This is a genomic window from Bacillus sp. S71 (assembly GCF_016625265.1).
Lineage (GTDB): Bacteria > Bacillota > Bacilli > Bacillales > Bacillaceae_G > Bacillus_A > Bacillus_A cereus.
In genome coordinates this window covers 518,287-575,957 of the sequence record NZ_JACVUW010000002.1, presented here as the reverse complement: position 1 = coordinate 575,957, position 57,671 = coordinate 518,287, and the positions used below count along the sequence as shown (strand labels likewise).

Genomic DNA, 57,671 nt, shown 5'->3' with positions numbered 1-57,671 from the left:
TTTGACCAGCGAACGATGTCAATCTTTTCACCTTTTAGTTCATCTACAACACGTTGTACACGTTGTCCTTTCGGTCCTACGCAAGAACCAACTGGATCAACATCAATGTTTTCTGCATGCACAGAGATTTTAGAACGATCTCCTGCTTCGCGCGCTACAGAGCGAATTTCTACAGTTCCATCATAAATTTCTGGAACTTCCATTTCGAATAAACGTTTTAAAAGACCAGGATGTGTACGTGATACGTAAATTTGTGGTCCTTTTGTTGTCTTTTCTACTTTTGTAATAAATACGCGAATACGATCATGTGGCTTATATTGCTCATTTGGCATTTGCTCACTTACAGGTAATAAAGCTTCTACTTTACCTAAGCTTACGTAGATGAAACGAGCATCTTGGCGTTGTACAATACCAACCATAATGTCTTCTTCACGATCACTAAATTCTGAGTAAATAACACCACGTTCTGCTTCACGAACTCGTTGTGTTACAACTTGTTTTGCAGTTTGCGCTGCAATACGACCAAAATCTTTTGGCGTTACTTCAATTTCTAGTACGTCGCCATCTTGGTAGTTTGGATTAATTTGTCTTGCCTCTTCTACAGAGATTTCAAGACGTGGATCAAACACATTATCAACAACGTCCTTACGTGCTAAAACTTGAATTGTTCCCACTTCTGGGTTAAAGCTCACACGAACGTTTTGTGCTTGGTTAAAATTGCGTTTATAAGCAGAGATTAACGCTGCTTCAATCGCATCAATAATAATATCTTTACTAATACCTTTTTCTGACTCTAATACGAGCAAAGCATCTAACAACTCAGTGCTCATGAAGATCCCCCTTCTTACTAAAACGTAACAGCAAGTCGCGCATTTGCAACTTTATCCATTGGAATTTGGATTTCTTTTTTACGTGTTTTAATTGTTAATAGTAGTGTAATTGTAGTACCGTCGTAGGAAAGTAACTTTCCTTCAAACATCTTTTCGCCATCAATCGGCTCATATGTTTTAATTGCCACTTGTTTTCCTACCGCTTGCTGGAAGTCTTTCTCTTTCTTTAATGGGCGTTCTGCTCCAGGAGATGATACATCCAAAAAGTAAAGGTGAGGAATTGGATCCTCTTTATCTAAAGCTTCGCTTAAACGTTCACTTACCGCACCGCATTCTTCAATGTCGACTCCCTTTTCAGAATCGATGAATACGCGTAAGAACCAGTCTTGTCCTTCTTTCACATACTCTACATCTACAAGTTCAAGATTTAACTCTTCAACGATTGGCTGCGCAAATGCTTCTACAACTTCTGTGACTTTCTTATCCATAAACAGCCTCCTTCCTGCCGCCATGTACCATTTACAAGAAAAGATCCCGTTCATAAAGACGGTCTATCTTATTCTTTCTCGTTAGCTAACAAAAGCCCCTGCCGTTAAGCAGGGAATATCTGTCTTAGTATTACCAAATTTAAGAAGTAAAACTTGTAACAAAATATGTATATACGACAGAAATGTCTTTACTATCTACATGAATAAAATGTAGATAGTAACACGAAAGAGTGGGTTTCCCCACTCTCTTTTTCACAAAATATACATGACATGGTTATCTCGGTTTATAGTATACCATAGCAAATATTGATTTGCAAAGAATTTTCCTACCTATTAGAACAGTGATAATTGGTTTTGATCCGGCAAATCTCCTAAACAACCTTGGCTATCTAAATACTCAATAATTGTTTTCGAAACCTTACTTCGTTGCTGTAAGTCTTCTTTTGATAAGAAGTCTCCATTTTTGCGCGCTTCCACAATACTTAAGGCTGCGTTCGTACCAAGACCAGGCACTGCATTAAACGGAGGGATTAATGAGTCCCCATCAATAATAAATTCCGTTGCATGCGAACGGTATAAATCAACCTTTTGGAATGAGTATCCACGCTCGCACATTTCAAGCGTCATTTCTAGTACCGTTAATAAACTTTTCTCTTTCGGCGCTGCATCCAATCCTTTTTGAGCTATTTCATCAATTTTCACACGTATGGATGCTGAACCTTTCGCCATCGCCTCTACATCAAAATCATCTGCACGGACTGTAAAATATGCCGCATAGAATAAAAGTGCAAAATGTACTTTAAAGTATGCGATACGCACAGCCATAAGTACGTAAGCAGCCGCATGGGCTTTAGGGAACATATATTTAATCTTCTTACATGAATCAATATACCAACCTGGTACATTATTACCTTTCATGTCATCTTCCCATTCTTCCGGTACACCTTTACCTTTACGAACCGACTCCATGATTTTGAAGGCTAATGATGGATCTAAACCTTGATAGATTAAATATACCATGATGTCATCACGACAACCGATAACTTCACTCAGCGTACATGTACCGTTATAAATTAACTCATTTGCATTACCCAGCCATACGTCAGTACCATGTGACAGCCCAGAAATTTGGACCAATTCTGAGAATGTCGTTGGTTTTGTCTCTTCTAACATCTGTCTTACGAATTTCGTACCGAATTCTGGGATACCAAGTGTACCTGTTTTACAGTTAATTTGTTCTTCCGTTACCCCTAACGTTTCTGGACCAGAGAAAATTTTCATTACCTCTGGATCATCCGTTGGGATTGTTTTCGGATCAATACCACTTAAATCTTGTAACATACGAATAACGGTCGGATCATCGTGTCCTAGTATATCAAGTTTCAATAAATTATCATGAATCGAGTGGAAGTCAAAATGCGTTGTTCTCCACTCAGCACCAATTGAATCAGCAGGAAACTGTATTGGGGAGAAATCAAAGATATCCATGTAATCTGGCACAACGATAATACCACCTGGATGCTGTCCAGTTGTACGTTTTACCCCTGTACATCCCGCTACTAAGCGGTCAATCTCTGCATTCCGAATTGTTAAATTGTGATCATTTGCATAACCTTTTACATATCCATAAGCTGTTTTTTCCGCAACTGTACCAATCGTTCCAGCACGGTATACATAATCTTCACCGAACAGTACTTTCGTATAGTTATGGGCACGTGGTTGGTATTCCCCCGAGAAGTTCAAATCGATATCGGGTACCTTATCTCCTTTGAATCCAAGGAACGTTTCGAATGGGATATCATGTCCATCTTTTACATATGCCACATTACATGTCGGACAATCTTTATCTGGTAAGTCGAAACCAGAGCCTACCGAACCATCATTAAAGAATTCAGATTGCTTGCATTTTGGACAGACATAGTGTGGTGGTAATGGGTTTACTTCTGTAATTTCCATCATCGTTGCAACGAACGATGAACCTACTGAACCACGCGAACCTACTAGATATCCGTCGACTAACGATTTTTTCACAAGCTTATGTGAGATTAAATAAATAACGGCAAATCCATGTCCAATAATACTTTTCAATTCTTTTTCTAAGCGAGCCTCTACAATTTCTGGTAGTTCTTCACCATATATACTGCGTGCCATTTTATAACTCATATCACGTGTTTCATCATCGGCACCCTCAATTTTCGGTGTATATAGATCATCTTTTACCGGACGAACATCACCAATTAATGACGCAACTTTTTGTGTATTCGTTACAACAACTTCTTTCGCTTTGTCCTCACCTAAAAATGAAAAACACTCTAGCATTTCATCAGTTGTACGGAAATGTACTGGCGGTAATGAATGTCGATTTAACGGATTTGCCCCGCCCTGTGAACTAACTAAAATTTTACGATACATTGCATCTTCTGGATCTAAGTAATGCACGTTCCCTGTAGCGACAACTGGTTTATCTAACGTCTCACCTAGTTTTACTAAGTTAGAGATAATTGTTTTTAATTGTCCTTCATCTCGAACGAGTTCTCGCTCTACTAAATGACGCAACACCTCTGGAGGCATTACTTCAATGTAATCATAGAACTGTGCAATTTCTTCTACCTCTTCAGGAGCTTTTTGCATCATTGCCTCAAATACTTCACCTTTATCACAAGCCGTTCCTACTAAAATTCCTTCACGGTATTTTTTTAATAGTGACCTCGGTACTCGTGGTACACGGTAAAAGTAATTAAGGTGAGAATATGAAACAAGTTTATATAAATTTTTCAACCCAACATCTGATGTGGCAAGTAACGTCATATGACTTGGACGGCCACGCTTATACGCATCCCCTTGTCCCATGCTATCATTTAATTGATCGTGATATTCAAATCCCTTTTCAATTACATCTTTCAACATTTTCACAAGTAAATATCCCGTCGCTTCTGTATCATAAATCGCACGGTGATGTTGCGTTAATTCAATATCAAGTTTTTTACACATCGTATTTAATCGATGATTTTTCATTTCTGGGAATAAGAATCGTGCAAGTTCTAACGTATCAATAACAGGGTTATTCGTTTTTTCTAACCCAGCCTTTTTAAAACCTACGTTAATAAAACCCATATCAAAGCTTGCATTATGGGCAACAAGTGTATGGTCACCCATCCATTCCTCAAACTTTTTAAACACTTCGTCCACTTCTGGTGCATCAGTTAACATATCATCTGTAATACCTGTTAATTCAATAATCGTCGCTGATAATGGTTGATGTGGATTTGCGAAAGATTCAAAGCGATCAATGATTTCGCCACCCTTTACTTTTACGGCAGCCAACTCAATGACTGTGTCGTATACAGCTGATAAACCTGTCGTCTCAACGTCGAAAACAACATACGTTTCCTCTGCAAGTAAACGATGCGCCTCGTTATACGCTATCGGTACACCATCATTAACTAAATTTGCTTCTACACCGTATATAACTTTAACTCCAGCTTTTTTCCCCGCAGAATATGCCTCCGGGAACGACTGAGCCACAGCATGGTCTGTAACCGCAATAGCTTCATGTCCCCATTTACCAGCTTGGGCAACAAGCCTAGAAACAGGAGTAACAGCATCCATTTGGCTCATCGGAGTGTGAAGATGAAGTTCTACACGCTTTTCACCTTCTGGCGCTTTATCTTTACGAGACGGCCCTGTTATTTCATTAATATCATTTGCAATCATTACTAAATCTCGAACGAATGTATCGTTTTGAACAGAACCACGCGCTTTCACCCACATTCCTTTTTTCAAGGATTGCAGCATTGGAATATCTTCTTTGTCACGCGAGAACATTTTAATCATAATAGAATCCGTATAATCCGTTATTTTTAAAGTTAATAACGTACGTCCACTACGAAGCTCTTTTGTTTCTACATGGAAGACATATCCTTGAACCGTTTTTCTTCTTTCTTCATCTTGAATTTCTCGCATCGGTGTAATCTCTTCATCCGGCTTAATAAGATACCCGAGTGTAATCGGTCCTTCATGCACAACGCTGCTTTCTTCAGCTTGCTTCTTCGCCATTTCTTCCATAGCTTGTATAACACGCTCGCGGTCTTCTTGCTGCGTTTGCTCACGAAACTTTTGCATTTCTTCTGCATTTTGCTGTATATGTGTGTCTAACTGGAAACGCGGGAATCCAAAAGCTTCGTATTGATCCCCCACTGGTTTCGCAACGTTTTTCTTTAAAGCAGTAGACTCCAGCTCATTATTTACATTTATTAACAACTTCACTCCATTCACCTGCGGAAGTTGCTTCTTTAAGTACGCGAACATGGGTGAAAATGTAATTCGTTCCGTACAAAGTGGCCAATACGCCCTTACTTCTTCTTCTGTAAATTGTTTATTCTCTGTTTCTAATGCAAATGTTGTTCTTGCAATATGAGAAAATGATTGCTTAAGCTTTGTTTCTAGCAATTCATATAATTCTGTAGGCAAAATACGTGGCACTTGTAAATCAAAATGCCAACTTTTATTCGCTTTATCAATAACGAGCCTTTCAATACCACCGCCTTGTAAATATTGATTTATAAGGTCGTCTGGTATTTGCAACTGCTGGAGCAAAATTTGAAATCGCTCTTGTTGTTCATTTGTTAAAGACATAAGCACTCTCCTTCCATTTGCTATTATAAATTGAAACGTACTACAAAGAAAGATTTCTTCCTTCTTCTTTTACAAAATACGTTTACAAAGAAAGAGAAGGTACCCCATTACGAGGTACCTCTTCTTATTTTAAAATATTTGCAATATATGTTTGAAGTTCTTCTACTTTTACTTCTTCAGACTCACCTGTAGCACGTACTTTCACTTCTACAATACCTTCGTCTGCTTTTTTACCAACTGTAACGCGAACTGGAAGACCGAATAAATCTGCATCTGCAAACTTAACACCTGCACGCTCTGCACGATCGTCTAATAACACTTCATAGCCTTGTTCTTGTAATGAGTTGTAGATATTTTCACCCATTTCACGTTGTGCATCAGATTTCATATTTACTGGAATTACATGCACATGGAATGGTGCTACAGCTTTTGGCCAAACTAAGCCGTTCTCATCGTTAAACTGCTCTGCAATTGCTGCCACTGTACGAGATACACCGATACCGTAACAACCCATAATAAGTGGTTGTGTTTTTCCGTTTTCATCTAGGAATGTCGCGTTCATTGCTTCACTATAACGAGTTCCTAATTTGAATACATGACCAACTTCAATTCCGCGTGCGAAAAGAATTGTTCCGTTTCCATCTGGAGATTGGTCTCCTTCTTGAATGAAGCGTAAATCTGTATATTGACTTACTTTAAAGTCACGTTCTGGATTTACATTTACATAATGGAATCCTTCTTCGTTCGCTCCTGAACATCCGTTAACAATTGATGCTACAGCGTGATCAGCAATAATTTCAATATCACCTGTTACACCAATCGGCCCTAATGAACCAATTTCACAATTTAATAATTCTTTTACTTCTTCATGAGAAGCAAGCTCAACAACTGAAGCGCCGTATACATTTTTCACTTTCACATCGTTTACTTCGTGATCACCACGAACAAGTACAACTACTAATTTCTCATCTACTTTAAATACCATAGACTTAATGCACTTGTCAGCTGCAATGTTTAAGAATGCAGATACTTCTTCAATTGCTTTTTGGTCTGGTGTTGCTACTTTTTCAAGAGCTTTTTCTGCTTCGTCACTCTTCGTATACGTATCTACAACAGGAGCCATTTCGATGTTTGCTGCATAATCAGATGTGTCAGAGTATGCAATTGTATCTTCACCAACATCAGATAATACCATAAATTCATGTGTATCTTTTCCGCCCATTGCTCCAGAATCAGCAATAACTGCACGGAAATTCAAGCCACAACGAGCAAAAATGTTAGAGTATGCTTTATATAAGCGATCGTATACTTCATCTAAGCTCTCTTGTGTAGCATGGAAAGAGTATGCATCTTTCATTAGAAACTCTCTTCCACGTAATAAACCGAAACGAGGTCTTTGCTCATCACGGAATTTTGTTTGAATTTGGTATAATGTTAACGGTAATTTTTTATATGATTTCACTTCATCACGCACAAGATCCGTAATTACTTCCTCATGTGTCGCTCCTAATGCGAATTCACGAGCGTTACGATCTTTCATACGCATTAATTCAGATCCGTATGAATACCAACGACCTGATTCTTGCCATAATTCTGCAGCTTGCATAGCTGGCATTAATAATTCTACAGCTCCTGCACGCTCCATTTCTTCTCGAACGATACGTTCTACTTTGTGTAATACTTTTAATCCAAATGGTAGAAAACTATAAATACCAGAAGCATTTTGACGCATAAAACCTGCGCGAAGTAATAATTGATGACTCTTAATTTCAGCATCAGCTGGAACTTCACGTAATGTAGGACTGAATACCATACTTTGTTTCATTTATTTGCACCTCTTCATTTTACTCTTACACGCAGTAAAACCCCTCACCTCGAATTAGGTGAGGGATTTTATTCTACGAGCTCTATTTCATTATTAGTTTCATTCTATTTTACAAGAAAAACTTACGAATGTCATTCCATGTTACAACTAACATTAATAACATTAATAATGCAAAACCAATAAAATGAACCATTCCTTCTTTTTGACGGTCAATTGGTTTCCCTCGTAACGCTTCAATTAAGAAGAAGAATAAACGGCCACCATCTAAAGCAGGAACTGGTAATAAATTAAATAAACCAAGATTAATGCTTAGAACTGCCGCTAAACTTAGTACACGCGTAAATCCATAATCTACAACTTGATCTGTTAGATTATAAATTCCTACTGGACCTGACAACTCATTAATAGAAAATTGACCAGTTACTAATTTCACAAGAGATTCAAAAATTAGTTTCGTCCATTGGTACGTTTGTTCAAATCCTGATTTAATAGAACCCATTACTGTTTTCTCTACAGGAGAATAAACACCAATTCTACCAACTTCGTCTTTTCCTTCTTTATCAAGTGTTGGCGTTACTTTCACATTAAACTGTTCATTATCACGCTTTACTTGTAACGTAATTTCTTTATTCGGGTTTTCACGTACAATAGTAACAACATCTTTCCATGTACTTGTGTTTTTCCCATCAATCGCTTGAATTGTATCATTCTCTTTCAGGCCAGCTTGCTGTGCTGCACTATTATCCATCACTTTTCCGACCATTGGTTTGTCAATAGGAACCCCTTGTACAAATCCAAGAATCACAAAAATAACAAATGCTAAAATGAAGTTCATTGCTGGACCCGCAAAGATTGTTAAAGCGCGTTGACCCAATTTTTTAGAGCCAAATTGCCTGTTATATGGAGCAATTTGAATTTCTTCTCCAGCAGTAATGATGCGAGCCTTTTCATTCACTCGGAATGTTTGAAGCTCTTCCTCATACTCTTCATAGCCTGAAATCGTTAGATTATGCTCTAAATCAGCTTGTTCGACTTCAATAACACGAACATTTGGATATTTTTCATATCCATCAAAAACTAATTTCACAGCTTCGTCTTTTTCATTTAGCACAAGGCCAACCTTTTTCCCTGGCTTTAACTCAACTGTGTCTGCATCCTCGCCAGCCATTCTTACATAGCCACCCAGAGGCAGTAATCGAATCGTATACACCGTTTCATTCTTTTCAAATGAGAATATTTTCGGACCAAAACCAATCGCAAACTCGCGGCATAAAATGCCTGCTCTTTTCGCGAAGTATAGATGCCCTAGCTCATGGAAAAATACGAGTGCACCGAAAATTAATATAAAGGCAATCGCTGTATTCAATTCCATAACCACCTTTGCTAAATTTGTTCCATCACAAACCGTCTTGTGGCTGCATCAATTTCCAGAATTTCCTCTAAGCTCGGACGTGCAATGACATTGTGATGGTTCATTGCTTTTTCAATGAGGTCTTCCACTGTTAAGAAACCAATTCTCTTTTGTAAAAAAGCTTCAACAGCTACTTCATTCGCTGCGTTCATTACAGCTGGCATACTTCCACCTGATTTTCCAGCTTCATACGCAAAACGTAAACAACGGAATCGTTCTTGGTCCATTTTCTCAAAATGCAACGTCCCTATTTCCCATAAGTTTAACTGTTTTGTGTCTGAAAGAGGCAATCTATCAGGATATGTAAGTGCGTATTGAATTGGTACTCGCATATCAGGTGAACCAAGCTGCGCCATTACACTACGATCTTCAAATTCAACCATAGAATGGATAATACTTTCTTTATGTAAAACAACATCGATTTGCTCATAAGGGATACCAAAAAGCCAATGTGCTTCAATTACTTCTAGTCCCTTATTCATCATTGTAGCAGAATCAATTGTAATTTTCGAACCCATTGACCAGTTTGGATGTCGAAGCGCATCTTCTACGGTCACATGATGCAATTCATCTCTCGTTTTATCACGGAAACTTCCACCAGAAGCCGTTATAATAAGACGAGAAATTCTTTTTTCATTTTCACCATTCAAGCATTGAAAAATAGCCGAATGTTCACTATCTACTGGAAGTAACGAAACATTATGTTTTCGCGCTGCTTCCATTACAAGATGTCCTGCAGTTACTAACGTTTCTTTATTTGCAATTCCAATTGTTTTTTTCGCCTCAATCGCACGAAGTGTCGGTAACAACCCTACGCTACCTACAACAGCATTTACTACAATCTCCGCATCTGGATGTAATGCTACTTCTAAAAGTCCTTCACTACCATATACAATTTTTGTATTACCAGAAACAGTTTGTAATTTTAAAACATCTTCCTCTCTTTGCACAGAGACGATTTGCGGAGAAAATTCTTGAATTACCTTTACTGCGTAGTCAATATTTTTCCCTACAGAAAAAGCAACGAGACGGAATTGGTCTGGGTGCGAGCGTAATACATCTAAAGTTTGTGTACCAATTGATCCGCTTGCACCTAATAAACTAATGTTTTTCATGACTCCAACCCCTCGTTCATTTATTAATTGTATTGTAATAAGAAGTAGAGAATTGGTAAAACGAATAACCAACTATCTGTTCGATCTAATATACCACCATGCCCAGGTAAAATTGTACCTGAATCCTTTACGCCATAATGACGTTTAAAAGCAGATTGTACTAAATCACCAATTTGTCCAAAAATAGAAATGATAATTGTCAGCACAATTAAAATTACTACATTCGATTCGACTGGGAAGAACACGTTGTAAACAAGTGCCACAATAATTCCACAAACGATGCCGCCTAATGAACCTTCAATCGTTTTATTTGGACTAATTTCTGGCCACAATTTTCTCTTGCCCAATGCTTTTCCTACGAAATATGCGCCTGAATCAGTAGCCCATATAACAAATAATGCACAAAACACATATTTAATTCCTAATATTCTCGTTTCATTTAAATATAAGAATCCCATTGCCACATATGTCGTTGCCATTAGTAAAAATGAAGCATTATCAAAAGTAAATGTATTCTTAGAAAGGACTGTATATGATAAAAGTAATAAAACAATCACAAATGTGATTTCCAATTTACCTAATCCAATCCATGTAAACAGTTCTGATGCACTACTTGGAATTAAAAGAATCCACAATAATACTGCAGCTAAAACTGTCGGTACTGAAATAAGCGTAAGCTTATTCATACGAATTAATTCATATAAACCTATAGAAGCAAGTGCATACACTAAAACCGTAAAAGGCACGCCACCGTATATTACGATGGGAATGAATAGCGCGGCAGCAACCACTCCAGTAATAATTCTCTGTTTCACTACCAAACCCTCTCTTTCTACACGCCTCCGAATCTGCGCCCTCTATGTTGAAAGTCAGTAATCGCATTTAGCAAATGTTCTTCTTTGAAGTCTGGCCAATACACATCTGTAAACCAAAACTCCGAATATGCAATTTGCCATAACATGAAATTACTAATACGTAGCTCTCCGCTTGTTCGGATTAACAACTCTGGATCGGGTAAAGAACTCGTCATTAAGTAGGAGGAAAGCATTTCTTCACTTACCTCTTCAGAACGAATTTTTCCTTCCTCATTATCTTTCATCATATATTGCACAGCAGAAACGATTTCATCTCGACTTCCATAGTTTAACGCGAAATTAAGAATTAATCCCGTATTCTCTTTCGTATCTTCCATGGCTTTCTCCATCGCTCTGCGTGTATGCGTAGGAAGACGATCTTTTTGCCCTATTACTCGGACTTGTACGTTTTCTTCAATCAATTCTGGTAAAAATGTACCTAGAAATTCTTCTGGAAGCTTCATTAAATAATCAACTTCCTTTTTCGGTCTTTTCCAGTTCTCAGTTGAAAAAGCATAAAGAGTTAACACTTTCACATTAAGTTTACTTGCAAATTTTGTAATTTTCTTTACAACTTGCATACCTTCATGATGTCCCGCAATACGAGGCATTGCTCTCCTCTTTGCCCATCTTCCATTCCCATCCATAATGATGGCAATATGTTCTGGGATATATCCTTTTTTCACTTCTTCAACGAGATGATCAAACGATGTGTCCTTTTTACCTTTAAAAAAAGGAAAGTTTTTAAACATCATTCATACCCTCCAACAAGCAGACGTATGCCTAAAAGTGTAAAAAGACCCCCTTAAGAAGAGGGTCATATTTGCGAAGTTATCGCTATTACACTTCCATGATTTCTTTTTCTTTGTTTTTTGCGATTTCGTCAACTTTTGCAATATATTTATCTGTTTCTTTTTGGATATCTTCAGTATATCCTCTTAAATCATCTTCTGTAATCTCGCCAGCTTTTTCAAGCTTCTTAAGATCATCATTTCCGTCACGACGTACGTTACGAACAGCTACTTTTGCTTCTTCAGCATATTTTTTCACAACTTTAACAAGATCACGACGACGCTCTTCTGTTAATGCAGGGAATGCAATACGAATTACAGTTCCATCATTAGAAGGGTTTAAGCCTAAATCTGCTTTTAAAATTGCTTTTTCGATATCACCGATAGAAGTTTTATCATAAGGTTGAATTACAAGTAAACGTGCTTCTGGAACTGTAATGTTCGCTAATTGCACAACTGGTGTTGGTGCACCATAGTAATCAACTTGTACCTTATCTAATACAGACGAGCTTGCACGACCAGCGCGAACTGTTGCTAATTCACGAGAATAAGCAGCAACTGCTTTTTCCATTTTTTCATTTGAAGACTTCAATACTTGTTGTCCCATATTTATTTCCCCCTTACAACTGTTCCAATATTTTCGCCTAAAACGGCACGTTTAATATTACCTTTTTCCATAACTGAGAATACAATTAATGGAATATCATTATCCATACATAGAGAAGAAGCTGTAGAATCCATTACACCTAAACCTTCTTTTAATACATCTAAGTAAGTAAGCGTTTCGTATTTCGTAGCTGTTGGGTCAATAGATGGATCTGCGCTATATACGCCATCCACATTATTTTTTGCCATTAAAATAACGTCTGCTTCGATTTCCGCTGCACGTAATGCTGCTGTTGTATCTGTAGAGAAGTATGGATTACCTGTACCTGCTGCAAAGATAACAACACGTTTTTTCTCTAAGTGACGAACTGCTTTACGGCGAATGTAAGGCTCTGCCACTTGACGCATCTCAATTGAAGTTTGTACACGAGTTTGGATTCCAATATTCTCCAAGCTATCTTGAAGAGCTAATGAATTCATAACTGTAGCTAACATGCCCATGTAATCTGCTCCTGCACGATCCATGCCCATTTCACTTCCAATTTTCCCACGCCAAATGTTACCGCCACCAACAACAACAGCAACCTCTACATCAAGTTCTGCAATTTCTTTTACTTGTTCTGCAACTGACTTAATAACAGTTGGATTAATTCCAAATCCTTGCTCTCCAGCTAAAGCTTCTCCACTTAGCTTTAAAACGACACGATTATATTTCGGTTTACTCATAATGAACCTCCAATTGCTTACATCTTTATTTTAAAAAAGGGAACACAATGTGTTCCCTAATCTGTATTAGTTACTACCTTTTACTTGGTTCATTACTTCTTCAGCAAAGTTGTCTTCGCGTTTTTCGATACCTTCACCAACAGCGTAGCGAACGAATCCTTTTAATGTTCCGCCTTTAGACTCAACGAACTGACGAACTTTCATATCAGGGTTTTTAACGAATGCTTGGTCAAGTAAGCAAATCTCTTCGAAGAATTTGCCTAGACGGCCTTCAACCATTTTTGCAACGATTTTTTCAGGCTTGCCTTCGTTTAATGCTTGTTGTGTTAATACTTGACGCTCATGCTCAACTTCTTCAGCTGTTACAGCATCGCGGTCGATGTATTTAGGGTTAACTGCAGCAATGTGCATTGCAACATCTTTAGCAGCAGCTTCATCAGTAGAACCTTCAAGAACTGTTAATACACCAATGCGTCCACCCATGTGTAGGTAAGCGCCGAATGCATCTGCATCAGTTTTTGATACGATTTCGAAACGACGAAGTGTAAGTTTTTCACCAATTTTAGCGATTGCTTCGTTGATGTGCTCTTCAACGTTTTTACCGTTTTCCATTGTTTGAGCCATAGCTTCTTCAACGTTAGCTGGTTTGTTAGTTAATAAGTGAGCAGCTAATTCTTTAATTAGTGCTTGGAAACCTTCGTTTTTCGCAACGAAATCAGTTTCAGAGTTTAATTCTAAGATTAAAGCGTCGTTACCGTTTGTTTCGATGAAAGTTAAACCTTCAGCAGCAATGCGGTCTGCTTTTTTAGCAGCTTTCGCAATACCTTTTTCGCGTAAGAAGTCAATTGCCTTCTCCATGTCGCCGTTAGTTTCTGTTAAAGCTTTTTTGCAGTCCATCATACCTGCGCCAGTTTTTTCGCGTAATTCTTTTACCATTTGAGCAGTGATTGCCATATTTTTCATCCTCCTAAAATATGTATTTATACCTTTTATAAAGGTGTTTATACCTTAAAAAAGGTGATAAAAGGCCGAACCCCTTATCACCTTTCCAACTTTGTTACGCAGTAACAGTTTCTTCACCTTGTTTTGCTTCAAGGATCGCGTCTGCCATTTTAGATGTAAGAAGTTTTACAGCACGAATTGCATCATCGTTTGCTGGGATAACGTGATCGATTTCGTCTGGATCACAGTTTGTATCAACGATACCGATGATTGGAATGTGTAATTTGCGTGCTTCAGCAACTGCAATACGCTCTTTACGAGGGTCTACTACGAATAATGCACTTGGAAGACCTTTCATATCTTTAATACCGCCTAAGAATTTCTCAAGACGCTCTAACTCTTTTTTAAGTTGAACAACTTCTTTCTTAGGAAGTACTTCGAAAGTACCATCTTCTTGCATTCTTTCGATGTCTTTAAGACGCTTGATACGCTTTTGGATTGTTTGGAAGTTTGTTAAAGTTCCACCTAACCAACGTTGGTTAACGAAGTACATACCAGCACGAGTTGCTTCTTCTTTAATAGCTTCTTGTGCTTGTTTTTTAGTACCTACGAATAAGATGTCTCCACCTTCAGCAGCGATGTCGCGCATCGTTCTGTAAGCTTCCTCAACTTTTTTCACAGTTTTTTGTAAGTCGATGATGTAGATACCGTTACGCTCTGTGAAAATGTAACGCTTCATTTTTGGGTTCCAACGACGAGTTTGATGTCCGAAATGAACACCAGCTTCAAGCAATTGCTTCATAGAAATTACTGACATAATATAGTTCCTCCTAAATGGTTTTTGATATCCTCCGTTTACTTCATCTCTAAGCGAAACTACAAACGTAGCACCAACACTTAAATCAGTAAACGTGTGTACTTTGTACTGACACCACTGCTTACTATATCATACTGAAATATTACAATCAAGTCGAAAATGCGAACAATGTAAAACTTTCTTTGTTCATACTCGAATTCTAGTATTACCAACCTTCATTTCTTTTAAGCAAAAAAGTAAAACACAATTAATAGTTTTCCCAGAAAACACGCTTATGGCACTTTTCACAAGCGCCATCAATCCATTGCACAAAAAAACTCTCCTCGATCGAGGAGAGTTTTTTATAAATTAGTTTGTTTTTAATTTAGCAAGTTCCTGTAGAAACTTGTCGTTTAGCACTTTAATGTATGTTCCTTTCATACCTAAAGAGCGAGACTCAATTACACCAGCACTTTCTAATTTACGTAGTGCATTTACGATTACAGAACGAGTAATTCCTACACGATCAGCAATTTTACTTGCAACAAGTAAACCTTCTGTTCCATTTAATTCTTCGAAGATATGCTCAATTGCTTCTAACTCACTGTAAGATAATGAGCTGATCGCCATTTGAACAACAGCTTTACTACGTGCTTCCTCTTCGATTTCTTCTGCTTTTTCACGTAAGATTTCCATGCCTACAACAGTTGAGCTGTACTCAGCAAGGATTAAATCGTCATCTAAGAACTCTTGACCAAGACGAGCTAATACTAATGTACCTAGACGCTCACCACCACCAACGATCGGTACGATTGTAGTTAAACCTTGACCAAATAATTCTCTGTTTTCTACCGGGAATGCTGTGTAAGCACTGTTCACATCTAAGTTTGAAGATGTTTCTGTAATGTTGAATAAGCTTTGTGTATATTCTTCTGGGAATTGACGTTCTGCAAGCATTTGCTTCATGCGTTCGTTTTCGATTTGTTGGTGAATTGCATAACCTAGTAATTTACCACGACGACTAACTACGAATACGTTTGCTTCGATTACTTCACACATTGTGTCAGACATTTCTCTAAAGTTTACAGGCTTCCCTGCTGCGCTCTGTAATAACGCATTTAATTTTCTTGTTTTTGCTAATAATTCCATTTCAAAAGTTCCTCCTACATGTTACTCACATATTTTTTCATCACTTGGAAACTAGGGCGAGTCACCTGATGACACTATTACAAAATAAACTGGCTCACATCTTTATTTTTAGCAATTGTTGCTAATTTCTCCTCAACGTATTGAGGGGTTATCGTTATTTTCTCTAACGTAATTTCAGATGCTTCAAACGATAAATCTTCAAGGAGCTTCTCCATAATCGTATGAAGTCTTCTTGCTCCAATATTATCTGTATCCTGATTAACTTGATAAGCAATCTCAGCAATCTTACGAATAGCTTCGTCTGAAAATTCAATTTCTATACCTTCAGTCGCTAATAATGCCATATATTGTTTAATTAACGCATTGTCAGGCTCGATTAATATTTTAACAAAATCGTCTGTCGATAATTTTGTTAATTCTACTCGAATCGGAAATCTCCCTTGCAATTCCGGAATTAAATCCGACGGTTTAGACATATGGAACGCTCCAGCTGCAACGAATAAAATATAATCCGTTTTTACTGATCCGTATTTTGTCGCAACATTCGACCCTTCTACAATTGGCAAAATGTCACGTTGCACACCTTCACGTGATACATCTACGCTATTCGACTGCTTACCAGCAATTTTGTCAATTTCATCGATAAAAATAATCCCGAGCTGTTCAGCACGATAAACAGCCTCTTGTGTAACTTCATCCATATCAATTAAGCGCTGTGCCTCTTCATTTGTCAAGAGTTTTCTTGCTTCTTTTACAGAAAGTTTACGTTTTTTTGTTTTTTTCGGCATAAAACTCCCTAACGCATCTTGGAAATTCATTCCCATTTGCTCCATGCCAGTTCCTTGTAACATATCAAACATTGACGACTGTTGCTCAGTCACTTCAATCGATACAATCTCTTCTTCAAGAAGCCCTGCAGCAAGCTTTCTCTCCACATCTTGACGTTTCTTTTCGATTTCACCATCTTCTTGTGTATCAGACGTTTGACTCGAATTTTGAGCGCCCCCAAAAAGCATCTCTAATGGATTTTTAAATCCAGATTGCTTCTCTGGACTCGGTACTAAAATTTCAACAAGACGTTGATTCGCTTGCTCTTCTGCTTTATCTTGAACTTTCACTACCATTTCTTCTTTTACGATACGAACCGATGTTTCCACAAGGTCACGTACCATCGACTCTACATCTCTACCCACATATCCAACTTCTGTGAATTTTGTAGCCTCAACCTTAATAAAAGGTGCTCCAACGAGTTTCGCCATTCGTCGTGCTACCTCTGTTTTCCCAACACCTGTCGGTCCAATCATCAAAATGTTTTTAGGTGCTATTTCATCACGTAAATTTTCAGCTAATTTACTGCGACGGTATCGATTTCTCAACGCTACAGCAACCGCTTTCTTTGCGTCTTTTTGACCGATGATATATTGATCTAATTTTTCCACAATTTGGCGCGGAGTAAAATGTAAATGCATATAAAATGCCTCCCTTACGATTCTACAATTCTTCAACAATTATGTTGTGATTCGTATAAACACAAATATCACCAGCAATCTCTAAACTCGCTTTCGCAATTTGTTTCGCTGTTAAGTGTTCACTTGCATATTGCTTTAAAGCACGACCTGCAGAAAGCGCATAATTTCCACCAGATCCAATTGCTAAAATACCATCATCCGGTTCAATCACTTCTCCTGTACCTGAAACAAGAAGCATAGTTGTTTTATCCATGACAATGAGCATCGCTTCTAGTTGACGTAACATTTTATCGCCACGCCATTGTTTTGCCATTTCAACAGCAGCACGCTGCAAGTTGCCATTATACTCTTCTAATTTCCCTTCAAACATTTCAAAAAGAGTAAATGCATCAGCAACTGAACCTGCAAAACCAGCTAAAACTTTACCTTGGAAAAGTCTGCGAACTTTACGAGCTGTATGTTTCATTACAACAGCATTTCCCATTGTCACCTGACCATCTCCAGCCATTGCACATTCTCCATTATGATGAACTGCAAATATCGTTGTAGCGTGGAAATTCCCCATAGAAAAAACTCCTTTATTTGTTTTTATAGCTTTTAAAGCAATTTATGCCCGCGGGTGATGCTTCATGTAAACAGAACGCAATCTTTCTTTAGAGACATGCGTATAAATTTGTGTAGTCGACAAATTCTCATGACCTAATAGCTCCTGTACAGTACGTAAATCCGCCCCTTCATCTAACATGTGTGTAGCAAATGTATGCCTTAACATATGGGGACTTATCCGCATTGTCAGTGACGCCTTTTTAATGAGTTCATTTAAAACATAACGTACTCCACGACTTGTTAGCGGTGTACCTTTCGCATTTAAAAATACCATACGAGAGTCTTCGTCAGTCTTATTAACTAACTGTTTTCTCCCATTCTCTATATAAGTAATTAAAGAATCTTGCGCATAGCTTCCGAACGGAATATACCTTTGTTTTTTTCCTTTTCCCATTACTAAAATTGTTCCCACCGCAAAGTCAATATCGGTAAGTTGTAAATTGACACATTCACTCACACGGATTCCAGTCGCATACATCAACTCTAATAAAGCTTGATTCCTTTGACCTAATGGTGTTCCCATGTCAGAAACTTCAAATAATTCCTCTAACTCTTCAGCATATAAAAACTTTGGGATTGACAATTCTTTTTTGGGGAGTGACGCAAGTGCAAACGGATTATCTTTTCGATAACCTTCACGCATCAAAAAACGATATAAACTTCGTAAGCTTGATACTTTTCTTGCGACAGATTTACGGGCTAACTTTTCATCGTGCAACGTCGTTAAGTACAAACGAACATCCGCGTATGTAACGTCTAAAAAAGAGGATATGCCTTCTCGCTCCATAAATTGCACAAAATGTTCTAAATCATTTTGATAACTTGCAATTGTATATTTTGAATAATTTCTTTCAATTTGTAAATATCCAACGAATAATTGTAACAATTTCTTCACATTCACACAACTCACCTCAATAAAGGCTACTAAATCGTATCACAACTTAGTAGCCTTTGCAAGAAATTTAACTAAATATTTACAAAATTTTGAATTGTTTCTAAAGCGCGTGTTGCGTATGCTTCATTTCGTTCCGCTTTCTTTTTGATCTTTTTCTCTAACGGTGCAAATAGACCGAAGTTCGCATTCATCGGTTGGAAGTTTTTAGCATTCGTTGCCGTAATGTAATTTGCCATGCTACCCATTGCAGTTACTGACGGTAGTACAACCGGCTCTTCACCTTGCACAAGACGTGCAGCATTAATTCCCGCTAATAATCCTGATGCTGCTGATTCAACATATCCCTCTACTCCAGTCATTTGACCAGCGAAGAATAAATCATCACGTTGTTTATATTGATATGTTGGACGAAGCAAATTAGGTGAATTAATAAACGTATTACGATGCATTACACCATAACGTACAATCTCTGCATTTTCCAGTCCCGGAATTAACTGTAGCACTTCTTTTTGTGGTCCCCATTTTAAATGCGTTTGGAAACCTACGATATTGTATAAAGTTCCCGCTGCATCATCTTGACGCAACTGAACAACAGCATATGGCGTTTTTCCTGTTTTTGGATCTTCCAATCCAACAGGTTTCATAGGTCCAAATACTAGCGTCTGTCTCCCTCTACTTGCCATAACTTCTACTGGCATACAACCTTCAAAGAAAATTTCTTTTTCAAACTCTTTTAAAGGCACTGTCTCAGCAGCAATTAAAGCCTCATAAAAACGGTCAAACTCTTCTTCTGTCATTGGGCAATTTAAATATGCAGCTTCACCTTTGTCATAACGCGATTTTAAATATACTTTATTCATGTCAATGCTGTCTTTTTCTACGATTGGTGCTGCCGCATCGTAGAAATAAAAATAATCTTCACCTGTTAGTTCTTTTAATTGTGCAGCAAGATCAGGAGATGTAAGTGGACCTGTTGCAATAATTGTTGGTCCTTCTGGAATTTCAGTAAGCTCTTCGTTCACTACAGTTACATTCGGATGGTTTTTTACGTATTCTGTTACTTTAGCTGCGAACTCATGACGGTCTACAGCTAAAGCACCTCCAGCTGGTACAGAGCACTCGTCTGCCGCACGAATAATTACAGAATCCATTAAACGCATTTCCTCTTTAATAACTCCAACTGCATTTGTTAAAGTGTTTGCACGAAGTGAGTTACTACATACTAATTCAGCAAATTTATCTGTGTGATGAGCTGGTGTTTGCCTTACCGGCCTCATTTCATATAATCTAACTTGGACACCACGTTTTGCAATTTGGTAAGCTGCTTCACTTCCTGCAAGACCTGCGCCAATGACGTTTACTACTTGTGTTGTCATTTATATCACCTTTCCTTTTCTTCCCGAAAAAAATGTGAGCAGTTACGCTCACATTTGTTGTTCTTCTTCATAATCGCACGAAATACATTGTACTTGCACGCCTTTTTTTAACTTTTTCTCTACAAGCATGCCTTCACACTTCGGACATTTACGACCAATCGGCTTATCCCAAGATACAAAGTCACACTCTGGATACGTACCGCATCCATAGAAAAGACGTTTCTTTTTGTTACTGCGACGCTCAATAATTTGTCCTTCTTCACATTTCGGACAAGTTACACCGATTTCTTTCACAATCGCTTTTGTATTACGACAATCAGGGAAATTCGAACAAGCCATAAACTTCCCGTATTTACCCATTTTAAAGACCATTGGATGTCCGCATAATTCACAGTCTTCCCCAGCTGGCTCATCTTTAATTTCCACTTCACGCATTTCTTTTTCCGCTTTTTCTAAGCGCGGTTCAAATCCTACGTAGAAATCATCAACAATTTTTACCCAATTGGCATTTCCTTCTTCTACTTCATCAAGGCTTTGCTCCATATTGGCAGTAAATTCAATGTTAATAATTTCTGGGAAAAACTCTAAAATAAGTTCAATTACTATTTCACCAAGTTCAGTCGGAACGAAGCGTTTATTATCCAAACCTACATATCCACGTTTTTGAATCGTTTCAAGTGTAGGTACATAAGTCGACGGTCTTCCAATTCCAAGTTCTTCAAGTGTTCTTACTAGACGGGCCTCTGTATAGCGCGGAGGAGGTTGTGTAAAATGTTGCTTCGGTTCTAAATCCTTTGAAAATACAGTTTCCCCTACTTCTAAAGGCGGCAACATCTTATCCTTTTCTTCCGCACCATCATCTTTCGACTCTACATACACTTTCATAAATCCTGGGAACTTTACAACCGATCCACTTGCACGGAACTGAACATTGTTATTAATGAGTCTCGCTGTCACAGTATCCATTATAGCAGACGCCATTTGACTTGCAACAAATCGCTCCCAAATCAATTTATATAATCGAAGTTGATCACGACTTAAGAAACTTTTCAGTTCCTCTGGCTTTCTCATTACCGAAGTAGGACGAATTGCCTCATGTGCATCTTGTGCATTTGACTTTTTCGATTCTTTCTTCTTTTCTGTTCCTATGTATTCCGTACCATACGCTTCAGTGATGTAAGTACGTGCCTCTGTTTGAGCTGTTTCTGAGATACGTGTTGAATCAGTTCTCATATACGTAATAAGACCTACAGTTCCTTGTTTTCCAAGATCTATCCCTTCATACAATTGCTGTGCAAGCATCATCGTTTTCTTTGCTCGCATATTTAACTTACGTGCTGCTTCTTGTTGCAAGGAAGATGTTGTAAACGGTAATGCAGGATTACGTTTTCGCTCTTTGCGCGTTACATTTTCAACTGAAAACGCATTGTCTTTCATCTGTTCAATTATTTCATTCACTTGCGTTTCATTCGTTAATTGAACTTTTTCACCATCTACACCGTAAAAACTTGCTTCAAATGTGTCTTTTCCTTTTACAAATTCTGTTTTAATTGTCCAGAATTCTTCAGGTTCAAAGCTTTGAATTTCCTTTTCACGTTCGATGATTAAACGAACTGCTACAGATTGTACACGCCCTGCACTTAATCCTTTTTTTACTTTCTTCCATAATAAAGGACTAATATTGTAACCAACAAGACGATCAAGTATGCGTCTTGCTTGTTGTGCATCTACTAAATCCATATTAATTGCGCGAGGATGTTTAAATGATTCTTTGATTGCATCTTTCGTAATCTCATTAAACACAACCCGACAATCTGATTCAACGTCCACATTTAACGTATTCGCTAAATGCCAAGCAATCGCTTCCCCTTCGCGGTCTGGATCGGCCGCGAGATAAACTTTCTTTGCTTTTTTCGCCGCTGATTTTAAATCCTTTAAGACGGGACCTTTACCACGAATGGTAATATACTTCGGGGTGAAGTTGTTCTTTACTTCTATCCCCATTTGACTTTTTGGCAAATCGCGAACATGTCCCATAGACGCGACAACTTTGTATTTTTTCCCTAAATATTTCTCAATGGTCTTCGCCTTAGAAGGCGACTCCACGATTACGAGGTAATCTGACATGCTAGTGCCTCCTTAAGAGGTGGATTCAAGTCTTCATTAATCTTATTGATTTCTCTTGTTTTTGTCAATCAAGAATGAATATACCATACAGTGCCAATCTACCATTTGTCAATAATTGTTTAATAAAAATTTAAAAATATAAGGTTAATTTAAAATCTCCTCCAAGATATCTTCTGCATTTCTTACTAATTTTGCTCCTTGTTGAATAAGATGATTCGTTCCCGATGCCCCCTCTATAAATATAGGTCCAGGAAGCGCAAACACCTCTCTATTTTGCTCTAACGCAAGGTCTGCAGTAATAAGTGTTCCACTTCTCGATTTGGCTTCTACAACTAAAACACCTTTACTTATACCACTAACAATCCGGTTCCTTTTTGGAAAATACCATTTTTTCGGTGCATAGTGCGGAGGATACTCTGTCAATAACAATATATATTCCTTCCACATTTCATATAAATGTCTATTTTCTTTCGGATACATAAACGACAATCCGTGCCCTAATATCGCAATAGTCGGGCAATGATGCCTTACTGTAATCTCATGAGACATTGTATCTATCCCTTTTGCAAACCCACTGACAATAAGCCACTCTCTTTCTAATAAAGGGTGTAAAATAAACTTCAAACTCTCATGACCATATAATGATGGTTCTCTCGTTCCAACAACTGCTAATTTATTTACTTTATTGAGAAAATCTTTTTCTCCTTTTCCATATAAAACGAAGGGAGGATCTTGTATTTCACGTAATAATTGCGGATAATTTTCATCCCATATCGTTATATAAAAAATACGATTTTTCTCTAAATAAGATATATATTGCGGAAGATTTGAACTTTGAAGAAATTTCACTAGTTCTGAAGATTTTTTCGAGGATATTCCAGTGTAGTATTCCATTTGTTTTTCGTTAAAAGTATATATGTTCTTTAATTCTGGATCGACATATAGTAGCCTCTCCATCGCTTTCCAATAATCTGCTAGCAAGTAATGAAGATGTAATAATCGCTCTCTTTTCATCTCAATTCTCCTTACCCATAATTTTTATTATGTAAACAGAAAAAGTGTAAAAAGACACCCTCAAGTAAGAGGGTGTCTTTCAACAGATTAATAGTTTTTGCAAGTCTCAAATAAACCTTTTTCTTTTAAAACAGAGATTAGCGTTTCTCCCATAACTGCTGGAGTTTCAGCTACTTTAATGCCACAAGCTTCCATTGTTTTAATCTTTTCAGCAGCAGTTCCTTTACCGCCAGAAATGATTGCACCAGCATGGCCCATACGTTTGCCAGCAGGCGCTGTTTGACCACCAATGAAGCCTACAACAGGTTTTGTCATATTAGCTTTTACCCATTCAGCTGCCTCTTCTTCTGCTGTACCGCCGATTTCACCAATCATAATTACAGCATGTGTTTCTTCATCTTCATTAAATGCTTTTAACGCATCAATAAAGTCTGTACCGTTAACAGGGTCCCCGCCGATACCTACAGCAGTAGATTGTCCAATACCCTCTTGTGTTAACTGGTGTACAGCTTCATACGTTAAAGTACCAGAGCGCGATACGATACCTACATGACCTTTTTTATGAATGTATCCTGGCATAATACCGATTTTACATTCATCAGGCGTGATAACACCTGGGCAGTTTGGTCCAAGTAAACGTGTATGTTTACCAGCCATATATCTCTTTACGTTTACCATATCTAATACAGGAATTCCTTCAGTAATACATACTACTAAATCAATTTCTGCATCAACTGCTTCCATAATTGCATCAGCCGCAAAAGCGGGTGGAACGTATACAACTGAAGCGTTTGCGCCTGTTGCTTTCACTGCATCTTCTACAGTATCAAATACTGGTACACCTTCAATATCAGTGCCACCTTTACCTGGCGTTACACCACCGACAATTTTCGTACCGTATTCAATCATTTGTTTTGTATGGAATAAACCTTGAGAACCTGTAATACCTTGAACAATAACTTTTGTATCTTTATTAACTAATACGCTCATTTTTCTCCCCCGCTTTCTATTAGCCCACTAGTGAAACAATTTTTTGTGCACCGTCTGCCATAGATTCTGCTGCAACAATATTTAAGCCAGACTCATTTAAAATTTTCTTACCTAGTTCTACGTTTGTACCTTCAAGACGTACAACTAAAGGTAACTCAAGACCTACCTGTTTCGTTGCTTCAATAACACCTTCTGCAATAACATCACACTTCATAATGCCACCAAAAATGTTAACGAAGATACCTTTTACATTTTTGTCAGAAAGGATAATTTTGAATGCTTCTGTAACTTTTTCAGCAGTTGCACCGCCACCAACATCTAAGAAGTTAGCTGGGTCACCGTGGTAATGTTTAATGATATCCATTGTAGCCATCGCTAAACCTGCACCATTAACCATACAACCGATATTTCCATCTAAAGGAATGTAGTTTAAGTCGTATTTTGAAGCTTCAATTTCTTTTGCATCTTCTTCGTCAAGATCACGAAGCTCTAAAATGTCTTTATGGCGATATAACGCATTAGAATCAAAGTTTAATTTTGCATCTAGTGCCATAACTTTACCTTCACCTGTTGTAACAAGTGGGTTAATCTCAGCGATAGAGCAATCTTTTTCAATAAACGCACGGTATAAGCCCATCATAAACTTCACAGCTTGTCCTACAAGCTCTTTTGGAATATTGATGTTAAATGCAATTCGGCGCGCTTGGAAACCTTGTAAGCCTACTGCCGGATCAATATATTCTTTAAAGATTTTTTCAGGTGTTTTTTCTGCTACTTCTTCAATTTCTGTTCCGCCTTCTTCAGAAGCCATTAAAACAACTTGAGAAGTTGCACGATCTAAAACTAGACCTACATAATATTCTTTTTTAATATCGCAACCTTCTTCGATAAGTAAGCGTTTTACTTCCTTACCTTCAGGACCTGTTTGATGTGTCACAAGTGTAGTTCCTAAAATGCTTTCTGCATATGTACGAACTTCATCTAAATTTTTTGCAACTTTTACTCCGCCAGCTTTGCCGCGTCCACCAGCGTGAATTTGTGCTTTCACTACACATACATCTGTTCCTAATTCTTTCGCTGCTTCTACAGCTTCTTCTACTGTAAATGCAACCTTCCCGTTCGGAACGCTAACCCCATAGCTTCTAAGGACTGCCTTACCTTGGTACTCATGGATATTCATGGTCCCATCCTCCCCTGTTTTCCTGTTTTACTCGAAAAGTTTTTTAATGTTTAAAAAACATTACATTGCCATTGTATAAGATGATTGGCACGCTGTCTACAATAAAGTGTCAGAAAACTGAAATCGCTTTATTCTTTTTCGGAAATAGTAATGTTTATATGCCAAAATAAAAAATAAGCTGTATATTTACAGCTTATTTTTGAATCATATCTTTAATTGGCGCGAATGACTTTCGGTGTTCCTCTAATACTCCATGCACTTCAATTGCATCTAAATGTTGCTTTGTGCCATATCCCATATGTTGCTCAAATCCGTATTCAGGATACTTCTCTCCCAGTTCTTTCATCATACGATCTCTCGTTACTTTTGCGATAATGGATGCAGCTGAAATCGAAACACTTTTCGCATCACCTTTAATAATTGAAGTTTGCGGAATTGGTGTGGGAAGCTTCATCGCATCAATTAATAAATGTTGGGGTGTATAAGATAAATTTGCAACAGCATCTAACATTGCTTGTTTCGTTGCTTGGTAAATATTAATTTCATCAATAACTTGCGGTGATACAATTCCAACTCCAATTGCAATCGCTTGTACTTTTATTTCATCATAAAAACGCTCACGTTTCGCTTCACTCAGCTTTTTTGAGTCATTTAACCCTGGAATATAAAAATCCTCAGGAAGAACGACAGCTGCCGTCACAACAGGCCCAGCCAATGGCCCGCGCCCTACTTCATCAATACCCGCGATATATGTGACCCCTTTTTCACGCAAAGCATTTTCATACTTGGACATTTCAAAAAACTTCTCTTTTTCTTTCTGTTCTAACTCTTTTTGTTTATACCACTTCAAAACGAGCTTTTGAACGCCTTTTCGCTCATCTTTCATTAACAGTTGAAAGCGATCATCTTCTTCATTCATAATTTCTTTCAATACATTTTCCGCTTCTTTTATCGTCATTGTTTGCATTTATACAAGCTCCTTTTTAAACGTATCCAAAAAGAAAAGACGCACAAACGCACGTCTTATACTTCTTCTATTTTTTCCACATCTTCTACTTGCTCTGCAAACTCTTCCGGTGTTTCAAACGTCATTTTTCCAAGTTTGCCACCACGAAGCTCACGAAGTACAAGCTCAGATGTCTTATCATAATCAATCATTCCGCCGCCCATTAAGCAGCCTCTATTTTTTCCAATCGCATCGAATAATTCCACAATATCTTCTGGAATCTCATTTAAATTGTAGCGTTCTTTCAAGCGTTCTGGATAATGTTTCTCCATAAAACGTAATGCGTAAACAGCTACATCTTGTAAATTTAAAATTGAATCTTTAATTGCACCCGTCGTCGCTAAGCGAAGACCCACTAATTGATCTTCAAATTTAGGCCACAGAATACCTGGCGTATCTAACAATTCCATTTCCTTCCCAACTTTAATCCATTGTTGGGCTGTTGTCACACCTGGACGATCTCCTGTTTTAGCAATATTTTTCTTTGCCAATTTATTAATTAATGTAGATTTACCAACATTTGGTATACCTACAATTAATGCGCGAATCGCTCTCGGTCTAATACCTTTTGCAACCATTTTATCAAATTTTTCTTTAACAAGCACTTTACAAGCTGCTGCAATTTCTTTCATACCTTGTCCAGCTTGCGCGTTAATCGAAATTGCCATATGGCCTTTTTCTTTAAAATATGCGATCCATTGTTTTGTTAAACGATCATCTGCCATATCCGCTTTATTTAAAACAACAAGCCTCGGCTTATGTGTAATGATTTCATCAATCATTGGGTTTCGAGATGATAATGGTAATCGAGCATCTACAAGCTCAATTACAACATCAATTAATTTTAATTTCTCCGTTACTTGGCGTCTAGCCTTCGCCATATGCCCTGGAAACCATTGAATTACCATGTTGCCACCTTCTTTTTCATTTATTTCACAATACGTGCGTCTTCTAACGGCCAATATAACATATTGGCTTTACCAATTACTTGATCCTTTGAAATCGTACCGATTGAACGGCTATCTTTACTAAAACGACGATTATCACCTAAAACAAATAATTGATCTTTTGGAACAGTTTTCTTGCCTGTCATTTCTTCAAGATTAAAATCATATGTAAGCGGTCCGTCAGCAATTTGCTTTTTCTGCTTGTCTAAATACGGCTCCTCATAAGCCTTTCCGTTAACATACAGTTTATCATTACGATACTCTATTTCATCGCCTGGCAGGCCTATAATGCGCTTAATGTAATCTTTATCTTCTGTTGCTCGAAATACGATAATATCAAAGCGTTTTGGATCTCCAATGTGATAACCAATTTTATTCACAATCATTCGATCACGATCATGTAAAGTAGGTGCCATCGATACCCCGTCTACGAGAATTGGAGCAAAGAAAAACTGTCTAATAACACCAGCTAATACAACAGCAATCAAAATTGCTTTAATCCATTCCCAAAGTGAACTCTTCTCTTTTTTCATGCATTTCCCCTCCACGGTTATGTAAGCTGTTCGTATTATACCAAAATTTCATATAGATTGGAAAAAGGGAGCTTGTGCATTTACAAGCTCCCATACATGTCTTATCGAATTTCTTTAATACGTGCTTTTTTACCGCGAAGGTTACGTAAGTAGTATAACTTAGCACGACGTACTTTACCACGGCGAAGTACTTCGATTTTCGCGATTCTTGGCGTGTGAACTGGGAATGTACGCTCAACACCTACACCGTAAGAAATCTTACGAACTGTGAATGTTTCACTAATTCCGCCACCACGACGTTTAATTACAACACCTTCGAAAAGCTGAATTCTTTCACGAGTTCCCTCAACAACTTTTACGTGTACACGTAAAGTGTCACCAGGACGGAATGAAGGAAGGTCAGTTTTTAATTGGCCTTTTGTAATTTCTGCGATTAATTGTTGCATATTAAATTCTCTCCTTTAAACAGATGCTCTTATAAAGTCTTAATAAATTACAGCGGAACATCGTTAATACGGCTACTGATTTCAGTAGCACAAATGTTATAATAGCATATTACTAGGCCTGTTGCAATAGCAAATATATGAAGTTATTACTGCTCTCGCTTTATTTCCTCAAGCCATTTTTTCTCTTGTTTAGATAGATCTCTATCATCTAACAAATCAGGTCTACGCGTATACGTACGGCGCAAAGATTCCTTATGTCGCCATTCGTCAATATTTTTATGATTCCCTGACATTAATACATCCGGTACCTTCATACCACGAAAATCAGCCGGACGTGTATAATGAGGATGCTCTAATAAACCTGTACTAAACGAATCCTCCACTTGTGAAGCATGATTTCCTAGCACGCCTGGCAAGAGACGTACAACACTATCAGTAATAACCATAGAAGCTAATTCTCCGCCCGTTAATACATAATCACCAATAGAAATCTCATCCGTTACGAGATGCTCACGAATTCGTTCGTCATACCCTTCATAATGCCCACATACAAAGATCAAATGTTCTTCCTCTGCAAGCTCTTCCGCTTTCTTCTGCGTAAATCTTTCGCCCTGCGGACACATTAAGACAACTCTCGGCTTACGCTCTGTCTCTTTCGTCAAATCTTCTACAGCATCAAAAATAGGCTGAGGAGTAAGCACCATACCAGCTCCTCCGCCGTAAGGATAATCGTCTACGCTATTATGCTTACTTGTTGTATAATCACGAAAGTTAACAACACGAAGGTTTACCGCTTCTTTTTCTTGCGCCTTCTTTAATATAGAAGATCCAAATACACCGGTAAACATGTCTGGGAACAACGTTAAAATATCAATTTTCATTATAGCAACCCTTCCATTACATGAATGGTTACTAATTTATTTTCAATATTAACTTGAAGTACAACGTCATCAATATAAGGAATTAAAAGATCTTGACCCTTCGGACGTTTAATCACCCAAACATCATTTGCACCAGGAGAGAGAATTTCTTTGATTGTCCCTAGCGCTTCTCCTTCTTCCGTTACAACGCTGCAACCAATAATTTCGTGATAGTAGTATTCACCTTCAGCAAGTTCGCCTAACTGCTCTTCTGGTACTTTTATTAAAGAACCTTTAAACTTCTCTACTTCATCTACATTGTTATATCCTTCAAATGTTAATAAATCGAATGTCTTATGTTGGCGATGAGAAGTTACCTTCACCGGAAGGTAGTCTGTGTCTTTCTCATTCGATATGTATAGTGTGTTTCCTACTTTATATCGCTCTTCTGGAAAATCAGTACGAGAAATAACACGGATTTCTCCTCTTACGCCATGAGTATTTACAATTTTCCCTACGTTAAACCATTTTGTCATAAATAGTATGTCACCCCTGGTTTCTATATAAATTAAGCATCTCCATTTCATAGATGGAACATGCAATCTCTATTTAAATGTTAAAAAAGGGAGAGGAATAACTCCTCGCCCTTTTTACGTTTATTGAATTTCCAGTGTTACTTTTTCATCATTATGATGTCCCACTGAATACAAGAGCATCCGAATCGCTTTCGCAACTCTCCCTTGCTTTCCAATGACTTTTCCAACATCCTCAGGATGTACAGTTAATCGATACTTTATCTCTCCGTTGTAAAGTTCCTGTGTAACTTTTACATCTTCAGGATGATCGACAAGAGGCTTGACAATCGTCTCGACTAACTTCTTCATAGTCATTGCCTCAATTACTTACCTTGTTTAGATAAGTGGAATTTCTCCATGATACCTTGGTTAGAGAATAAGTTACGAACTGTATCAGATGGTTTAGCACCATTTCCTAACCATTTTAATGCTGCTTCTTCGTTGATCTTAACTTCAGCTGGTTGAGCAACTGGATTGTAAGTTCCGATTTCCTCAATGAAACGTCCGTCACGAGGAGAACGAGAATCTGCAACAACTACACGATAGAAAGGAGTTTTTTTAGCTCCCATACGTTTTAAACGAATTTTAACTGCCATTTATAAAGCACCTCCGAATTTATTTCACACAGATAATTATATTAGCAAAAAGACTATTGCTTTGTAAAGTATTTTTTCTTAACAGAGCCATCTTTTTTTCCTTACATGAATGGAAACTTCAATCCACCTAGTCCTTTTTTCTTGCCTTTTTGCATTCCAGTCATCGTCTTCATCATTTTTTTCATGTCATCGAATTGTTTGATTAGACGATTGATTTCTTGTACAGTTGTACCGCTACCTTTGGCAATGCGCTTTTTGCGACTAGCATTGATTATTTCCGGTTGTTCTCGTTCTAATTTAGTCATAGAACGAATAATTGCCTCAATATGCCCAATTTGTTTTTCATCAACTTGCGCATTTTTCAGCCCTTTAATTTTATTTGCACCAGGAAGCATTCCTAACAATTCATCAAGCGGCCCAAGTTGACGCACTTGTCCAAGTTGTTCTAGGAAATCGTCAAGCGTAAACGAAAGCGTACGCATTTTTTGCTCAAGTTCTTTTGCTTTCTCTTCATCAACTGTAGCTTGCGCTTTTTCAATCAATGTTAAGACATCGCCCATCCCTAAAATACGGGATGCCATACGCTCTGGATGGAACGCTTCAATTGCATCTAGTTTTTCACCCATACCAGCAAATTTAATCGGTGTGTTTGTTACAGCCTTAATAGATAATGCAGCACCACCGCGCGTATCACCATCTAATTTCGTTAATACAACACCTGTTAAACCTAACTGTTCATGGAAACTTTGTGCAACATTTACCGCGTCTTGTCCCGTCATCGCATCGACAACAAGGAAAATTTCATCCGGTTTCGCAACTTCTTTAACTTTCGCTAATTCATCCATTAGTTCTTCATCGATATGCAGGCGACCCGCTGTATCGATTAAAACATAATCATGATGATCTTCTTTTGCTTTTGCAATCGCTTGTTTCGCAATTTCAACAGGACTTACTTGATCTCCTAAAGAAAATACAGGCATGTCCAATTGCTTCCCTAATGTTTCAAGCTGTTTAATTGCTGCTGGACGGTAAATATCAGCTGCAACAAGCATCGGTTTACGATTATGCTTTTTACGAAGCAAATTCGCAAGCTTACCTGTCGTCGTTGTTTTACCCGCACCTTGCAGACCAACCATCATAATAACAGTCGGTGGCTTATTAGCAACAGCAATTTTGCTTTGCTCTCCGCCCATAAGTTCTGTAAGTTCTTCCTGTACAACTTTAATTACTTGTTGTCCAGGTGTCAAACTTTTCATTACATCTTGTCCGACAGCACGTTCAGACACACGCTTCACAAAATCTTTTACTACTTTAAAGTTAACATCTGCTTCTAAAAGAGCTAGACGAACTTCTCTCATCATTTCTTTCACATCGGCTTCAGAAACTTTTCCTTTGCCGCGGATTTTTTGCATTGTCTGTTGAAGTCGGTCGGCTAATCCTTCAAATGCCATATTGCCGCCCTCCTAATCTAATTTTTCGATAGCTTCAACAACTTGTTTCATTTCTTCATTCACATGCTCTTCTTCGCTGATTAGCTGTTTTAGCTTTGCAACAAGTCGCTGTCGCTCTTGAAACTTTTGAAGTAATACTAATTTTTCTTCATATTCTTCAAGCATCGCTTCAGTCCGTTTAATGTTATCATACACGGCTTGGCGACTTACATCAAATTCTTCCGCAATTTCACCAAGAGATAAATCATCTAGATAATAAAGCGACATATAACTTCTTTGTTTTTGCGTTAACAACGATTGATAAAAATCAAATAAATAGTTCATTCTCGTTGTTTTTTCGAGCATGTTGGATCATCCTTTGTTAAGTGATTTCCCTTTACATGAATTAGTTTACATGGAGTCCAAAAGAGTGTCAAGTTTTTTTCTTAACATCATATATTTTTATAGAAAAAGAAGCGGAAATACCGCTTCTTTCGCTTATACTTCTTCTGTTTCTACTAAGTTCGCAAATAAACCATACACATATTGTTCTGGATCAAACTGCTGCAAATCATCCATTTGCTCTCCTAATCCAACAAACTTCACCGGTACATCCATTTCGTTACGAATCGCTAATACAATACCACCTTTAGCAGTTCCATCTAACTTCGTTAAAACAATACCAGTTACATTCGTTGCCTCCCGGAATGTTTTCGCTTGGCTTAAACCGTTTTGTCCTGTTGTTGCATCAATAACAAGCAATACTTCATGAGGAGCACCTGGTACTTCACGCTCAATTACACGCTTCACCTTCTCTAACTCTTTCATTAAGTTTACTTTATTTTGCAAGCGTCCTGCTGTGTCACATAGTAATACATCTACCTTACGTGCTTTCGCAGCTTGTACAGCGTCATACATAACCGCCGCTGGATCAGATCCAGATCCTTGTTTAATCACTTCTACACCAACACGATCGCCCCATACTTCTAATTGTTCAATCGCCCCAGCACGGAATGTGTCTCCTGCTGCCAATAGGACTGACTTACCTTCTGATTTAAACTTATGCGCCAGTTTACCAATTGTTGTCGTTTTTCCTACACCGTTAACACCAACAAATAAAACAACCGTTAATTGGTCCTCTTGCATATTAATTTCGTTACTAAAATCGCTGTCACCTTTGTAAATTCCCACTAGTTTTTCTGAAATAACAGCTTGTACTTCTTTTGGATCTTGAATGTTACGACGTTGTACTTCTTCTTTCAATTGATCAATTAATTCCATTACCGTCGCAACGCCAACGTCTGCACCAATTAAGATTTCTTCTAACTCTTCGAAGAAATCTTCGTCCACTTTACGGTAACGATACACTAAATCATTCACTTTATCCGCAAATGAATTTCTAGTTTTTTCTAATCCGTGTTTAAATTTCTCTGTTACTGTATCCGTTTGTTTTGAAATTTTTTCTTTTAGTTTTTTAAAAAAACTCATACTTTCCCATCCTTCCTATTCACTTGCAATAAGTTCTTCTCCGGCATCTAAACGAACCGAAACAAGTTTAGATACCCCTGATTCTTGCATTGTTACACCGTACAACACATCAGACTCTTCCATTGTACCTTTTCTATGTGTAATTACAATAAACTGCGTCTCATCACTAAATTTCTTTAAATACTGTGCAAAACGAGCTACATTCGCTTCATCAAGGGCGGCCTCTACCTCATCTAGTACACAGAACGGTACTGGGCGCACTTTTAAAATACCAAATAAAAGCGCAATTGCCGTTAAAGCACGCTCTCCACCTGAAAGTAAACCTAAGTTCTGCAATTTCTTCCCTGGCGGTTGTGCTACAATATCAATACCCGTATTTAGTAAATCCTCTGGATTAGTCATTACTAAATCCGCTCTACCGCCTCCAAATAATTCAGAGAATACCGATTGAAATTCCATTCTAATGCCTTCAAACGTAGTAGAAAAGCGTTTTTTCATTTCTTCATCCATTTCGGTAATAAGCTGGTGCAATGTCGTTTTCGCTTCTTCTAGATCGTCTCTCTGCTCTAGTAAGAATGTATGACGCTCCGCTACACGTTCATATTCATCAATTGCCCCTAGGTTCACTGTACCTAACTCTTCTATGGATAATTTGATTAATTTTACTTTCTTACGCGCATCTTCTGCAGGCATTGTCATTGTATATTTTAGTTTCGCCGCTTCAAATGAAATCGTATATGTTTCACGTAAATGTTGTAATCTATTTTCCAACTCTACATCAAGTCGGTTTATTCTCACTTCTTGATCTTTCAACATTTCAAGAATATATTTATGTTTACCTGTCGTTTCTTTCAAATTGCGTTCTAAATGTTCTACTCTCTCTTGCAACGATACACGTTGTTCACGACGAGAGCGAATTAATTCTGAAGTTTGATTACGATCATACGCTTTCTTCTCAATCATATTCGTAATTTGCTCTTCACCACTTGAATTAGATGTCATTTCTTGTTTTAAGAATGCTAAATCCTCTTTCGTTTTTACAAGTGTCGTATCCGTTTCTTCTTTTTCCTTCGTCAATCGTTCAACTTTTTCTTTTTGATTAGATAAGCGTTGTTGCTTTTCAGCTGCCAGCACTTTTAATTCAGTCATTTCTTTTTGAACTTTTTCTTTCGAAGAATGTTGCTCACTTTTTTGTTTTGTTAAAGCTACAATTTTACTATCTAACTCAGTGATATCAGCTTGAAGATTCGCTAAAATCCCTTCTAACTCCTCTTTACGCCCTTGCATTTTTACTCGATCTTGTAAAAACCCTTCAATCTCTAAATCATAAATAGACAAGCGGTCATTAATACGATGTTCTTCTAATTCTAAACGATTAATCTCTTCTCTTAATTTCTGCTCTTCTACACGATCCACTTCTACAGTTTGCCTTAGTTCGCGTATTTTCACTTCTTTTTCTTGAATCTCTTGTTTTACTGCTTTAACAAAGTTTTCTAACTTCGTTGTTTTTTCTTCCATATCAGTTAACTTGCGAGTCCACTCTTCCAGTTCACGTTGGCGTCCTAATAAAGAAGATTTCGCTTGTTTTACCGCCCCACCAGTCATAGAACCGCCAGGATTCACTACGTCACCTTCAATTGTTACAATGCGATAACGGTATTGCAGTTGTTTCGCCAACTCATTTGCTCCGCGTAAATCTTTCGCAACAATAACAGTACCTAATAAATTTGAAACTACATTTTCATATTTATTGTTGTACTGCACAAGTTCTGCCGCCACACCTACAAACGATGGGTGTTGATTTACAATGCGTAATTGCTCAAATGATAACGATCTGCTTTTAATAACAGCTTGCGGTAAAAACGTTGCACGTCCATGTTTATTTTGCTTTAAAAATGCAATCGCATTACGAGCATGCTCCTCTGTTTGTACAACAATATGCTGCATCGCTGCACCTAGAGCGATTTCCATTGCAACTTCGTATTCTTTCGGAACCGTTAACAGTTCCGCAACAGCACCCTCGATACCTTGCAACCTATTTTCTCTAGCTTTCAATACTTCACGTACACCTTGATAGAAGCCAGAATAATCTTCTTGCATCTCTTCAAGCATTTCTTTTCGAGAACGTGCCTGTTGCACAAATTGGTATGCTTGGTATAGTTTTGTTTCATTTTCACTATACTGCGTCTTACATTTCCCAAGTGCCGCCTCTGTCTTCTGTATGTTTGAGAGAATGCCAGCTACTTTTTCTTTCGCTTGTTCGTAACTTTCTACAAGTTTCGTCTTTTTCGCTGTAATTTCCATACGCATTTCTACATATTTCGCATTCTCTTCATCTAGACGCTCGTTTTTAGACGTTTGCTGTTTAGATTGTTCTTCAATCATAGATAATTCATTGCGATGACTAGCTTGTTGATTTAAAAGTTCAATATAGTCACCTTTTAAATTCTCAATCTGTTCCTCTAAATTGTCAGCAAAAGTAGCAAGCAATTGCTCATTATCATGCAATTTTTGCTCCAACTCTTTTACTTCATTCACAAATTGCATTAAAGCTTCTGTACTTGACTCAATCTCACCATCGTAAATTTTAGCTTTCTCTGTTAATTCAACAATTAACTGCTCAAGTTGCGCACAATGCGTCGTAGCATTTTGCTTTCTCTCTTTTAACAACTCGCGCTGCCCTTCTAGTTTTTCTAGCTCTTTACTAGAAAGAAGAAGTACCTCTTGCAACGAGTCTACAGACTCATCTACCGCTTGTAATTGTCCTCGTAATTCCTCAAGTTCTTCTTCACTTTTTTGTAAATTCGTTGACATTTTAGCTTCTTCGTTTTTATTATGCCCAAACTGATTTCGAAGTGCTTCCCATTTCTCATGCAATTCTTCAATTTCATGGACAATAAGCGCAGCTTCTACTTTCTCTAATTCTTCTTTATTCTCAAGATAATCTTTCGCAATAGAAGCTTGTCTTTCTAAAGGTTCTACTTGACTACTTAATTCATGAATTATATCTTGTACACGATTTAAGTTTTCTTGTGTTTCTTCTAATTTTCCTTCAGCTTTCTTTTTGCGAAGTTTGTATTTTAGTACGCCTGCCGCTTCTTCAAATACACCTCGACGCTCTTCTGACTTACTACTTAAAATCTCTTCCACTTTCCCCTGGCTAATAATTGAAAAAGCTTCTCTTCCCATACCAGAGTCCATAAATAAATCAATAATATCTTTCAATCTACATGATTGTTTATTAATATAAAAATCACTTTCACCTGAACGAGATACACGACGTGTTACACACACCTCATTGTATTCAATTGGTAAACGTTGATCTTCATTATTTAAAGTTATTGTTACTTCAGCAACATTAACCGCTCTCCTCGTATCACTGCCTGCAAAAATAATATCCTCCATCTTTGCACCACGTAATGATTTTGCAGATTGTTCACCAAGTACCCAGCGAATTGCATCAGTAATATTACTTTTCCCACTTCCATTAGGTCCTACTACAGAAGTTACACCCGGGACAAAATCAACAGATACACGCTCAGCAAAAGACTTAAACCCTGCTATTTCTAATCTTTTTAAAAACACGAAAGGCCTTCCTCCTATTCTCCGTCGTTATAAATGTTCTCTATACAAAAACAAGCTATTATACGGATTTACCTTCTTTTTATTTACAAACAAAAAGAAAGTTTCATTCTATGCACAAGGAATCCCCCTCATTCAAAGGGGGATTCCTTATAGTTGTTCTTTTAATTTTTTCAATGCTTCTGCAGCAGCTTGTTGCTCTGCTTCTTTTTTCGACTTACCACTACCAAGACCTAAAGCTACGTTATTTAACGTAACACGTGACACAAATTCTCGATTGTGAGCTGGTCCTTTTTCTTGCAAAATTTGATACTCAACATTGCCACTACCATCACGCTGAATCAATTCTTGTAACTGACTCTTATAATCCATCACATGAGAAAAAGCACCCTCATTAATTTTCGGATATACAATTTCTTTTAAGAATTCCCAAACTGTTTCTAACCCTTGATCAAGATAAAGGGCACCAATAAACGCTTCAAAGACATCCGCTAATAAAGCTGGTCGTTCACGTCCACCTGTCATTTCTTCACCTTTTCCTAATAAAACAAGGCTACCAAATGACAATTCGTTCGCAAAACGAACAAGAGATGGCTCACATACAATAGCTGCACGTAGTTTTGTTAACTCTCCTTCGCTCATTGTCGGATATTTTTGAAACAGATACTGCGATACAGTAAGTTCCAATACTGCATCTCCAAGAAATTCAAGACGCTCATTATCTTCATGCGGTTTTTTTCGATGCTCATTCACATACGATGAATGCGTAAATGCTTGAATCAATAATTTTTCATCTGTAAACGTAATACCTATCTTTTCTTGAAACACTTTAAATGCTTCACGATATTTTGTTTCGTATTTTTTTTCTCTATATTTTCGGTACGGCATAGGTCCCTCCAGATATAAGCCAGAAAGCCCCGCTAAAAAACGGGACTTCACTTAAGCATTATAGATGACTCTCTATGTAAGTCACAGCATCGCCAACAGTAGCAATCTTTTCAGCATCTTCATCAGAAATTTCCATTTCGAATTCATCTTCTAATTGCATTACAAGTTCTACTACATCTAGGGAGTCTGCTCCTAAATCTTCCTTGAAGCTTGCAGCTGGTACTACCTCAGTCTCTTCTACTCCTAAACGATCAACGATGATTTTTGTTACGCGCTCTAAAACATCTGCCATTCCATTCACCTCCCCTCAAATATTATATTAAATATTGACCAAAAAAACTAGGTGAAATCGATTCTTTTATTACATTACCATACCGCCATCAACATTTAACGTTTGACCTGTAACATATTTGCTTTGATCAGAAGCAAAAAACGTTACAGCATTCGCGATATCTTGCGCTTCACCAAATTGAGCAGCTGGAATAACTTTTAACATTTCGGCTTTAATATTCTCATCTAGTACATCAGTCATATCAGTCGCAATAAAGCCTGGCGCAATTGCATTCACAGTAATATTTCGACTTGCTAACTCTTTTGCAGATGTTTTTGTTAATCCAATAACACCCGCTTTAGCAGCAACATAATTAGCTTGCCCTGGGTTTCCTATAACACCCACAACAGAAGCGATATTTATAATTCTACCGTGACGTTGACGCATCATATAACGAGATACTGCTTTTGTACATAAGAATACACCTTTTAAGTTTGTATTAATAACTGTATCCCATTCTTCTTCTTTCATACGCATTAATAAATTATCTTTTGTTACACCAGCATTATTTACAAGAATATCAACTTGTCCAAATGTATCTACTGTTTGTTTCACCATATTTGTAACATCTTCAGCATTTGCAACATCTGCTTTTACCGCAATTGCATCAGAACCTAATTTCTTAATTTCATCTACTACTTCATTTGCTTTTTGTTCATTACCTGCATAATTTACTACTACATTTGCCCCTTGTTTCGCTAAATCAATCGCAATCGCGCGACCAATTCCACGTGAAGCGCCAGTTACTAATGCTACCTTCCCTTTTAACATCAGTTTTCTCCTCTCAAATTTGAAATGGTATCTTTTAATGTCTCTTCATCATATATCGCATATGCTTTCACTGATGAATCAATTGACTTCATAAGTCCAGCAAGTACTTTTCCAGGTCCAATTTCAATAAATGTATCTACTCCCTGCTTCACCATACATTCAATAGACGGGTACCATAATACAGGCGAATAAAGCTGTTCGATTAACTTTTCTTGAATGTCGGCACCACGTGTAATAACATCCGCCGTAACATTTGCAATAACAGGAATATTCGTATCATGAATTGTAATTTCATTCAAAACACTTTGGAACTTCTCAGCTGCCGGCTTCATAAGTGAGGAATGGAATGGCCCACTTACTTTTAGTGGAATTGCTCTCTTTGCACCATTTTCTTTCGCTCTTTGAGAAGCAAGCTCTACGCCTTGCTTCGTTCCAGAAATTACAATTTGCTTCGTACTATTCATATTAGCGATTTGCACTGCATATCCTTCACTTGTTACTTCTTCTGTAACTTGTTTCAGCATATGTGGGTCAGCACCTAATATAGCTGCCATTGCACCTTCCCCGCCCGGAACAGCTTCTTCCATATATTCCCCGCGTTTCCTTACAGCATATACCGCATCTTCAAAAGTTAATGCACCAGCTGCTACAAGAGCGCTATATTCACCTAAACTATGACCAGCGACAAAGTCAGGTGTAATGTCATACTCTTTCAAAGCTGTCAAAATAGCAAAGCTTGTTGTTAATAATGCAGGCTGAGCATTTGTTGTTAATGTAAGCTTTTCCTGCGGTCCTTCAAAAATCACTTCTGAAAGTGAATCTTGTAACACCTCATCTGCTTTTGCAAACACTTTTGCAACCTCTTTATTATTCTCTGCTAATTGTTTACCCATTCCAACTGCCTGTGAACCTTGGCCCGGAAAAAGAAATGCTATTTTTCCCATTTCAAATCCTCCTCTTATTGGAGTGACTCTTTCTCCATTACGCTTGAAATTGTAGGAATTACTTCTTTCGCTACCATTTCTCTCGTTTGACGAATCGCACTAAATATCGACTGGTCATTAGAAGAACCGTGAGCCTTAATGACAGGTGCTTTCAATCCAAATAATGCAGCTCCCCCATACTCCGAATAATCCATTTTATCTTTTAATACCATAAGTTTTGGCTTTAATACCGCCGCTGCTAATTTGCTCGTAAACGAACTCATTAGTTGTTCTTTCAACATAGAGAATAGCGCAAGTGCTGTTCCTTCTAATGATTTCAACGCTACATTCCCTGTAAAACCATCACATACAACAACATCTGCTACACCTTGCAATAAATCTCTCGATTCAACGTTCCCAACAAAATTAATTGGCGCATCCTTAAGCATTGCAAATACTTGCTTTGAAAGCTCGTTTCCTTTTCCATCCTCTGTTCCAACGTTTAATAGTCCAACACGAGGATTTTCAATTCCTCTTACCTTCTCAGCATAAACAGATCCCATTACTGCATATTGATATAAATGAATTGGTTTTGCATCAACATTTGCTCCAACATCTAACATAACAAAACCTTTTCCATCTACAGTTGGCATTGTAGGCGATAAAGCTGGTCGCTCAATTCCTTCCATACGACCGACAACAAATAATCCAGCTGCCATTAAAGCTCCTGTACTACCTGCGGATATACAAGCGTCTGCTTCTCCATCCTTTACTTGCTGTGCCGCAAGTACCATTGAAGCTTGTTTTTTTCGACGAACCGCTCTTACTGGTTCCTCCGTCGATTCTATTTTTTCGTCTGTATGAAGAATAGTAATTCGTTCATCACTCGTTAAATATTGACGAATTTCCTCTTCTTTCCCTACTAACGTAATATGTAAATCAGAATATTCCTTAATAGCTTTCATTGCCCCTAATACTACAGCCTTTGGAGCGTGATCTCCGCCCATTGCATCTATTGCGATTTTCATAAGTTGTTACCTTCCTCACTATAATTACTAGATCGATACATTTCAAAAGTGCCTGTAAAAACAAGTTCTTCTCCAACGAAGCTACGCACTTTGACAACCGTCCGTCCCTTATCATTCTCTACATCTTCAACGCGCGCTTTTGCAACAACACGCTCTCCTAATTTTACAGGGCGAATGTATCGAATGGTAGACTTTGCAGTTAAAGCTAATTCTTCATCAATAACCGCAACAGCTAGTGAGTTTGCTTGCGCAAACAGATGATGCCCACGGGCAATTTGATTTCTTTTAAATACATGTTCTACCTTTACTTCAAAGATAGAGATTGCATGTCTATCTAATTCAATATCAATAATTTCTCCGACAACCTCTTCTAACGGTAAAGATTTCACATCTTCTTCATGTTGCTTTGTAGCTACATGTTTAATTCTCTCTCTTAATTCAGGAATAGACAATTCCATACGATCCAGTCGTACTGTTTGTATACTCACTTGAAATTTTTCCGCTAAATCTTCATCCGTAATAAAAGGATTTGATTCGATTGTTTGTTGTAATAATTCTTGTCTTTCTTTTTTACTTCTTCTTTTCTTCATACCGCACCATCCATTTTTATGACTAGGTACTAACAGTAGTATATAATCATTAAAAGTAGAATGCAACAAAAATTTTTGTTGACTCCCTTTAATCGAGCTTCTCTCCTTGGAACACACCTGTCCCATCAAGATACGTACGCAAGGCAGCGTACTGATCATTGTGCCAAAATGCTTCTGAATCTACTAGTATCGCCGCATCTTGCCTTGCTGTTTCTAACGCTCGATAATCGTGTACCATGTCAGCAACCTTAAATTCTGGTAAGCCACTTTGCTTACTCCCAAAGAAATCTCCAGGACCTCGTAATTCTAAATCTTTTTCTGACAATACAAATCCATCATTTGTTTCAGTCATTATGCGCATTCTTTCTTTTCCTGTTTCTGATTTAGGGTCTGCTATTAATAAACAATATGATTGTTCACTACCACGCCCGACACGCCCTCTAAGCTGATGAAGCTGCGATAAACCGAAACGTTCTGCATCATAAATAACCATCACAGTCGCATTCGGTACGTTCACACCCACCTCAACAACTGTTGTCGATACAAGAATTTGCACTTTATTTTCACTAAACTGGCCCATTATCTCTTCTTTTTCCTGAGACGATAATCTCCCATGCATCAATCCAACTTGGCATTTCCCTTGGTAATGATGCGTCAGCATACTATGTAAGTCGATAGCATTTTGCACATCAAGTTTCTCAGATTCTTCAATTAGAGGACAAATAACGTATGCCTGTCTTCCTTTTTTTATTTCCTTCTCAACAAAACCGAGGACGCGATCTAACATATCATGTTTTGCCCAGTATGTTTCAATCACCTTTCTACCTGCTGGCATCTCATCGATTATCGAAACATCCATCTCTCCAAATGCAGTAATTGCAAGCGTACGCGGAATTGGTGTCGCTGTCATAAATAATACATCTGGACTTTCACCTTTCTCCCGTAAAACTCGGCGCTGCGCTACACCAAATCGATGCTGTTCATCTGTAATAACGAGACCCAACCTATGAAATATAACTTCATCTTGAATTAAAGCGTGCGTTCCAACAAGAATATCTATTTCTCCTTGTTCTAACTTCGCTAAAATTTCTCGGCGTCTTGCACCTTTAACAGAACTTGTTAGCAGTTCCACCTTCATACCAAAATGCGAAAACGTTTCAGCAAGCGACTGATAATGTTGCTCAGCTAAAATTTCTGTAGGAACCATTAAAGCACCTTGATAATGAGCTAATTTCGATGCATAAAGGCCAATCGCAGCAACAACTGTTTTCCCAGAACCAACGTCACCTTGTAATAGTCGGTTCATCCGATAAGGAGATGTCATATCTTTTAAAATTTCATCTACAACTCGGCGCTGCGCACCAGTTAACGGGAACGGCAATGCATCGATAAATTCTTGTAATTCTACTGACAGAATCTCTTTCTTCGTCCCTTTTGAATTTTCCCTCTCCATTTTCCTCAGTGTTTGCATTTTCAGCTGAAATAAGAAAAATTCCTCATATACAAAACGGCGACGCGCTTGCTTTAAATCCTCCTGTCCTACCGGAAAATGCAAAGCCTTAAGTGCTTCATATCTTGGTAATAATTTATACCGGCCTAACAAACCATCCGGTAACACTTCGACTATAGAATCTCCATATTCCTTTAACGCTTGAGCAATAAAACGACGCATCTGTTTTACTGTAAGTTTCCCCTTTACTGAGTAAACAGGCTCCACTTCTTGTTGACGTACAACTGGCCCAAAATGAAGTTCTGATACAGCAATTGTTTGACGATGTTGATCCCATTTACCAGTAATCGTTACCGTTTCATCTAACGTTAATTTTTGCTTATAGTAAGGCCTATTAAAACATACCGCCGTAATTAAATAACGACCGACGAGAACACGAACTGTTAGACGCGATTTCTTCTTACCATAATATTGCAGCAAAGGAGCACTATGAACCTTCCCTTCAACCGTTACACGTTCATCATGCTTTACTTCAGCAAGATCTTTCATCGCATAATCTTCATAACGGTACGGAAAATGTTCTAATAGATGAGAAACTGTATAAATCCCCATCTCATGTAGTAACTCAGATGTTTCTCCTCCGATCCCCTTTACATCCGTAACAGGAACTTGTACAACATCATTCAAGATTCTCACACCCCGTCACATTATTTTCTTTATTGCATTTTATTTGAGTACCAATTAGCATCTGTAATCGCTCTCTTTCACCTTATATATTCTATCATAGGCATTCTAAGAGAAACTACTCAAATCCCTTATATAAAACAAGTAAAAAAGAGCCTCACTATTAGCAGCAAGGCTCTTTTCTCTCTTCAATATGCTAGCCTTTTGAATAAAAACTAGTAATAAACTTCATATTACTACTTCTTATCCATTAGCAAGTAAGTAATCCATTTATTTTCAAAACGAATCTTATCTTATTCTACAGAGAAGATGAAAGAATACACTGGTTGGTTTCCAGCATGCACTTCTACTTCTGCATCTTCAAATTTCTCTTCTACAAATTCAACTAACTCCGCTACTTCTTCGTCAGTTGCATCTTCACCTTGTAGAATCGTTACGATTTCAGAATCTTCATCAATAAGCGCTTCTAGTAATTGCTTCGCAGCTCCTACTTTTTCAGCATTTGTAGATACAATTTTTCCATCTGCAATACACATGAAGTCATCTTTTTGAATTGCTACACCATCAATTTCCGTATCACGTACAGCATACGTAATTTGACCTGTTTTCACATGAGATAAAGCTTCTTGCATGTTTTCTTCATTCTCTTCTAACGTTCCAACTGGGTTAAATGCTAACATTGCTGCCATACCTTGAGGAACTGTTTTCGAACGAACAACAATAACTTCTTGATCTACAACTGATGCCGCTTGTTCTGCTGCCATTACAATATTTCCGTTATTCGGTAAAATAATGATTTTTTCAGCATTTGCTTCTTCAATTGCCTTCACGATATCCTCCGTACTTGGATTCATCGTTTGACCACCTTCGATAACTTTCGTTGCGCCGATGCTCTCAAATAAAGTTTTAATACCAGACCCCATTGCCACAGTTACGATACCATATGGTTGTTTTTCTTTCGATTGAGCTGGTTGTTCAGGAACCATAGCAGGTTCATCTAATAAAGCAGTATGCTGTTCACGCATATTTTCTACTTTGATCTTAATTAAACTACCGTATTTTTGCCCGTAGTTCATAGCGTCTCCAGGATGTTCTGCGTGGATATGAACTTTTACAATTTCATCATCAGACACAACTAGTAGAGAATCACCATATACACTAATATCTTCACGGAATTTTTGTTCAGAGAAATTATGCTCTTTCACCTTTTCAGCCTCTAATTTCACCATGAACTCCGTACAATATCCATACTTAATATCTTCTGTACTCAATTGGCTTTGTACACTACGGTGATGTTCTGCGCGTACCATCTCATTCATAGATGTTTGCGTCGGTGCATCAGAAGAAATCGTTTCTCCTTTTAAGTCAGCTAAAAATCCTTCGTATACTACTACAAGACCTTTACCACCGCTATCTACAACGCCAACTTGTTTTAATACAGGTAATAAATCTGGCGTACGATTTAACGATGCGTTTGCTTCTTTCACAACGTCTTCCATAAACAAAACAAAGTCGCGCTGTTTTTTCGCAACTGTTACTGCATATTTACCCGTTTCTCTTGCAACCGTTAAAATCGTTCCTTCAATCGGTTTCATAACCGCTTTATAAGCCGCCTCTACTCCAGCTTCTAGTGCTGCAGCAAAATCAACTGTTGTTAATTCTTCTTTTTGTTCAATGGATTTAGAGAAACCACGGAACAACTGAGATAGAATAACTCCAGAGTTACCACGAGCTCCCATTAATAATCCTTTGGCTAAACTTACGCCGACTTTACCAGCATGCTGTGAAGGATTTGCTTTCACTTCACGCGCACCTGAAGTCATAGATAAGTTCATGTTTGTACCGGTATCGCCATCTGGAACTGGAAATACGTTTAATGCATCAACAAGCTGAACATTATTTGTTAAATTATTCGCTCCTTGCATGATCATTTGTGATAAACGTTTTCCATCAATTTTTTGAATTGACACAGATTTTCCTCCTTAATGCACATTACAAGTTTATTACTTTAACTCCTTGTACGTAGATGTTTACAGAATCTACTGCTAGTCCTACAGTTTGATCTAATGTATATTTCACTTTCGTCTGCACATTATGTGCCACTTCTGAAATTTTCGTACCATAGCTCACAATAATATACATATCAATATGTACTTCATCTTCATCTTTACGAACAATAACACCTCTAGTGAAGTTTTCTTTTCGTAAAATGTCTGTTAATCCATCTTTTAACTGATTTTTTGATGCCATACCTACGATACCGTAGCAATCTACCGCGGCACCTCCAGCAATTGTTGCAATTACATCTGTACTAATATCAATTTGACCGTACTTCGTTTTAATTTCAATTGACATCTCGTTTCCCCCTTCATAAATGGTGAAAGTGAGCTAGACTACTTTAGTTACTATCATATAATCTTTTTAAAGAAAATTCCATCGTTCTTTCTTTTCACTCTCATATTTTATGTTTTAAATTACACTTTTTTATGATGAGCAAAATAGTCCATTGTTATTATACAACATGTACCACTATAATATGTCAAGCAATTTTTATGGATTTTAACTTTTCTTCATTGACATATAGTGTCAAGTAAATTTTCTTGATTTCTTTTTTCTACGGTGTTGCATTCTCTTTTTAGTTGTGTTAAATTATAGTAGTGTTTTTAGCATCGCATAAAAGACTAACATTGAAAAATTACGTATGGTAAGGTATCAAGGGAGGGAAATATAAATGGCTCGTGTTTGTGCTATTACTGGAAGAAAAGCTCGTTCTGGTAACTCTCGTTCTCACGCAATGAACGCTACAAAACGTAAGTGGGGCGCTAACCTTCAAAAAGTTCGCGTACGCATCGACGGAAAAGTTCAACGTGTTTACGTTTCTGCTAGAGCATTAAAATCTGGCAAAATCGAACGTGTTTAATAATAAAAAAAAGAGCCGATAGGCTCTTTTTTTACTATAACAATGGAAAAAGCACCGGTGATAGGTGCTTTTTTTAATCTTTTTTGAAGGTATTTAACATTGCACGAACAATTCCACCAAGAAATTTAGGTAACTTAATTGTATAAAATCTCATGGTTTCCCTCCTAATCCCCATTACTCCACTTGGTCACTATATGATGTAAGGAGCAAAATTGTTTCTTCAATCAGTGCTTCTTATCAACATTAATATGCCAGAAGTAAATGAAAAAGTACCTTTTTCCTCAACGAGTTCGTTACTAATACAAAGTGTTGATCCCCACTCTATTGTTTTATTAGTAAGAGGGTACTTAAAACCAAACAATGTAATCCCTTCCACTATTTCAGTAACTGGTACAAAAGATACATAAGGAAAATTTTTATTTTCTTCAATTATATGTGTACCCACTTTTTTAACTGTTATTTCATTTTTATTGTCCACAATACACATTTCTATCTCTACTTCTAACCCTTTTAAAAGCATTTGTATATTTGCCAAACCGTGATCAAGTCTTCCACCGGTAGCACCAAAAATACGAATTAGTGCCGGCTTCTGTCCTAATGCCCAGTTGATTGCAATTTCTAAATCCGTTTGATCTTTTTCCCGCGGAACAATATGTAATTCGTTTGTTTGCTGTCCCATCCATACTAATTCTTCTTCAGTAACTGAATCGTAATCTCCAAACGCAACAGCCGGGGTAATCCCTTTCTTTAATAGACGGTATACTCCCCTATCAACCGCAGCCCACACTACTTCCTCATTCTCATATCGAGCAAAATCTGCGCAATATTCCGAAGGTCCTCCTGCCAAAATATGAATAATCATTTTTTCTTCCCCTTCCATTGTAAAAAGGCAATCTGCCATTCGGTAGATTGCCTTTTTACATATTTTTACCCTATCCTATGAATACCTTACTAGGATAAAAGTTCATCACTACCCACGAATTACGCGAATTGCTTCACCGCGGTCTTTTTGATTGTATACTGCTGATCCAGCTACAAGTACATTTGCTCCTGCTTCCACACAAAGTCTTGCTGTTTCAGCATTTACACCACCATCAACTTCAATTTCTACTTCTAGATTGCGCTCTTTCACCATGTCTGCAACTTGTTTAATTTTCGGTAATACAGAATGGATAAACTTCTGTCCACCAAATCCAGGGTTTACTGTCATAAGTAATACCATATCTATATCTTCTAATACATGCTCAATCACTGAAACTGGCGTATGTGGATTTAATACAACGCCCGCTTTAATACCGTGAGATTTAATTAACTGAATTGTACGATGCAGATGCGGACACGCCTCTACGTGAACAGTAATAATATCCGCTCCCGCTTGTGCGAAAGTCGGGATATAGTTATCAGGATTTTCAATCATTAAATGTACATCTAATGGTAATGATGTAATTGGACGGATAGCTTCTACAATTAATGGTCCAATCGTAATATTTGGTACGAAATGTCCATCCATTACGTCAACGTGAATGTAATCCGCTCCGCCCTTTTCTACATCTTTAATCTCTTCCCCTAATTTTGAAAAATCTGCTGATAAAATCGATGGTGCAATTTTAATCATAACTAATACCTCGGCTTTCTCTCTCTAATTTCTTCTACGAATTGTTTATAGTTCTTATAGCGATATTCTGTAATCTTCCCTTCTTCAACCGCAGCTTTCACAGCACATTTCGGTTCAGAAAGATGTGTACACCCTCTAAATTTACAGTATTGGCTCGCTTCTTTCAACTCTGGAAAACAATATGTAAGATCTTCTACTTCTATATCAATGAAATCTAGTGAACTAAAACCCGGTGTATCTGCTACTAGTCCACTCCCAATTGCAATTAATTCTACGTGTCTTGTCGTATGCTTCCCGCGTCCTAAATGGGAGGAAATATCATTTGTTTTCAGCTCTAATTCTGGACGTAGCACATTAAGCATTGAAGATTTCCCAACACCAGATTGACCCGCAACGACAGAAACACAATTTTCTAAGTATGGTTTTAATATATCAATACTTTCTGACGTATTAATAGAAGTAAATAAAACATCATAACCCATCTCACGATAATCATTCGCATAAGCTTCAACAGTTGCTTTCATCTTTTCATCTACTAAATCCATCTTGCTAATACAAATAATTGGCTTAATGTTATGATATTCAATCAGCACTAAAAATCGATCTAACAGTCCAGGATTAAAATCTGGTTCTACTGCAGAGAACACAAGGATCGCTTGATCGACATTAGCAATAGGAGGTCTAACAAGTTCATTTTTTCGATCAAACACTTCAAGCACATAACCTTCAGTTGGATTATCTGCCTGAAAAACAACTTGGTCTCCTACAAGTGGTGTAATTTTATTTTTTCTAAATACACCTCGCCCACGACATTGCGTAACCCCTTCTTCATGCTGCACGTAATAAAACCCACTTAAAGCTTTTATAATTTTTCCTTCTGGCATAGAATTCTCCTTTTTTTGTATAAGGTGATGCTGAATTTAAAAATGAATGGATTTAAATTTTCCAAATAACGATTTCAAAACCTACCATATATACTTTCGCTAATATACATTAAATTTCCCATTAAATGCAAAAAAATATTTACAGCTGCATCACTTTACTAGCTTTTTGAATCATATATTTTTGCCTGCTATACCGTCCACTTTGTAGACAGCATAACAGGCAATAATAATAAGTAGACTTTCACTATTATTGAGTTGGATATGGTACTTCTTTATCAATAATCGTTACTCCATCTCGTACAATTTTATAGTGTCCCTTTGAACCTTCTTGAATTACAAATTCTAAAGAAATAGTCGCTGATTCAGTAATTGTTCTTGTTTCAACCGGTCTATCCATTTTTTGCTGCATGTCTTCTTTATAAATTTCTATTGTTTGCGGCTTTTTTTCACCTGTTACAGCAGGCTCATATGGGATAGAGATATTGTCCACTTTTACCGTTTTAGTCACTTTAGGCTTTTGACCATCAGAGATAATAATAGTTACTTTATCTCCCTCTTTTAATGGTGTACCTGGTTTTGGAAATTGCGAAATTACAAGTCCTTTTTCGACTGAATCTGAATACTCTCGTTTTATATCTGACGTTAGTTTTCTCTCATTCAAATAACCAGTTACACTATTTTCAGTCCATCCCGAAAAGTCACCTGGTCTAATTTGATAAGGACCTTTACTTACCCAGATTTTCAGTTCTTGCTCCGCTTCTATAACCATTTGATCAGGCGTCGGAATTTGCTCTACAATTTCACCTTTCGGCTTATCATTTTCAATATAATTTACTGTAACTTGTTTATATTTTTCTTCTAACTCAGCTTTTACACTCTCAAAGTTTTGCCCTGTGAAATTCGCCATCTTACTTTTCTTTTTTCCACCTGATTGATAGATAGTAATTTTAGCGTTTTCTTTTACGACTCTTCCTGCTACAGGTTCCGTTTTTATTACATCCCCAACTTCAATATCATCTGTATATACAATATTAGGCTCCGTCACCTCAAAGCCCTTTTCTACTAACGTATTTACAGCTGTCGTGTATTTCATACCAGCCACATCAGGAACTTTCACATCTTTCGGAATAAATAATCCTGGAATAACCGTAAGCGCTAATGTTATTCCTATTGCTAAAAATAAAAATGTTGAAATTAAAACTTTAAGCCACTTGTTACTCCGTTTTTTCTTCTTATCTAACTCAGCTGCTTCTGCTCTTATCGGTTCTTCCACTTTACTCCCTTTTAAAACAATCGTTTCATCACTTACATTTTCAAATAATTGTTCTTGTTGAATAATCGGAATCGCTTTCGTCGCTTCCATATCTTCTGGTATGTAAAATGGTTGCTCATTTATCCTCTCTGGATATAGCGCAGTTTCAATATCTCGCTTCATAGCATTGGCAGATTGATATCGATGGAAAGGATCTTTTGCAGTTGCCTTTAATATAATATTTTCAACACTTTGCGGAATATTTTCATTCCATCTTTTTGGTGATGGGATTTCACTTTGTAAATGTTTTAAAGCTATAGCAACAGCAGATTCGCCAGAAAACGGTTGTCTTCCTGTTAACAATTCAAACATAACTATTCCAAGAGAATAAATATCCGATTGTTTATTTGCTATCCCGCCACGTGCCTGTTCTGGTGATAAATAATGGACTGAACCCAGTACTGAATTTGTATGTGTAATTGTTGTTGCACTTGTAGCTGTCGCAATTCCAAAATCTGTTACTTTTATTATTCCATCAGCTCGAATTAAAATATTGTGCGGCTTTATATCACGATGCACAATTTCAAAATGATGGGCGTGTGCCATGGCGGATGTTAACTGCTCCATAATATCAAGAGCTTCTCCTATAGGTAACATACCTCGCTCAATTATGTATTGCTTCAATGTTTGCCCGGGTACATATTCCATGACAAGATAATATATACCATCTTCTTCTCCGACATCATACATATTCACAATATTTGGATGCGACAACGTTGTAACAGACTGCGCTTCTCGATGGAAACGTTTAATAAACTCTTCGTTATTTGAGTAGTCGAGTCTTAATATTTTTACCGCTACATCTCGGCCAAGTATATCATCATGAGCTAAATATACATTGGCCATTCCGCCACCACCAATCATTTTCAGCAGCTTATAACGGTCATTTAAGCGTTTTCCAATCAGCACGTTGCACTTCACCTACTTTCGTTTGTCGAACCCGCATAATCAATAAGAACAAGTGTGATATTATCTTCTCCACCGCGATCATTCGCCAATTGAATGAGACGCTGCCCTTTACCTTCAAGCTGTTCATTTAACTGTAAAATTTGTTGCATATCATCAATAGAAACTTTGTTTGATAACCCATCAGAGCAAAGAAGTAATTGATCATCTTCCTCAAGCACCAACGTTTTAACATCTAATCCAACTTTTTCTTCTGTTCCTAGCGCTCTTAATAACACATTCTTTTTCGGATGATACTCTGCATCTTCCTTTGAAATTTCACCATGTCTCACAAGCTCATTTACAAGCGAATGATCTTCCGTTACAAGCGTCATTTCTCCTTCTGATACCATATAGCAACGACTATCTCCTATATGCCCTATCGTCACAAAACTTGGTGTACAAACAGCTATTATAAGCGTTGTTCCCATACCATTACATTCTACATTTTGCTGAGCGTATTCATATATGCGCTCATTAATAATCCCAACACTAGTATGTAACCATTGTTCTACTTTTTTCGGTTCATTCATATTATGCGTTTGCTTCCAATAATCATGGAATAATTGAATGGCCATCGAGCTAGCTACATCACCAGCTCGATGACCTCCCATTCCATCTGCTACTACCGCTAAAACATTTCCATCTAAATTGTGAAAAACTCCTGCACTATCTTCATTATGTTGACGAACTTTTCCTTTATCCGATAGAAATACGGCTTTCATCTCGTCACCTCGTCTCTTCTTTGCGCTCCTTCGCACGCAACTGACCGCAGGCTGCGTCAATATCATGACCTTGTTCACGGCGAATCGTTACATTCACTCCACGATCTTTTAACGTTTTCTCGAACAAGAAAATTTGCTCACGTGGTGTACGTACATAATCACGTTCAGGTACGTAGTTTACCGGGATTAAGTTTACATGACATTTTACACCTTTTAAGAGCGCAGCAAGCTCTTCAGCGTGCTCAACTTGGTCATTTTCTCCTCCAAATAATCCATATTCAAAAGTAATACGGCGCCCTGTTCTATTTACATAGTATTTAATAGCTTCCATTAAATCCGGTAATTTATAAGCACGGTTAATCGGCATTAATTTTGAACGTAATTCTGAGTTTGGAGCATGCAATGAAATCGCAAAATTAATTTGTAGTTCTTCTTCAGCAAACTTATAAATTTTCGGGATAATTCCACTCGTCGAAACAGTCATATGTCTAGCACCAATATGAAGTCCTTTTTCATGGTTAGTGATGCGTAAGAATCCCATTAAATTATCGTAGTTATCAAATGGTTCTCCAATTCCCATAACAACAAGAGAACTTACACGTTCTTCTGTTTCATCAAGCGCACGCTGAACTTCTACTACTTGCGCTACGATTTCTCCAGCTTCTAGGTTTCGTTTTAGTCCACCAAGTGTCGAAGCACAGAACGTACATCCAATACGACAACCAACTTGCGTTGTTACACAAATGGAATTTCCATATTCATGTCGCATTAATACCGTTTCAATAGAATATCCGTCATATAATTGGAATAAGAATTTAATCGTTCCATCTGAAGACGTTTGTTTTACTAACGTGTTTAAAGTAGTAATATCAAAGGAATTCGACAATTTATCACGCAATCCTTTAGAAAGGTTTGACATATCCTCATAATTTTTTACACGTTTTTTATATAGCCAGTCAAAAATTTGTCCAGCGCGGAACTTCGGTTCTCCTTGTTCCTTTAACCAATCTTGCATTTCATGAAGTTGTAAAGAGTAAATTGATGGTTTCTTCGTTTCTACATTTTTCTTTTGTTTTCTTACAGTTGTTTCCATGATGCTACACCTTCTTCCTTAAACAAGCAATATAAAAGCCATCCGTTGCAAAATAATGCGGTAAAATTTGTACTTGACCTTCATTAATATACGGACTTAATTTTTCTGGCATACGTTCTTTTATCGTAGTATCCCATTCAAATTCAGGATGTTCTTTTAAAAATTTATCTATTACTTGTTCATTTTCTATTTTCTCAATTGTGCACGTACTATAAACAAGACGACCGCCTTGTTTTAATAATGGTGCTATTTTTTCTAGTATCGCAAGTTGAATCGTCGATAATCTTTCACTATCGCCTTTATCTTTTCCTAACTTAATATCAGGCTTACGTCTAATTACACCAAATCCAGAACACGGTGCATCTACCAATATTTTATCAAACGTTTCATTTGCAAAGTGCTCTTGCACTTTTCTAGCATCTAGCGCTTTTGTTTCGACATTTTCTAGACCAAGTCGCTCTGCTTGCTGTTTAATTAAACGTACTTTGTGTGCATGTAAATCAAGGGACATGACCTTACCAGTTCCCTTTAATCGTTCCGCGATATGCGTTGTTTTTCCGCCTGGAGCAGCACAACTATCAAGAACTGCATCTCCCGTATTCGGTTCTAAAGCGCGTGCTACAAGCATAGAACTTTCATCTTGAATAGAAAGAAATCCTTTTTTAAACGCTTCTGTATGCGCTACATTTCCTCTTTCAATCTGAATTGCATCATCTGACAAGTCACCACGTTTTGCTTCTATACCTTCACTTGCCAACAACTCAATCGCTTCTTCTACCGTTACCTTATCAACATTCACACGTGCTGTTGGTACAGGTGGTAACATGTTTACTTCGCACATTTTCTCTGCAGTTTCTAAGCCATATGCAGAAGTCCACTCTTGTACAAGCCAAACTGGATGACTCGTCGCAATTGCAAGACGTTCTACTGGATCCTTGATTTCATCTACAGAAGGTACACCTTCTCTCTGAATCGAACGTAATACACCGTTCACCATACCAGCAATTCCTTTATGCCCGCGACGCTTTGCAATCTCAACCGCTTCATGAATAGCCGCTCTTTCTGGCACTCGGTCTAAATAAATCATTTGATATAAAGATAAGCGAAGCAATACCCTTACCCACGCCTCAACCTTCTTTTTTAAAAAAGGCTGTAAATAATAATCTAATGTGTCACGACGTTGAATCGTTCCATATACAATTTCAGTTAATAAACCAATATCTTTTCTATCAATTGCACTTTTTTCAATTAGATTATTTAAAAGTAAGTTGCTATATGCACCACTTTTTTCCACTTGAATTAAACCATCAAGAGCTAATTCACGAACATTTTGTCTCATGCATTTTCTCCTAACTTCGTTCCAATTTCAGGTTTTGTTCCACGTAAAAATTGTGAACAACTCATACGCTTTTTACCAGAAGGTTGCAATTCAGTAATTTTAACACCTGTTTCATTACTAGTTGCTACAACAAAACCATCTTCTTCGATTGCAACAATCGTACCTGCTTCAGCCGGTTCAGTTACAGGCACTTTTTCTCCCCACCATACTTTAACAACTTGTCCTGCTAAAGTTGTATAAGCAACTGGCCATGGATTCAATCCGCGAATGTGATTGTATACTTCCTCACCTGTTTTTGTCCAATCAATTTTCTCTTGTTCACGTTTTATATTGTAAGCAAACGTTACTTCTTCTTCGTTTTGTTTAATCGGTTCTAACTTACCTTGAATTAATAAAGGTACTGTTTTAGATAGAAGGTGTGCTCCAGCTTCACTTAATTTATCAAATAATGAGCCTGTCGTTTCACGCTCTTCAATTTCCACTTCCACTTGCGTTAAGATATCACCAGCATCCAATTTTTCTACCATATACATAATTGTAATACCAGTTTTTTCTTTACCTTCCATAATTGCATAATGAATTGGTGCACCACCACGAAGTTCAGGAAGTAAAGAAGCGTGGACATTAATACATCCATACTTCGGTGCTTCTAAAATTTCATTTGGTACAATCTGACCAAATGCAGCTGTTACAATTAAATCTGGCTCTAATGCCAATACTTTTTCATATTCATCTTTTTCACGAATTTTTAACGGCTGTAACACAGGGATACCATGTTTTTCCGCTTCAACTTTAACAGGTGTAGGTGTTAATACTTTTTTTCTACCTACTGGACGATCAGGTTGCGTCACAACACCTACTACCTCATAGCCATCTTCAATAAGACGACGAAGCACCGGCACTGAAAAGTCCGGTGTTCCCATAAACACTACTTTTATCATTTAAAAACCGCTCCTTTTAACACCTATTCTAGTTCGTTTTCTTCATAATATCTTGTCACTTTCGATGTAAATAAAACACCGTGTAAATGATCGATTTCATGTTGAATTGCACGTGCTAAAAATCCTTCCGCTTCTAATAAAAATACTTTCCCACGGCGATTTTGCGCTCTTACTTTAATATAATCGGCACGTTCTACTTCACCATAAAGTCCCGGGAAGCTTAAACAGCCTTCGGGACCTACTTGTTCACCACGTTTTTCTAATATTGATGGATTGATTAACTCGATTTTCCCAGTATCATCATCGACATCAACAACCGCTACTTGCAAGCTTACACCTACTTGAGGCGCAGCTAAACCGACTCCGTCCGCAATTAACATTGTTTCATGCATATCTTTCAACAATTTCACTAACTTTTTATCAAAGTTAATTACTCTTTCGCATGGTGTTTCTAACACTTCATTTGGATGCTTGATTATTTCTAAAACTGCCATATTTCCCTCCGCTACATTAACATTGTTGGATTAAAATCAATTGAGATTTGTAGCTCTTTTTGCATTTCTGCTTGATAATGTTCATTTACCATTTTGAGCACGTTCTTTAAGTTTGGTTCCCGTTTGTATTTTATCATGCATTGATAACGATATCTATCTTTTATCCTTGGAATTGCTGAAGCAACTGGTCCTAACACCATTGTTTGCTGTGAGCAATGCGTTCGTAAATACGAGGCAATTTTTTCCGTCACTTGCACCGCTTTTAATAATTCAGGATGAGATACAGTTACAAGTACAACATAGTAATATGGGGGATATTGTCTTGTTCGTCTCATTTGCATTTCTTGGTCAAAAAACACATCATATTGTTGATTCTTCGCTAACTCTATGCTGTAATGTTCTGGCGTATACGTTTGAATCACAACTTCCCCTGGCAATTCATGTCTACCCGCTCGTCCACTTACTTGCGTCAATAACTGATATGTCTTTTCACTTGCCCGAAAATCAGGTAAGTGAAGCATCGTATCTGCAGTTAAAACCCCAACAAGCGTTACTTTCGGAAAATCTAATCCTTTAGCAATCATTTGTGTTCCAAGTAGTATATCTGCTTTTTCTTCCCCAAACGCCTTTAATAATTTTTCATGCATTCCTTTTCGACTTGTCGTATCTACATCCATTCGAATGACTCGCGCCTCTGGAAATAGTTTTGTAATTTCTTCTTCTACCTTTTGTGTACCTGTACCAAAGAAACGAATGTATGTACTTTGACAAGCTGGACACTCAGTTGGCATATTCTCTTCGTAACTACAATAATGACATTTTAAACGATGATTCATTTTATGATATGTCAATGAAATATCACAATGCGGACATTGTACAACATACCCACAATCACGGCACATAACAAATGTAGAATGACCTCTTCTATTTAAAAATAGTACCATCTGTTCTTTCTTTTCTAATCGATCTGCTATTTTTTCATGCAGCGCCTTAGAAAACATTGATCTATTCCCGTCACGAAGTTCTTCTCGCATGTCAACAATCTCTACCGTTGGTAAAGCTTGTTCATTCATACGTTTTTCCATTGTTAGTAGTTTATAAACACCTTTTTTCGCCCTTGCAAACGATTCAAGTGTTGGTGTCGCACTACCAAGAACGATAGGACATTTATGATATTGCCCTCTCCAGATAGCTACATCTCTTGCATGATACCTCGGATTATCTTCTTGTTTGTAACTTGATTCATGCTCTTCATCAATAATAATAATCCCTAAATTCTCAAAAGGCGCAAAAACGGCTGAACGCGCACCAACTACAACTTTCACTTCTTTTCTTAAAATCTTACGCCACTCGTCATACTTTTCTCCAACAGACAACGCACTATGAAGAACTGCAACTTGCGAGCCAAACCTACCTTTAAAACGATCCACCATTTGGGGCGTTAGTGCAA

At 37.6% G+C, this 57,671-nt stretch carries 54 protein-coding genes (2 of these 54 only partly in view); 1 reads left to right on the top strand and 53 read right to left on the bottom strand.

The features are described from left to right. The 42 genes from nusA to IBT51_RS06285 all read right to left on the bottom strand — a co-directional run. Nucleotides 1-830, bottom strand: partial view of a transcription termination factor NusA gene (gene nusA / locus IBT51_RS06490; protein WP_000102598.1) — the 5' portion only. 277 nt of this gene lie to the left of the window's left edge; 830 of the gene's 1,107 nt are visible here — the first part of the coding sequence; its start codon is at nt 828-830; its stop codon lies beyond the left edge, outside the window. A 17-nt stretch (nt 831-847) separates the two neighbouring features. After that, nucleotides 848-1,318: a ribosome maturation factor RimP gene (gene rimP / locus IBT51_RS06485; RefSeq protein ID WP_000359095.1), complete on the bottom strand. Its 471-nt coding sequence runs from the start codon at nt 1,316-1,318 to the stop codon at nt 848-850. Nucleotides 1,319-1,651: 333 nt separating this feature from the next. After that, complete coding sequence (locus IBT51_RS06480; RefSeq protein ID WP_053563760.1) at nt 1,652-5,953, bottom strand: PolC-type DNA polymerase III; 4,302 nt, start codon at nt 5,951-5,953, stop codon at nt 1,652-1,654. Nucleotides 5,954-6,077: 124 nt separating this feature from the next. Further along, nucleotides 6,078-7,778: a proline--tRNA ligase gene (locus IBT51_RS06475; RefSeq protein WP_016080534.1), complete on the bottom strand. Its 1,701-nt coding sequence runs from the start codon at nt 7,776-7,778 to the stop codon at nt 6,078-6,080. 109 nt (nt 7,779-7,887) lie between these two features. Beyond that, nucleotides 7,888-9,144: an RIP metalloprotease RseP gene (gene rseP / locus IBT51_RS06470; protein ID WP_001090233.1), complete on the bottom strand. Its 1,257-nt coding sequence runs from the start codon at nt 9,142-9,144 to the stop codon at nt 7,888-7,890. A 17-nt stretch (nt 9,145-9,161) separates the two neighbouring features. After that, nucleotides 9,162-10,304 (bottom strand): 1-deoxy-D-xylulose-5-phosphate reductoisomerase, encoded by a 1,143-nt coding sequence (gene dxr / locus IBT51_RS06465; protein WP_088024022.1) that lies wholly within the window; start codon nt 10,302-10,304, stop codon nt 9,162-9,164. Nucleotides 10,305-10,327: 23 nt separating this feature from the next. After that, complete coding sequence (cdsA, locus tag IBT51_RS06460; RefSeq protein ID WP_000813592.1) at nt 10,328-11,119, bottom strand: phosphatidate cytidylyltransferase; 792 nt, start codon at nt 11,117-11,119, stop codon at nt 10,328-10,330. A 17-nt stretch (nt 11,120-11,136) separates the two neighbouring features. Further along, nucleotides 11,137-11,913, bottom strand: coding sequence for an isoprenyl transferase (gene uppS, locus IBT51_RS06455; protein WP_000971297.1), 777 nt, complete (start codon nt 11,911-11,913; stop codon nt 11,137-11,139). An 85-nt stretch (nt 11,914-11,998) separates the two neighbouring features. Then, nucleotides 11,999-12,556, bottom strand: coding sequence for a ribosome recycling factor (frr, locus tag IBT51_RS06450; protein ID WP_000531505.1), 558 nt, complete (start codon nt 12,554-12,556; stop codon nt 11,999-12,001). Between the two features lie 2 nt (nt 12,557-12,558). Beyond that, nucleotides 12,559-13,281 (bottom strand): UMP kinase, encoded by a 723-nt coding sequence (pyrH, locus tag IBT51_RS06445; protein WP_000042669.1) that lies wholly within the window; start codon nt 13,279-13,281, stop codon nt 12,559-12,561. A gap of 66 nt (nt 13,282-13,347) precedes the next feature. Then, a complete protein-coding gene (gene tsf / locus IBT51_RS06440; protein ID WP_001018577.1) occupies nt 13,348-14,235 on the bottom strand; it encodes a translation elongation factor Ts in 888 nt (295 codons plus the stop codon). 103 nt (nt 14,236-14,338) lie between these two features. Then, complete coding sequence (gene rpsB / locus IBT51_RS06435) at nt 14,339-15,040, bottom strand: 30S ribosomal protein S2 (protein ID WP_000111485.1); 702 nt, start codon at nt 15,038-15,040, stop codon at nt 14,339-14,341. 348 nt (nt 15,041-15,388) lie between these two features. Further along, on the bottom strand, nt 15,389-16,168 hold the full coding sequence (gene codY, locus IBT51_RS06430) for a GTP-sensing pleiotropic transcriptional regulator CodY (RefSeq protein ID WP_000421290.1): 780 nt from the start codon (nt 16,166-16,168) through the stop codon (nt 15,389-15,391). A gap of 77 nt (nt 16,169-16,245) precedes the next feature. Further along, a complete protein-coding gene (gene hslU, locus IBT51_RS06425; protein WP_000550085.1) occupies nt 16,246-17,637 on the bottom strand; it encodes an ATP-dependent protease ATPase subunit HslU in 1,392 nt (463 codons plus the stop codon). A 22-nt stretch (nt 17,638-17,659) separates the two neighbouring features. Further along, nucleotides 17,660-18,202 carry an ATP-dependent protease proteolytic subunit HslV gene (gene hslV / locus IBT51_RS06420; RefSeq protein WP_000526274.1) on the bottom strand — a complete coding sequence of 181 codons (543 nt, stop codon included), beginning with the start codon at nt 18,200-18,202 and terminating at the stop codon, nt 17,660-17,662. A 42-nt stretch (nt 18,203-18,244) separates the two neighbouring features. Next, on the bottom strand, nt 18,245-19,144 hold the full coding sequence (xerC, locus tag IBT51_RS06415; protein ID WP_053563759.1) for a tyrosine recombinase XerC: 900 nt from the start codon (nt 19,142-19,144) through the stop codon (nt 18,245-18,247). Between the two features lie 65 nt (nt 19,145-19,209). Continuing rightward, nucleotides 19,210-20,514: an FADH(2)-oxidizing methylenetetrahydrofolate--tRNA-(uracil(54)-C(5))-methyltransferase TrmFO gene (gene trmFO, locus IBT51_RS06410; RefSeq protein ID WP_000213006.1), complete on the bottom strand. Its 1,305-nt coding sequence runs from the start codon at nt 20,512-20,514 to the stop codon at nt 19,210-19,212. Between the two features lie 48 nt (nt 20,515-20,562). Further along, nucleotides 20,563-22,641, bottom strand: coding sequence for a type I DNA topoisomerase (gene topA / locus IBT51_RS06405; RefSeq protein WP_001286955.1), 2,079 nt, complete (start codon nt 22,639-22,641; stop codon nt 20,563-20,565). A gap of 144 nt (nt 22,642-22,785) precedes the next feature. Further along, the gene (gene dprA, locus IBT51_RS06400; RefSeq protein ID WP_000818046.1) at nt 22,786-23,655 is read right to left on the bottom strand and encodes a DNA-processing protein DprA; all 870 of its coding nucleotides are present in this window, start codon (nt 23,653-23,655) and stop codon (nt 22,786-22,788) included. An 87-nt stretch (nt 23,656-23,742) separates the two neighbouring features. Beyond that, nucleotides 23,743-24,645 (bottom strand): succinate--CoA ligase subunit alpha, encoded by a 903-nt coding sequence (gene sucD, locus IBT51_RS06395; RefSeq protein ID WP_000115178.1) that lies wholly within the window; start codon nt 24,643-24,645, stop codon nt 23,743-23,745. A gap of 19 nt (nt 24,646-24,664) precedes the next feature. Further along, nucleotides 24,665-25,825: an ADP-forming succinate--CoA ligase subunit beta gene (gene sucC / locus IBT51_RS06390; protein ID WP_001020790.1), complete on the bottom strand. Its 1,161-nt coding sequence runs from the start codon at nt 25,823-25,825 to the stop codon at nt 24,665-24,667. A 193-nt stretch (nt 25,826-26,018) separates the two neighbouring features. Beyond that, entirely contained in the window at nt 26,019-26,792 is a 774-nt protein-coding gene (locus IBT51_RS06385) for a ribonuclease HII (protein ID WP_200458033.1), read from the bottom strand. Nucleotides 26,793-26,848: 56 nt separating this feature from the next. Further along, the gene (ylqF, locus tag IBT51_RS06380; RefSeq protein WP_000236702.1) at nt 26,849-27,739 is read right to left on the bottom strand and encodes a ribosome biogenesis GTPase YlqF; all 891 of its coding nucleotides are present in this window, start codon (nt 27,737-27,739) and stop codon (nt 26,849-26,851) included. Nucleotides 27,740-27,759: 20 nt separating this feature from the next. Then, the gene (gene lepB, locus IBT51_RS06375) at nt 27,760-28,311 is read right to left on the bottom strand and encodes a signal peptidase I (protein WP_000711852.1); all 552 of its coding nucleotides are present in this window, start codon (nt 28,309-28,311) and stop codon (nt 27,760-27,762) included. A gap of 101 nt (nt 28,312-28,412) precedes the next feature. After that, nucleotides 28,413-28,757, bottom strand: a complete 345-nt coding sequence (gene rplS / locus IBT51_RS06370) for a 50S ribosomal protein L19 (RefSeq protein ID WP_001186516.1) — start codon at nt 28,755-28,757, stop codon at nt 28,413-28,415. A gap of 146 nt (nt 28,758-28,903) precedes the next feature. Next, nucleotides 28,904-29,638 (bottom strand): tRNA (guanosine(37)-N1)-methyltransferase TrmD, encoded by a 735-nt coding sequence (trmD, locus tag IBT51_RS06365; protein ID WP_000686899.1) that lies wholly within the window; start codon nt 29,636-29,638, stop codon nt 28,904-28,906. Next, entirely contained in the window at nt 29,638-30,153 is a 516-nt protein-coding gene (gene rimM, locus IBT51_RS06360; protein WP_000170272.1) for a ribosome maturation factor RimM, read from the bottom strand. Before rimM ends, trmD begins: the two co-directional genes overlap by 1 nt. Nucleotides 30,154-30,273: 120 nt before the next feature. Then, nucleotides 30,274-30,501, bottom strand: coding sequence for a KH domain-containing protein (locus tag IBT51_RS06355; protein WP_000737399.1), 228 nt, complete (start codon nt 30,499-30,501; stop codon nt 30,274-30,276). A 14-nt stretch (nt 30,502-30,515) separates the two neighbouring features. Continuing rightward, nucleotides 30,516-30,788, bottom strand: coding sequence for a 30S ribosomal protein S16 (gene rpsP, locus IBT51_RS06350; RefSeq protein WP_000268750.1), 273 nt, complete (start codon nt 30,786-30,788; stop codon nt 30,516-30,518). Between the two features lie 101 nt (nt 30,789-30,889). Then, complete coding sequence (ffh, locus tag IBT51_RS06345) at nt 30,890-32,239, bottom strand: signal recognition particle protein (RefSeq protein ID WP_000863460.1); 1,350 nt, start codon at nt 32,237-32,239, stop codon at nt 30,890-30,892. Between the two features lie 12 nt (nt 32,240-32,251). Continuing rightward, the gene (locus tag IBT51_RS06340; protein WP_000891062.1) at nt 32,252-32,584 is read right to left on the bottom strand and encodes a putative DNA-binding protein; all 333 of its coding nucleotides are present in this window, start codon (nt 32,582-32,584) and stop codon (nt 32,252-32,254) included. Nucleotides 32,585-32,716: 132 nt separating this feature from the next. Further along, complete coding sequence (ftsY, locus tag IBT51_RS06335) at nt 32,717-33,706, bottom strand: signal recognition particle-docking protein FtsY (RefSeq protein WP_000007642.1); 990 nt, start codon at nt 33,704-33,706, stop codon at nt 32,717-32,719. Nucleotides 33,707-33,721: 15 nt separating this feature from the next. After that, entirely contained in the window at nt 33,722-37,291 is a 3,570-nt protein-coding gene (gene smc / locus IBT51_RS06330; protein ID WP_075717457.1) for a chromosome segregation protein SMC, read from the bottom strand. A 147-nt stretch (nt 37,292-37,438) separates the two neighbouring features. Then, on the bottom strand, nt 37,439-38,176 hold the full coding sequence (gene rncS / locus IBT51_RS06325; RefSeq protein ID WP_001146875.1) for a ribonuclease III: 738 nt from the start codon (nt 38,174-38,176) through the stop codon (nt 37,439-37,441). A gap of 58 nt (nt 38,177-38,234) precedes the next feature. After that, nucleotides 38,235-38,468, bottom strand: a complete 234-nt coding sequence (gene acpP, locus IBT51_RS06320; RefSeq protein ID WP_000786062.1) for an acyl carrier protein — start codon at nt 38,466-38,468, stop codon at nt 38,235-38,237. Between the two features lie 69 nt (nt 38,469-38,537). Next, nucleotides 38,538-39,278, bottom strand: coding sequence for a 3-oxoacyl-[acyl-carrier-protein] reductase (gene fabG / locus IBT51_RS06315; RefSeq protein WP_088024028.1), 741 nt, complete (start codon nt 39,276-39,278; stop codon nt 38,538-38,540). Beyond that, nucleotides 39,278-40,222 (bottom strand): ACP S-malonyltransferase, encoded by a 945-nt coding sequence (gene fabD, locus IBT51_RS06310; protein ID WP_000515902.1) that lies wholly within the window; start codon nt 40,220-40,222, stop codon nt 39,278-39,280. The genes fabG and fabD overlap by 1 nt, the downstream gene beginning before the upstream one ends. 14 nt (nt 40,223-40,236) lie before the next feature. Beyond that, complete coding sequence (plsX, locus tag IBT51_RS06305) at nt 40,237-41,229, bottom strand: phosphate acyltransferase PlsX (protein ID WP_000684100.1); 993 nt, start codon at nt 41,227-41,229, stop codon at nt 40,237-40,239. Continuing rightward, a complete protein-coding gene (fapR, locus tag IBT51_RS06300; RefSeq protein ID WP_000747349.1) occupies nt 41,226-41,819 on the bottom strand; it encodes a transcription factor FapR in 594 nt (197 codons plus the stop codon). The genes plsX and fapR overlap by 4 nt, the downstream gene beginning before the upstream one ends. Before the next feature lie 88 nt (nt 41,820-41,907). Then, nucleotides 41,908-43,956 carry an ATP-dependent DNA helicase RecG gene (gene recG / locus IBT51_RS06295; RefSeq protein WP_088024031.1) on the bottom strand — a complete coding sequence of 683 codons (2,049 nt, stop codon included), beginning with the start codon at nt 43,954-43,956 and terminating at the stop codon, nt 41,908-41,910. 290 nt (nt 43,957-44,246) lie between these two features. Further along, on the bottom strand, nt 44,247-45,923 hold the full coding sequence (locus tag IBT51_RS06290) for a DAK2 domain-containing protein (RefSeq protein WP_000027131.1): 1,677 nt from the start codon (nt 45,921-45,923) through the stop codon (nt 44,247-44,249). A gap of 22 nt (nt 45,924-45,945) precedes the next feature. Next, the gene (locus IBT51_RS06285) at nt 45,946-46,308 is read right to left on the bottom strand and encodes an Asp23/Gls24 family envelope stress response protein (protein WP_000021109.1); all 363 of its coding nucleotides are present in this window, start codon (nt 46,306-46,308) and stop codon (nt 45,946-45,948) included. A gap of 376 nt (nt 46,309-46,684) precedes the next feature. Here IBT51_RS06285 and rpmB point away from each other — a divergent pair, with 376 nt between their 5' ends. Beyond that, nucleotides 46,685-46,873 carry a 50S ribosomal protein L28 gene (gene rpmB, locus IBT51_RS06280; protein ID WP_000124776.1) on the top strand — a complete coding sequence of 63 codons (189 nt, stop codon included), beginning with the start codon at nt 46,685-46,687 and terminating at the stop codon, nt 46,871-46,873. A 73-nt stretch (nt 46,874-46,946) separates the two neighbouring features. On the opposite strand, the gene spoVM is transcribed toward rpmB, so the two are convergent. The 11 genes from spoVM to priA all read right to left on the bottom strand — a co-directional run. Then, entirely contained in the window at nt 46,947-47,027 is an 81-nt protein-coding gene (gene spoVM / locus IBT51_RS06275; protein WP_001213599.1) for a stage V sporulation protein SpoVM, read from the bottom strand. Between the two features lie 66 nt (nt 47,028-47,093). After that, entirely contained in the window at nt 47,094-47,774 is a 681-nt protein-coding gene (locus IBT51_RS06270) for a thiamine diphosphokinase (RefSeq protein ID WP_000752665.1), read from the bottom strand. Nucleotides 47,775-47,843: 69 nt separating this feature from the next. Then, nucleotides 47,844-48,488: a ribulose-phosphate 3-epimerase gene (rpe, locus tag IBT51_RS06265; RefSeq protein ID WP_000589974.1), complete on the bottom strand. Its 645-nt coding sequence runs from the start codon at nt 48,486-48,488 to the stop codon at nt 47,844-47,846. Nucleotides 48,489-48,490: 2 nt separating this feature from the next. Next, on the bottom strand, nt 48,491-49,372 hold the full coding sequence (rsgA, locus tag IBT51_RS06260; RefSeq protein WP_001113932.1) for a ribosome small subunit-dependent GTPase A: 882 nt from the start codon (nt 49,370-49,372) through the stop codon (nt 48,491-48,493). A 247-nt stretch (nt 49,373-49,619) separates the two neighbouring features. Continuing rightward, the gene (pknB, locus tag IBT51_RS06255; RefSeq protein WP_000904746.1) at nt 49,620-51,593 is read right to left on the bottom strand and encodes a Stk1 family PASTA domain-containing Ser/Thr kinase; all 1,974 of its coding nucleotides are present in this window, start codon (nt 51,591-51,593) and stop codon (nt 49,620-49,622) included. An 8-nt stretch (nt 51,594-51,601) separates the two neighbouring features. After that, a complete protein-coding gene (locus IBT51_RS06250) occupies nt 51,602-52,354 on the bottom strand; it encodes a Stp1/IreP family PP2C-type Ser/Thr phosphatase (protein ID WP_000648708.1) in 753 nt (250 codons plus the stop codon). Nucleotides 52,355-52,358: 4 nt separating this feature from the next. Next, nucleotides 52,359-53,447 carry a dual-specificity RNA methyltransferase RlmN gene (gene rlmN, locus IBT51_RS06245; RefSeq protein WP_000450550.1) on the bottom strand — a complete coding sequence of 363 codons (1,089 nt, stop codon included), beginning with the start codon at nt 53,445-53,447 and terminating at the stop codon, nt 52,359-52,361. 4 nt (nt 53,448-53,451) lie between these two features. Beyond that, entirely contained in the window at nt 53,452-54,786 is a 1,335-nt protein-coding gene (gene rsmB, locus IBT51_RS06240) for a 16S rRNA (cytosine(967)-C(5))-methyltransferase RsmB (protein WP_001249664.1), read from the bottom strand. Continuing rightward, nucleotides 54,783-55,727: a methionyl-tRNA formyltransferase gene (gene fmt / locus IBT51_RS06235; protein ID WP_000598805.1), complete on the bottom strand. Its 945-nt coding sequence runs from the start codon at nt 55,725-55,727 to the stop codon at nt 54,783-54,785. The genes rsmB and fmt overlap by 4 nt, the downstream gene beginning before the upstream one ends. Nucleotides 55,728-55,750: 23 nt before the next feature. After that, nucleotides 55,751-56,221 (bottom strand): peptide deformylase, encoded by a 471-nt coding sequence (def, locus tag IBT51_RS06230; RefSeq protein WP_000279455.1) that lies wholly within the window; start codon nt 56,219-56,221, stop codon nt 55,751-55,753. An 11-nt stretch (nt 56,222-56,232) separates the two neighbouring features. Next, nucleotides 56,233-57,671: the 3' portion of a primosomal protein N' gene (priA, locus tag IBT51_RS06225; RefSeq protein ID WP_200458034.1), read on the bottom strand. It continues 967 nt past the right edge of the window; the window shows 1,439 of its 2,406 coding nt (coding positions 968-2,406); its start codon lies off the right edge, out of view; the stop codon is at nt 56,233-56,235.

Coding starts and splice junctions, on each gene's coding strand:
- rimP (WP_000359095.1), bottom strand. CDS start 1,318: ATGGATAAGAAAGTCACAGAAGTTGTAGAAGCATTTGCGCAGCCAATC.
- IBT51_RS06480 (WP_053563760.1), bottom strand. CDS start 5,953: ATGTCTTTAACAAATGAACAACAAGAGCGATTTCAAATTTTGCTCCAG.
- IBT51_RS06475 (WP_016080534.1), bottom strand. CDS start 7,778: ATGAAACAAAGTATGGTATTCAGTCCTACATTACGTGAAGTTCCAGCT.
- dxr (WP_088024022.1), bottom strand. CDS start 10,304: ATGAAAAACATTAGTTTATTAGGTGCAAGCGGATCAATTGGTACACAA.
- uppS (WP_000971297.1), bottom strand. CDS start 11,913: ATGATGTTTAAAAACTTTCCTTTTTTTAAAGGTAAAAAGGACACATCG.
- frr (WP_000531505.1), bottom strand. CDS start 12,556: ATGGGACAACAAGTATTGAAGTCTTCAAATGAAAAAATGGAAAAAGCA.
- pyrH (WP_000042669.1), bottom strand. CDS start 13,281: ATGAGTAAACCGAAATATAATCGTGTCGTTTTAAAGCTAAGTGGAGAA.
- tsf (WP_001018577.1), bottom strand. CDS start 14,235: ATGGCAATCACTGCTCAAATGGTAAAAGAATTACGCGAAAAAACTGGC.
- rpsB (WP_000111485.1), bottom strand. CDS start 15,040: ATGTCAGTAATTTCTATGAAGCAATTGCTTGAAGCTGGTGTTCATTTC.
- codY (WP_000421290.1), bottom strand. CDS start 16,168: ATGGAATTATTAGCAAAAACAAGAAAATTAAATGCGTTATTACAGAGC.
- hslU (WP_000550085.1), bottom strand. CDS start 17,637: ATGCATTTACATTTTACTCCGCGCCAAATTGTGGAAAAATTAGATCAA.
- hslV (WP_000526274.1), bottom strand. CDS start 18,202: ATGGGGAATTTCCACGCTACAACGATATTTGCAGTTCATCATAATGGA.
- trmFO (WP_000213006.1), bottom strand. CDS start 20,514: ATGACAACACAAGTAGTAAACGTCATTGGCGCAGGTCTTGCAGGAAGT.
- topA (WP_001286955.1), bottom strand. CDS start 22,641: ATGTCAGATTACCTCGTAATCGTGGAGTCGCCTTCTAAGGCGAAGACC.
- dprA (WP_000818046.1), bottom strand. CDS start 23,655: ATGAAAAGAGAGCGATTATTACATCTTCATTACTTGCTAGCAGATTAT.
- sucD (WP_000115178.1), bottom strand. CDS start 24,645: ATGAGCGTATTAGTTAATAAAGATACAAAAGTTATTGTTCAAGGTATT.
- sucC (WP_001020790.1), bottom strand. CDS start 25,825: ATGAATATCCATGAGTACCAAGGTAAGGCAGTCCTTAGAAGCTATGGG.
- IBT51_RS06385 (WP_200458033.1), bottom strand. CDS start 26,792: ATGCAAACAATGACGATAAAAGAAGCGGAAAATGTATTGAAAGAAATT.
- ylqF (WP_000236702.1), bottom strand. CDS start 27,739: ATGGTAATTCAATGGTTTCCAGGGCATATGGCGAAGGCTAGACGCCAA.
- lepB (WP_000711852.1), bottom strand. CDS start 28,311: ATGAAAAAAGAGAAGAGTTCACTTTGGGAATGGATTAAAGCAATTTTG.
- rplS (WP_001186516.1), bottom strand. CDS start 28,757: ATGCAACAATTAATCGCAGAAATTACAAAAGGCCAATTAAAAACTGAC.
- trmD (WP_000686899.1), bottom strand. CDS start 29,638: ATGAAAATTGATATTTTAACGTTGTTCCCAGACATGTTTACCGGTGTA.
- rimM (WP_000170272.1), bottom strand. CDS start 30,153: ATGACAAAATGGTTTAACGTAGGGAAAATTGTAAATACTCATGGCGTA.
- IBT51_RS06355 (WP_000737399.1), bottom strand. CDS start 30,501: ATGAAGAAGTTAGTCGAGACGATTGTCAAGCCTCTTGTCGATCATCCT.
- rpsP (WP_000268750.1), bottom strand. CDS start 30,788: ATGGCAGTTAAAATTCGTTTAAAACGTATGGGAGCTAAAAAAACTCCT.
- ffh (WP_000863460.1), bottom strand. CDS start 32,239: ATGGCATTTGAAGGATTAGCCGACCGACTTCAACAGACAATGCAAAAA.
- IBT51_RS06340 (WP_000891062.1), bottom strand. CDS start 32,584: ATGCTCGAAAAAACAACGAGAATGAACTATTTATTTGATTTTTATCAA.
- ftsY (WP_000007642.1), bottom strand. CDS start 33,706: ATGAGTTTTTTTAAAAAACTAAAAGAAAAAATTTCAAAACAAACGGAT.
- rncS (WP_001146875.1), bottom strand. CDS start 38,176: ATGCCGTACCGAAAATATAGAGAAAAAAAATACGAAACAAAATATCGT.
- acpP (WP_000786062.1), bottom strand. CDS start 38,468: ATGGCAGATGTTTTAGAGCGCGTAACAAAAATCATCGTTGATCGTTTA.
- fabG (WP_088024028.1), bottom strand. CDS start 39,278: ATGTTAAAAGGGAAGGTAGCATTAGTAACTGGCGCTTCACGTGGAATT.
- fabD (WP_000515902.1), bottom strand. CDS start 40,222: ATGGGAAAAATAGCATTTCTTTTTCCGGGCCAAGGTTCACAGGCAGTT.
- plsX (WP_000684100.1), bottom strand. CDS start 41,229: ATGAAAATCGCAATAGATGCAATGGGCGGAGATCACGCTCCAAAGGCT.
- fapR (WP_000747349.1), bottom strand. CDS start 41,819: ATGAAGAAAAGAAGAAGTAAAAAAGAAAGACAAGAATTATTACAACAA.
- IBT51_RS06285 (WP_000021109.1), bottom strand. CDS start 46,308: ATGTCAATTGAAATTAAAACGAAGTACGGTCAAATTGATATTAGTACA.
- rpmB (WP_000124776.1), top strand. CDS start 46,685: ATGGCTCGTGTTTGTGCTATTACTGGAAGAAAAGCTCGTTCTGGTAAC.
- spoVM (WP_001213599.1), bottom strand. CDS start 47,027: ATGAGATTTTATACAATTAAGTTACCTAAATTTCTTGGTGGAATTGTT.
- IBT51_RS06270 (WP_000752665.1), bottom strand. CDS start 47,774: ATGGCAGATTGCCTTTTTACAATGGAAGGGGAAGAAAAAATGATTATT.
- rpe (WP_000589974.1), bottom strand. CDS start 48,488: ATGATTAAAATTGCACCATCGATTTTATCAGCAGATTTTTCAAAATTA.
- rsgA (WP_001113932.1), bottom strand. CDS start 49,372: ATGCCAGAAGGAAAAATTATAAAAGCTTTAAGTGGGTTTTATTACGTG.
- IBT51_RS06250 (WP_000648708.1), bottom strand. CDS start 52,354: ATGAAAGCCGTATTTCTATCGGATAAAGGAAAAGTTCGTCAACATAAT.
- rlmN (WP_000450550.1), bottom strand. CDS start 53,447: ATGGAAACAACTGTAAGAAAACAAAAGAAAAATGTAGAAACGAAGAAA.
- rsmB (WP_001249664.1), bottom strand. CDS start 54,786: ATGAGACAAAATGTTCGTGAATTAGCTCTTGATGGTTTAATTCAAGTG.
- fmt (WP_000598805.1), bottom strand. CDS start 55,727: ATGATAAAAGTAGTGTTTATGGGAACACCGGACTTTTCAGTGCCGGTG.
- def (WP_000279455.1), bottom strand. CDS start 56,221: ATGGCAGTTTTAGAAATAATCAAGCATCCAAATGAAGTGTTAGAAACA.